The organism is Flavobacterium sp. Root935 (assembly GCF_001429295.1).
GTDB lineage: Bacteria > Bacteroidota > Bacteroidia > Flavobacteriales > Flavobacteriaceae > Flavobacterium.
Genome location: NZ_LMJL01000007.1, coordinates 424,981 through 482,651, shown reverse-complemented (window position 1 = coordinate 482,651; position 57,671 = coordinate 424,981). Strand labels below are relative to the sequence as shown.

The following is a 57,671-nucleotide window of genomic DNA, read 5'->3' as shown; positions in this document are numbered from 1 at the left end:
CGAAATATGAAATTATTTCACCGATAACATTAGATAATGGAAACAACGCAACTTTTGTTGGCTTAGCTCCAAATACTTACTTATTTAAAGTTACAGATGCTAATGGTTGTTCTATTGAAAGACCTTACAAAGTAGAACCAGTTATTCCGATTGACATTGTTCGTACATCTGCAAATAATGTGAGTTGTAACACTGCAAACGGAACAGATAATAATGGTTCAGCTACTTTCACAGTTTCAGATTTCAGCGCAAGCGGTAACTATAATATCGTAGTAACTACTAATCCGGCTGCATTGTCTTATAATGCTCCAACTGTTGCAGCAGATGTAATTACATTAACAGGTCTTGAAGCAGGTACTTACACAGTAACTGTTAACGATATTACAACAACTTGTTCTAAATCTGCAGATGTTACTATTACAATGCCGGCTCCAATCGCATTTACTGCAACGGCTAGCAAAGTATTCTGTTCTGATGATGAGTCTGAAATAACAGTTACAAATGTTACTGGCGGAACTGCTGGTTACACTTATGCTGTAGTTAAAGCAGGTGATCCTGCACCAACAACATTTGGAGGAAGTTCAGTTCTTACTGTAGATACTAATTTAACAGATCTTTCTTGGGATGTGTATGTACAAGATGCAAATCTTTGTATTGCAGGGCCAATAAATGTACCTGTAACTTATAATGTTGCTCCACGTCTTAATTTACCAGCACAGCAATGTTTTGTTGGTTCTAATTTAACAGTTGATTTAGATGCATTATCTACAACTTATAATGGAGTAAAATCATTTACTGTAAACGGAACAATTTTAACAGGAACAACAGCAACGTTTAGTGCTCCTGGAACATACAAAATTATCTTAACTGATGATAATGGATGTCCTGATGAAGTAGATTATATCATTCAAGAACAATTAATTGCAAGTGCTTCAGTAACTAAAGATCTATATTGTGCTGCTCCTGTTAACGCAACAATCGATGTTACGATTGCTGGTGGTGTAGGACCATATACATATCAAATGTATCATAATGGAGCTGCTACGGGACCAGTAACAGGTGTTGCCGGAAACTTTACAGCTTCTGTGGAAGCAGATGGAGATTATTATTTTGTAATTACAGATAGTAATGCACCAACATGTTCTGTAACAACTACTACTGTAACAGTAAATCCAACAGTAACTCCAACACTTGCTGATTCACATATTAATGTAAGCTGTTTTGGATTTAATAACGGAAGTTTGACAGTTGTTCCAACAGGTGGCCGTCTTCCTTATACATTTGCATTGACAGGACCAGTTGTTAACACGACAGGTGATGCAACAGGAAATTACACAGGATTGATTGCAGGAACATATACTGTAGTTGCAACTGATTCTAAGAATTGTGTTTCGGCACCAGCAACTATTGTAATTACTCAACCAACTGAATTAACAGCTATCCATGCAATTACTCCAAATACAACATGTAGTACAACTACTTCCATAGTTGTAACTGCAACAGGCGGTACTACTGACTATAGATATAATTTCAATGGTCAAGGTTATGACACAGCTAATACTTTCTCAGTAGTTAATGATGGATCAATTCCTTCTGTAACTTACACTGTGAAAGATGCTAATGGTTGTGAAACTGCTCCAGTAACAGTACCAATTGTACCACTAAACAAACCAACAGATTTAACATTCAATGCATCTGTAGTAACTTGTTTGGCTACAACTAGTACAGTTGATGTTACAGCTACAAATGGAGTTGGCTCATTAACTTTCGAAATCATTGAGTTTAACGGAACAGCTACAACAGGTTATGCTCCGGTTAATACAGCAGATAATACTGTTCCGGCAAACTTTACAGGATTAGTACCTGGAGATTACATGTTCAGAGTTACAGATTCTAACGGATGTACTTACGAAGAATTATTACCAATCGCACCAGTTACAAATATTGTTGTAAATGGTCAAGTGATTGCTGATATGACTTGTAATACAACAAATGACGGTCAAGTAACTTTCACAGTTTCGGATTTTGCGGGAAGTTATACTTATACAATTGACAAAGACGGTGTTGGATTTGTTCCTTCAACGTCAACAAGTGCAAACACAATTCCATTAACAGGTCTTTCTTTTGGTCAGTATACTATTAATATAACAGACAACGCTACAGGTTGTACAGCAACTGCTATGGCAGAAGTAAAACAACCAACAGTAGTTATAGTTTCTCTAGTAGACAATGTTAATGCAAATTGTAAAACTGGTGCTGTAGTAACAGTAGCAGGTAGTGGTGGAAACCCTGGATACACCTATTCATTTGTTCACGCAGGTGATCCGGCAGGAACATATGATGCAGCTGATACAAGAGAATTAGATGCAACTGTACCTGCATGGGATGTTTATGCACAAGATGCTAATGGATGTATTTCTGCTCCATATAGAGTGAATATCATTATTGACCCACTTCCATCAGGATTTACAGCAGCAGCTGTATCTCAATGTCCAAATGCTACCACAGGAACTTATGATATTGTAGTTACACCAGGAACAGGTATGGGACCATTTGAATATAGCATTGGTTCAGGATTCCAATCTGGACTTACATTTACAGTAAGTGTTCCTAAAACTTATGATCTAACAGTGAGAGATAGATTCGGATGTGAATTTGTATTCAACGCAGCCGTAACTATTTTAGAGCCATTAGACATTCAAAATACGGTTGTAGATTTAACAACTTGTGCTAACGGTGACGGAAGCGTAAGTGCTACGGCTACAGGTGGTACAGGTAACTACAGTTATACAATTGACGGAACTACAACTGTAACAACTACTCCGGCTACATTCGGTGGTTTATCAGCTGGTTCACATACAATTGTGGTTACTGATTTGACAACAGGTTGTACAGAAGATGTAACTTTTAAATTAGATCCAGCAACTCTAGTAACAGGATTTGATGCTGTAGCTACGCCGGTAACTTGTTTTGGAGGAAATGACGGAACAATCATAGCTTCACTAGACGCTCCAAGTGCAGGTATAAACGATAACCCTGTTTATATGTACAGCTTAAACGGAGGTACTCCTCAGACTAGTCCAGTATTTACAGGATTAACTCAAGGAAGTTATACTGTAACAGTTACTTCTGGAAGAGGATGTTCTGACAGTAAAACTGTTCAGGTTATCGAACCAGCATTGATAGTTGTTCCTAACCCTGCCGTTGCTCAATACGGTTGTACTACAGATAATACAAGCAATTTTGCAACTATTACTGTAACAGGTGTAACAGGAGGATCAGGAACTTATGCTAATTATGAATTCATCAGAAATGGTGTCGTAGTTTACAAAGGTTCTAACAATGTTTACACAGAAACAGATTATCAAGGCGGATCATATACTGTTAATGTTTACGATAGTAATGGATGTATAGGGTCAAATGCCGGAACATATGTAATTAATCCGTTTATTAGTTTAGACGATATTACTGTTAATGTTACAAATGCAATTACTTGTAATAACGGAGAAAACATTACAGTTACAGTTGCAACAACTGGAGGAGCAGCAAACTTAGAATATGCTATCACTGATGGTTCAGGAAATGCAGTTGCTGGAAATCCAAATAATGCATCTGGTATCTTTACTAATTTACCTATCGGAAATTACATTGTAAGTGTTACTAATCTTGATACAAACTGTATAATAAAAGCAGTACACTATGTTAACGACCCAAATACTTTCCAAATTAATGCAGTTCCTGCAAGTGCACATATTTGCTACGGAACAGCTGATGGACAGGTTACTTTAACTTTCGTTGACAGACAGCCAACTCCAACAGACGAGGCAGGTGCATTTAACTATGTTATCACAGGTCCTGTTTCAAGCACAGGAACAACAACAGGTGCAGTAACTACAATTTCTAATTTAACAGCTGGTCAGTATACAGTTAGTGCAACATTAGTTGGAAGTCCTTATTGTACAGTAGCAACATTATTTACAATTGAACAGCCTGCAACACAATTGGCAGTGACGACAACTCAATCAGAAATTACTTGTAACCCAGGTAATAATGACGGTGAAATCTACGCTTCTGCAGCAGGTGGATGGGATACTAACTATCAATATCAATTAGTTCTGAACGGAGCTGTTGTAGTTGATTACTCTGCTCAATATGCCTTTACAGGATTATCAGCAGGAACGTATACTATCAATGCTAAAGACGGAGAAGGATGTATCGCAACAACAACAGCGACATTAGTAATTCCGACTCCAATTTCATTCACTGCTACGCCAAGTGCTACAATGTTATCATGTTTTGGTGATAGAAATGCTACCATAACAGTTTCTTTACCAACAGGTGGTCAGGGAAGTAATTATATGTACACTCTAAACAGTACGATCGGAACAGATATCGTATCTTCAGGACCACAGGCATCAAATGTTTTTGACGGTCTTGGTGCTGGAACATATACAATAAAAGTTACGGACGGATTTAATTGTGAAGCAACTTCTGCAACGATTGTTATTACAGAACCAACAGAAGTTATTCCAAGTTTAGTTTTAGCTTCAACTCAAACATGTAATGTTCAGTCAACACTTACATTAAGTGCAACTGGAGGATTAGCACCATACAGCTATAGCTCAGATCCTAATTTTGCCACTACTACTGGTACATTTGCTTCATCGGTTACTTTCTCAGTGCCAGTTGGAACATATCAGTATTATGTAAAAGATGCGAATAACTGTATTAGTTTTATTTCTAATGAAATTAAGATTGATCCTTTAGTTCCTCTAACAGTTGATTTAGATATTACAAACGCTGTTGTAAAATGTACAGGTGAAGCTACTGGAGTTATCGTTGCTGACGCAAAAGGTGGTTTAGGAAACTACGTTTATACATTAGAAAATACAGCCGGAGCAATAGTTCAGGGGCCACAAAATAATGGTAGATTCGAGAATCTTGTAATTGGAACTTACAGAGTAAAAGTAGACAGTGGAGATTGTAACCAAACTTCAGTAAATGCTACAATTACAGAACCAGCCGCTGCTTTAACTGCAGTATTTACACCAACAAACGTTTCTTGTTTCGGTGAAAACAACGGTAAAATTGTTGTAACAGCTGCAGGTGGTACAGGGACTATTAAATATGCGATCTCACCAGACTTAAATCAGTTTGATTTGATCAGTACATTTGATAGACTTGCGCCAGGTACTTATACAATTATTGCACAAGATGAAAACGGATGTTATGTAAGAGCTGATATCGAAATTACTCAACCAAATCCGGTTGTAGTAACAGAAGTACCAAACTCTATGATTCCTGAAGTTTGTGATGGTGATAAAGACGGTGCATTCAGTATTGAAGTAAGAGGAGGAACAGCTCCTTACAGTATCAGTTTAGATAATGAAAAAGGACCATTTACTCAAGGAACTGCTACACAAACAATATTTGATTTTACAGGTTTGAATGGTGGTAAGCATACAGTTTATGTTAAAGATGTACAAGGCTGTATAGTTGAGTTCGTTGAAAACATGCCAGATGCTGTAATTCTTAACCCAACTGCTGAGGTAACATATGACTGTGTGAACAATACACAAGCCAATATGGTTGTGGTGACAATTGATGCTTCAATTACAAACCCTGCAGATGTTGATTATTCATTAGATAACAATGGTACTTACCAGCCAAGTAACATCTTTACAAATGTTCCTGCTGGTGATCACTTCATCGTTGCAAGACACACTAATGGTTGCGAAGTGCCAACTCCAATCTTTACTGTCAATGCAGTTGATCCTTTAGCTTTAATTGACGTAACAAACCAAAGCAAAGACATAAACGTTATAGAAGTTAAAGCTTCTGGAGGTGTTGCTCCTTACGAGTATAGTTTCAACGGAGAGTCATTTACATCATCTAACACTTATAGAATCTATAAAACAGGTGATTACCAAGTGATCGTAAGAGACAAAAACGGTTGTGAGGCAACAATAACTGTTCACGGTATATTCTATGATTTCTGTATGCCAAACTATTTCACACCAAACGGTGACGGACAAAATGATACTATTGGTCCAGATTGTGGTGCATTAGCATACAAAGAATTGACATTTGATATTTATGACAGATATGGTAGAGTAGTAGCGAAATACCACGTTGGTCAAAAATGGGATGGTAGATACCATGGCAGTGAATTACCAACAGGAGATTACTGGTATGTTCTTAAACTAAATGATCCAAAAGATAATAGAGAATTTGTTGGACATTTCACTTTATACAGATAACAAAATTATAGCCCCAATGATGTTATCTAAAAAATTTATTACAATGAAAAAGTTTATTTTATCCTTAGTACTCATGGCTGTAACAACAAGTTACAGCCAAGAGTTAAACCTACCAGTATTTACCCAGTATTTGGCTGATAACCCTTTTATTCTTTCGCCTGCTTATGCTGGTATTGGAGATAATCTCCGTATTAGAGCCAATGGTTTAACACAGTGGGTCGGAATCAAAGATGCACCAGATAACCAATCATTGTATGCAGATTTTCGAATTTTAGATCGTTCCGGAGTAGGGTTGTCTTTATACAATGACAGCAATGGTAATACAAGACAAACAGGAGCAAAAGTTTCCTTTGCACACCACCTTATCTTAGATTATTACTCAGAGCAATATCTTTCCTTTGGTATTTCATATAACTTTAATAGTTTCCGTATTGAAACAGGCAATTTTACAGGAGATGTAAATGGTGTTCCAGTAGCATTAGATCCTTCGATAACAGACAATCGCTACAATTCAAACAACAACTTTGATATTAGTGCTTTGTATCGTAACAAAGGATTCTACTTTAGTTTTAATGCCAATAACGTTTTAAAGAAAAACGTTGACAAGTATAGAGGAGTTGAGCCGGACTTACTTTCAAACTTTCAAGTATACTCTGGATTTACATTTAGAGATGGGGAAAACAGAAGAATTGAATACGAACCATCAGTTTTCTTGCAGTATTTTGCGAGTGACCAGCGTTCGACAACCGACCTTAACTTTAAATACAGACGTTACAATCGTTACGAAGATTACTATTGGATTGGAGTTTCTTACCGTTTCTTAAATGATCAGTTTCCTAAGCCTTTGGCAGCAGGACCAATGGCAGGTTTTATGAAATCTAAATTCTATTTTGCGTATTCGTACCAATTTATGTTTAACGGACTTGGGACTTACAATTCTGGAACCCACTCGATAACAATCGGATTTGATTTCTTACAATCTATCAGTAACTGTCCTTGTACACAGAGTCCAGTTCACGATTAAACAAGTATTTTTATCATTTTTAATAATTAATTTGTTTATTTTCATAATTTACAACGTTTTCGTTTTTATTGATCGATTATTTTTGCTTTTTTGAAATTTATAGTACTGTAAAAGTTCTATATTTGTTATTCTTTCAAAAAATTAAAAAAATTACAGATGAAAACTTTAAACGATTTCGATTTTAAAAATAAAAAAGCAATTATCCGTGTAGACTTCAACGTGCCGTTGGATGAGAATTTTAATGTTACAGATACAACACGTATTGAGGCTGCAAAACCAACTATTGACACAATCTTAGCACAAGGTGGAAGTGTGATCTTAATGTCACATTTAGGCAGACCAAAAGGAGCAGAAGAGAAATATTCTCTTAAACATATTTTAAAAACAGCTTCAGATATTTTAGGAGTTGAAGTAAAATTTGCTGAAAACTGCGTTGGAGAACCAGCTCAGACTGCAGCAAAAGATTTAAAACCAGGTGAAGTTCTATTATTAGAAAATTTACGTTTTCACGCAGAAGAAGAAGCTGGAGATGTAGCTTTTGCTAAAGAATTAGCTTCTCTTGGAGATATTTATGTAAACGATGCATTTGGTACAGCTCACAGAGCGCACGCATCAACTACAATTATTGCACAATTTTTTCCAAACGATAAATGTTTCGGAACTTTATTGGCCAAAGAAATTGAGAGTTTAAACAAAGTACTTAATAACAGTGAAAAACCTGTTACTGCTGTTCTTGGAGGTTCTAAAGTTTCATCTAAAATCACAGTTATCGAAAATATCTTAGATAAAGTTGATCACATGATTATTGGAGGCGGAATGACATTTACTTTCATTAAAGCCCAAGGCGGAAAAATTGGTGAATCTATCTGTGAAGACGATAAATTAGATTTAGCTCTTGAAATTTTAAGATTAGCAAAAGAAAAAAACGTTCAAGTTCATATTCCAGTTGATGTTATTGCTGCAGATGATTTCTCAAACAATGCAAATACTCAGGTTGTAGATGTAACTGCAATTCCTGACGGATGGCAAGGTTTAGATGCAGGTCCAAAATCTTTAGAGAACTTCAAAAAAGTAATTTTAGAGTCAAAAACTATCCTTTGGAATGGTCCATTAGGAGTTTTTGAAATGGAAACTTTCTCTAAAGGAACGATCGCATTAGGGGACTATATTGCCGAAGCTACAGAAAATGGTGCATTTTCTTTAGTAGGAGGTGGTGATTCTGTTGCAGCAGTAAAACAATTCGGATTTGAAGACAAAATGAGCTATGTTTCTACTGGTGGCGGGGCTATGCTTGAGATGTTAGAAGGAAGAGTTTTACCTGGAATTGCTGCAATTTTAGACTAAAATATCACAATTAACATTTTTTTACATAGTTTTCTTCGATAAAGGGCTTAGATTTGCAAAAATACAGTTCCTATAATTCTTTGAGTTACAGAATTTTAAAAAAATGTTATATGATTGTAAAGAAAATATCCTTAGTGGTTACAGCTTTGTTCTCTATGTCGATGTTCGCGCAGGAATCTGCAGAATTTTCTAGAGAGATAAAGCAAGACATTAAGTTGTCGTATTTAGATTCTATCAAAAGCACATTCAAAAGAGACCAGTTAGCTACAAAAGTTGATAGTTTATGGATGAATGAATTAGTTAGTCTTGACATTTATGACGATTTAACAAAAGACATTCAAACAATTAATAAAGATGTCACTGTCGATGAAGAACTGCCAACAGAATTGCTCAAACAGCGTTTAGCGGCAATGAATCAGAAATCACCTTTTGAGATAGAATACAATCAAGGTTTAGAAAATATAATAAAGTCATTTCTTAAGAACCGTAAAAAATCGTTTTCTCGATTAATGGCTTTATCAGAATATTATTTCCCAATCTTTGAGGACGCTTTTGCCAAACAAAATGTTCCTTTGGAAATAAAATATTTAGCCGTTGTAGAATCTGCTTTAAATCCTAAAGCAGTTTCTAAAATGGGCGCCACGGGACTTTGGCAGTTTATGTACGGAACCGGAAAACAATACGCTTTAAAAATCGATTCTTACATCGATGAAAGAAGTGATCCTCTTAAAGCTACAGCCGCATGTTCTGAATACATGACCAAAATGTTCAATATTTTTGGTGACTGGGAACTGGTTTTAGCATCTTACAATTCAGGTCCTGGAAATGTTACCAAAGCAATTCGTCGCTCAGGCGGAAAAACTAAATATTGGGACATTCGCAATTACCTTCCAAAAGAAACTCAAGGTTACGTTCCCGCTTTCTTAGCAACAATGTATCTTTTTGAATATCATAAAGAACACGGAATTAACCCAGAAAGAGCTGTTGTTAAAAACTTTGAAACAGATACAATAGCAATTAAAAATCAAATGTCTTTTAAACAACTTGCTGATTTATTAGACATGCCGCAATCGCAAATCCAGCTTTTAAATCCATCTTATAAAATGAATGTCGTTCCTTTCTATCAAGGAGAACAACATTTTATTCGTCTTCCAAAAGATAAAATAGCAACATTTGTTTCCAACGAAGATCAGATTTATGCATACGTTAAGCACGATACAGAATTTAGATCAACTTCATCAAGACTTGCAGTAAAATATGCTCCAAAAGTTAAGCCGGCAGCTAAACCTGCAGCAATTGACAATAGCGATTTCGAATTTTACAAAGTTAGAAAAGGAGATAATTTAGGAGCAATTGCATCAAAATACAATGTGAGTATTAGTGAGTTAAAAAAATGGAATAACATTAAAACTAATGCTGTTGCAGTTGGAAGAAGTCTTAAAATTAAATCTGAAGAAAATGCTCCAGTTAAAACAAGTCCAGTTATAGACAAAGAAGAAGCAATTGCATCTGCAGATGATAAAGAAAAATCAACTACAGTACCACAAGACTATGTTGTAGCTGCTGGAGATAATTTAGGAAGTATTGCCAAAAAATTCGGTATGACTATTGCGGAGTTAAAAGAACTTAATAATTTAACTTCAAATAATATTGGTTTAGGAAAAACGCTTATTATTTCAAAAGCGTCTCCAATAATAGAAGAGCCGGCTTCAACAGCAATTGCATCAACTTCAGTTGATTCATTCAAGAAAAAGGCAGTTTCTAAAAATATGGGTGAGGATTATTACGTTAAAAAAGGAGACTCTTTATACAGTATTTCTAAAAAATATCCTGGAGTAACAATTTCAGATATTAAAAAATGGAATGGTATTAAAGATGAAGACATTAAACCGGGAATGAAACTTAAAATAAACGGATAATAGAATAATCTTATTAAATTTGGGTTTTATTTCATAAATTAAGAAAATGAATAAAACCCATTTTTTATTTCTATTACTTTCATTTTTCCTGATTTCATGCTTCAAAGGCGAAAAGCAGAACGATTCAGTTTCAGGAAAAACCAATACCATTTCGATCATTATTGACGATCAGCTATGGTATGGAGAAGTTGGTGATAGTATTCGAAATAAATTTGCCTCGCCAGTTCTTGGACTTACACAAGAAGAACCGCTTTTTACCATCAATCAATATCCTGCTCGTTTGCTTGAAGGTTTTGTAACCGACAGCCGAAGCATTATTGTAGTTAAAAAAACGGCATCAGATAAATTCGAAATCATTCGAAGCAAAGCTTTACCTCACAATACATTCCGTATCTACGGAAAATCAGTAGATGATATTATCTGTAGTATCGAATTAAACTCTCCAGAGATCATCAAACAAATTCGTGATGCCGAAATTCAAAAGGTTCAGGAAGACAATAGTAAATCACTATTGAATCCAGCGATCATTAAAAATAAATTCCATATCGATCTACAAATCCCTACTGGATATGAATATGTACTGCATAAAAAGAATTTCATCTGGCTTAAAAAAGAAATTATCAGCGGTAATACAAGTCTTCTAGTATACCAAATACCTTTGCACAAATTCGACAAGAAAAAAGATGTTGTAAATTCAATTGTGCGTATGCGAGATTCAGTTGGAAGTTACATTAAAGGTCGCGAGCCTAACACAAGAATGATTACCAGCGAAGCTTACGCACCTTATTTTTCAAAAGTTACATTAGACAATAAAGATGCTTTTGAAACAAAAGGAACCTGGGAATTAAAAAACGATTTTATGGCAGGACCATTTATTAATTATGCCATTGTTGACAAAACGTATAATCGTCTTTTGGTTATAGAGGGATTTTGTTACTCGCCATCTAATCAAGAACGAGATTTAATGTTAGAGTTAGAAGCAATTATTAAATCAGTGAAAATTGATAAGAGATAAAAGTTTTGTTTTGAGCTTATAGCAGGCAATTATTCTAACTCGTACCAAAAAACCTGAAACTTGTAGCTTGAAGCAATTTACGCTAATATTTTCCTTACTTTTGTTTGTAACAAACATAAAAACAAATAGTTATGAAAAAATTAACCGCAACACTAGTATTGTTTGTGCTGTGTTTGATCTCTTGTAAAAAGGAAGTAAAAACAGAAACCGAAACCACAAAAGTTTCAGACAGCATTAAAACTGAAGAACCAATTGCAGAAGAACCAGTAGATTCTGCTACGCAAGCAAAAGCCTGGCAGGCATATGCAACACCCGGAGCTCCGCATAAATTAATGACAGACGAAGTAGGAACATGGAATTGCGATATGACTTTTTGGTATGAGCCGAATGCAAAACCAGAAAAAACAACCTCAGTAGCCAATATCAAAATGATTTTAGGAGGGCGTTATCAAGAATCAGATTACCAAGGAAAAATTATGGGAGCGCCATTTGTCGGCAAAAGTACATTGGCCTACAACAACGCCAGTAAAGAATATACAACCACTTTTATCGATAATATGGGAACCGGTATGATGGTCGCTTTTGGTAAATATGATGAAAAAACAAAAACAATTGAATTTAAAGGAGATGTCGTAAATCCAGTAACTGGAAAAAAAGCGCCGTACAGAGAAGTATATACAATTGTTGATCCAACAACACGAAAAATGGAAATGTACGACACGAAAAATGGAACAGAATATAAAAGCATGGAAATAGTGATGAAGAAAAAATAATTTCCAGCACAGCGTAAAATAGAAATCCCGATTACAATTTGTAGTCGGGATTTCTATTTGATAATATTTGATGTAATTTTGCTTGTTCTATAATAAACAACAACGAAAAAGCAGCAAACAATATACAGAATGGAGTTAAAATGGAAAATAAAGCCTTTTGAGGCATTAAATGTAAACGAGTTATATGATTTGCTCAGACTAAGAAGTGAGATCTTTGTAGTGGAGCAAAACTGCGTTTATTTGGATTTAGACGGAAAAGACAAGAAAGCACTACATTTAATTGGCGAATATGACGGCAAAATTGTAGCTTATTCTCGTTTATTCGATGCCGGAATTTCATTTGATAACGCTTCAATAGGAAGAGTGGTAGTTGATGCCAATTACAGAGATAAAAAATTTGGACATGATTTAATGCGTGAAGCTATCTCTCAAATACAGTCAAACTTTGGAAAAGATAAAATTACTATCGGAGCACAGTTGTATTTAAAGAAATTCTACGAAAGCCACGGTTTTGTACAAACCAGCGAAATGTATTTAGAAGATGATATTCCGCATATTGAAATGATTCGACAGTAATTAAATACTCCACAAGATTTGACTTCATTCACTACATCTTTAAAATCGTTTTATATTCTGTTTGGTTATTTAATACACTAACTGCTCTTTTAATTTCAGAATTATTTTTGATATAAAACTGATACAAACCTTCCTGATATTGATATCTCTTAATCAATTCTTCCTGGATCATGTTTTTAATTTCCTTTTGGTTTTTATCCAGCAAAGTGGTTTCACTTTTTTCTAAAGCGGCCAATAACTGCTGATATTCAGGAGCAATTGTTTCGTCTATTTTTTCATTTTTAGCTGCCGCTAAAGTGTTTTTCAAAGCCACTTCAGTTTCGGTATCAAATGTGATTTTATTTGCTTTCAAAAACTGTTTGAAAGAACTATAATCTGCGTCTGTTATGGTTGGGATTTTATCTCCCAAATTCGGATTTTTGTAGTAGTAAGTTGTCGCATAATCAAAAACGCCGTCATTTTTAATTAAAGCTGTTGCAATTGCGCTGGTTTTAGTTTCTTCTAATTCAATATCTGGTAAAACTCCACCGCCGTCATAAACTGTTCTGCCTTTTCTGGTTTTAAAAGCATTAAAATTTTTAGCATCAGTTTTTAGTGCCACGCCGTTTTTGTCTTTATGAGCATAATCCAATGCCTGAATACATCTTCCAGACGGAGTATAATATCTCGAAATAGTAACTTTTAACTGCGTTCCGTAAGTAAGGTCAACCGAACGCTGTACCAAACCTTTTCCGAAACTTCTGCTTCCTAAAATAACCGCTCGGTCTAAATCCTGTAAAGCACCAGAAACAATTTCAGACGCAGAAGCACTTCTTCCGTTTACTAAAATTGCCAATGGAATTTCTGTATCTACAGGTTCTTTTTGAGTTTTATAGGTGTTATTGTGCTTTTCTATTCGTGATTTAGTCGTAACAATTACTTCATTCTTCGGCACAAATAAATTACAGATATCAATCGCTTCGTTCAATAAACCTCCAGGGTTTCCTCTTAAATCTAAAACAATTTGTTTCGCTCCGTCGGCTTTTAACTTTTCAAGAGCATCTTTAACCTCGTTAGAAGCTTTTCTGCTAAAGTGCGCCAAAACAATATAACCTGTTTTATCATCAATTTTTCCGTAAAAAGGAACCGATTTAATGTCTACTTCATCCAAAACCAAAACAGTAGTATAAGGTTTGCCCTGACGTAGATATTTAATATTGATTTTAGTATTTTTCGTTCCCTTTAAAAGTTGAGAAGCATCATCTTTAAAATCGGCAATCAAAACATCTCCAATCTGAATAATTTCGTCACCCGCTTTTAGTCCGGCTTTATCGGCAGGATAATTTTTATAAGGTTCGCGAACAATTAAGCGATCTTTTTTCCTTGAGATTAAAGCACCAATGCCAGTATATTCTCCAGTATTGTTGATTTTAAAGTTCACCACATCTTGTTCGTTAAAATAAACCGTGTATGGATCTAAACTTCCCAACATACTTTTGATCGCTTTATCCATCAAATCGCCGGGATTCGTTTCGTCTACATAATTGGTGTTTACTGCTTTAAACAAAGTCGTAAAAATCTCGATTTGTTTGGCAATTTCAAAAAAATCTTCTTTAAAACTGGTTCCAACAAACAACATTCCCGCAGCAGCGACAGGTATAATAAATTTCTTTTTGAAATACGGATACATGATTATTATTTTTTTCTTCTTTTTAATCTTTTTCTAATAAAATAGGCAAATACAAAAAACAGAATGACAAATGGCCAAACGCTTAATAATGAAATTAATAAATCGGATAAACTAAAAAATCCTGATTTAATTGCGGTTCCAAGTTTTGAACCGTATGATATTTTAACACCTTCTTTTTCAGGTATTGTTTTATAAAATTCAATAGTAACAGTACTTTCAGAAACTCGGCTTTCCAGATATTTCAGCTGACCTTCTTTAGATTCGATTTCCTCGCGAATAGCAGAAATTTGTTCTTCAATCTCTAAAATTTCACTGACTTTGTTCGCTTTTTTTAGAATTTCAAGGTAACGTTCTTCTAGTTTTTTCTTGGTTTTTAATCGAGAAGTCAGATCGATATATTGTTCTGTAACATCTTCAGCAGAAATAGTTTTAACTTCAAAATAAGAAACACCTTTAGAAATATCACTTATAAAACGATCGAAATTCTGACTTGGTACTTTTATCGTTAGATTTCTAAAAACAGTTGCAAAATCCTTTCCTTCAGAATCGTTTATGATTCTGGCTTTACTAGTCAACGCAGCTTTTTGAATTTGACTGAAAGAATTTTCTAAATTATCAGTTTCAAATTTTAAAGTTGCTTCTTTTATGATTTTTTGTTCGATTTTTTCATCTACTTTAGGCGGCGGAGCATCGTTCGGACTTGGCTTTTTGTCATAAGCAACATTTTCTGCTTTTGCAGGCATTTGTACACTTTGAATTGCATAAGCTTCGTCATTTACAGCGTTTGCTTTTTTACATCCAAAAAGAATTAAAAACAAAAAAGATAAAAAGAAAATGTGACGCATAAAATTTCAATTTAGAGCTAAAACTACGATTTTTTTGTCTAATTTGATTATTAATCTTACGTTTTGAAATTTACGATTCACTTTTCTGTTCAGAATCTTGAGATTTGTTTATTTGAGCTGTAAATTTCTCAAACAACTGAATCATTTTGGTATTGATTTCTGTGTATGATAATTTGTCCTTAGACTGATAAAAAAGCATAATAGAATAGTTTCCATCCAGATTATCAAGAAGCAAATGTTTGTTTAAGCGGTATGTTTCTCTCAAAACTCTTTTGAAGTAATTTCGATCGACAGCTTTTTTGAAATATTTCTTAGAAACTGAAACACCAATTTTGGTTTGTTCTTCTGAATTTTCTTCTGCTTGACGGTAAACCAAACGAAGCGGATATTTAGACACCGATTTTCCATCAGAAAAAAGTAAGCCAATCGTTGTTTTGCTTTTTAAACGCTCGTTTTTAGGGTAAGTGAAGTTCATTTAATTCAGAAAAAATTTGCAAATTTTACTGCAAAGGTACAATTAAACCAGAAAAACGGTTATTGTTTTCAATTTTAATAAGTCTAAAAATATATTTATTACTTTTGCGCATTAATTTTTGAAGCATGGAAAAAATTATTTCTTATCCAATATCGGTAATTTATTATTTATTATTTGGTTTATGTTTGGCTGTTTTTCATCCCATTCAATGGATTTGTTTAAATTTATTTGGTTACCAAGCTCATAAAAAAAGTGTAGACTATTTAAATTTCTGCCTTTTAAAATGTACAAATCTTGTGGGAACAAGATATACAATCGAAAATAGAGAGACAATTCCGACAGGAGTGCCGATCATTTTTGTAGCCAATCATCAAAGTATGTACGATATAGTCGCAATGATTTGGTACTTTAGACGTTTTCATTGTAAATTTGTAAGTAAGAAGGAATTAGGAAGCGGAATTCCAAGTGTTTCTTTTAATTTGAAATACGGAGGATCTGTCTTAATTGACCGTAAAGACCCTAAACAAGCGATACCAGTTATCAAAGGCTTGTCTGAATATATCGAAAAAAATACAAGATCTGCTGTTATCTTCCCAGAAGGAACAAGAAGCAAAACAGGAAAACCAAAAGAATTCGCGCAAAGCGGTCTTAAAATTTTATGCAAATATGCGCCGTCTGCATATGTTGTACCGGTGAGTATTAATAATTCTTGGAAAATGGTAAAATTTGGTTTCTTTCCTGTTGGTTTAGGAAATCACCTGAAATTTACGGCTCATAAAGCTTTAGCTGTCAAAGATTACAAATTTGAAGAGCTTATGGAGATTACTGAAAGAGCAGTTAAAGAAGGAATAAATGAGTATAAACAGGTTTAAGTTTTAGTCCGAGCTAAAACGTACAACCCAAATCTATAATAAGTAATGTCTATAAAAAACATTAGATTAGAAGTAATGCAGTTTTTGGAAAAAAACGTGGATAGCTTCGTTGAACAGTATTTAATTCCAGTGGAAAAAATTTGGCAGCCGTCTGATTTTTTACCAAATTCTGAAGGAGAAAATTTCTTCGAAGAGGTAAGAGAGTTACGTGAAATTGCTAAAGAATTACCATACGATTTCTGGGTTACGCTTGTAGGTGATACCATCACCGAAGAAGCTTTGCCTACATATGAGTCTTGGTTAATGGATGTCGAAGGAGTTGATCAAGTAGAAAACGGTGGTAACGGTTGGTCTAAATGGATCCGTCAATGGACCGGAGAAGAAAACCGCCACGGAGATCTTTTAAATAAATACCTGTATTTGTCTGGTCGTGTGAACATGCGTGAAATCGAAATGACTACGCAGCATTTAATCAACGACGGTTTTGATATTGGAACTGGAACTGACCCGTACAAAAACTTTGTATACACGAGTTTCCAGGAATTAGCAACTTATGTTTCTCACAATAGAGTAGCGCAGATCGCAAAGAAATTTGGCGATAACAAGTTGTCTAAAATGTGTAAAATGATTGCAGGTGACGAAATGCGCCACCATCATGCATACAGCGAATTTGTAACTAGAATTTTCCAAGTTGATCCAAGCGAAATGATGCTTGCTTTTCAATACATGATGAAACAGAAAATCGTTATGCCGGCTCATTTCTTGAGAGAATCTGGACAAAAAATTAGTTCAGCATTTGAGCAGTTTTCAGATTCTGCACAGCGTATCGGGGTTTATACTGCAAATGATTATGTTGATATTATGCAGAAATTAATGAACAAATGGGAAATTGATAAAATTACCAATTTGACTGATGAGGCTGAGAAAGCACGCGATTACTTAATGAAATTACCAGCTCGTATGGCAAGAATATCAGAAAGAATCGTTATTCCGCAAGAATCACACATCTTTAAATGGGTTGAACCAGCGAGATTGTAAATTTTAGATTGCAGATTTTATATTTTATATTTAAAATTGAGTTTTGCAATTGATTTTGATATTGAAAAATGTTGATTGTTAGATTTTCAAAACTCTAACAATCAGCATTTTTTATTTAATACAAACCTTTCGTAAATCTGCTTAATGTGCATGATCTGCGAGAAATTCAAATACTATAATTCATGAATACTTCTGAACTGATAAATAAAACCATCGCTTTCGTAAAAGAAAAACTGAACGATGCCGAAGGCGGACACGATTGGTTTCATATCGAACGCGTGTATAAAAATGCACTTTTAATAGCAAAAGATACCGTTTGTGACCTAACAGTTGTCCAGCTGGGAGCTTTGCTTCATGATATTGCTGACAGTAAATTTCATAATGGGGATGAAACTATCGGTCCAAAAACAGCGAGAGCATTTTTAGAGACAGAAAATGTTTCAGAAGATATAATTACGCATGTTGTCAATATCATCGAAAATATCTCTTATAAAGGCGGAAATTTCGAAAAGAAATTCTCTTCTGTCGAATTGGATATCGTTCAGGATGCAGATCGATTAGATGCAATCGGTGCAATTGGTGTTGCAAGGGCATTCAATTATGGCGGATTTAAAAACAGAGCTTTATACAATCCTGAAATTGCTCCAGTAACCAATATGACAAAAGAGGAGTACAAGAAAAACAATGCTCCAACGATCAATCATTTCTACGAAAAGCTTTTGCTTTTGAAAGACAAAATGAATACCGAAAAAGGAAAACAAATCGCTGCCGAAAGACATCGCTTTATGGAAACATTCCTAGCGCAGTTTTATGCCGAGTGGGAAGGGGTGAAGTAAGTTTTCTGTTTCAGTTTTTCAGTTTTGTTCGTATTTAACAGTCTTGCAGAATGAATTCTACATGATTAGTTACAGCATCATAAAATACATATGCCAAACCAATGTCTCCCCACATGTAACCTGCATTGTGTTCAGAGTCTATTTGGAATAGTAAATCCATAGGTTTATTATTTTCTTTTGGTGGTGTAAGGTCACCTTGAAGCCAGTGAGCATAACCACCTATTTGACTTTCAAAGTCCCGTGTTCCAACAAGTTTCTCAACTGTATTAATATAACTATCATAAGGATGTTCGTCGTTTAAAATACAACATAATTGAAATGCTTTTTCACTATAAAGGTCAATAGAATCCCAGTTAGGTAATGATTTGATTTTATTAAAGGTTACTTCGCAATAATCTACAGATGTTGTCAAAACTGGCTGTTCAATTTTAACTGTATTTTCAGGATTTAGTTTTTCGTATATTTTAAACTGCCACCCATCCTCATCAGTATAACAAGGAAACAATTCCCAATCATAAAAGAACTGAATTAACTTAATATTTTCGGGAAGATTAATTGTTCCATCATTGTAAATCTGAAACATAAATGTTTGATAATTTCCGTTTTCAGATTTTGGCCATTCTTCGCCTATTTCAAAATAAGGATTTCCTCCAAAATGAGATATTAAAGGATTATTTTCTTGCTGTTCTGATTCTTCGAGAACATTAATACTGAAAGCTTCTTTAATTAAAGGTTTAAGCAGGTTTTCTAAATCTTCGAACGAAGTCAGATTTTCTGCCTGTAGATTTTTTCGATATTCTTCAAATTTTGTATTCATAATTGTTTTGTGTTATGATTTTCAAATAAATTGAAACAGTGACATAAAATAGTATTCGCGGTTTTTCAGTTTAACAGCATTGAATACAAAATTCTATGCGTTTTTCTTCTGCATCATAAAATACATAGGCTACACCCGCATCACCAATCATTANTTTTTTTTTTCGATATTCATCAAGCCACGAACTCATATTATGCCGGATGTTTCATTATAAAGTAAGTAATTGCACAAGAGCATAAAAAACCTAACGTAAACTATAATAAACGGGCCACTCTGTTATCTATTATAATTTCTATTTTATCTTCTTCTGACATTTTTGATGGATTTAAATTTCGTCAAAAATAATTGGTAGAAGTTTGATAAAGAGGAAGTAAAAGTTTTTTAAGTAATAAAAAAAGACAACTTTAAAAAAAAGCTTCGCAAAGAATTATCTCTGCGAAGCTTTGTGTTATTAGCGAACGAATATGAAAAGATCTCAATCTTAGTGTTTAAGTAACTTTCAAACTTCAATTAAGAACATCCACAATCAGTTCCATCGCCGCAGTCTTTTTTCTTTTTAGATTTAAAAAAGAATTTTTTGATCAGAAAAGCTACTGCAAATCCTAATATGGCGAAAGCTATAATTTGCTGAATCATAATTTTTTATTTTAAAAGTTGATACGCAATTAGTGCGGTAAAATAAGCCAGTCCGCTCATTAAGACCAGTTGCATTGCCGGCCATTTCCAAGAATTGGTTTCCTTTTTAGTAATAGCCAAAGTACTGGCACATTGCATAGCAAAAGCATAAAACAACAGTAAAGATATTCCAGTGGCGAAATCAAATACTTTTTTCCCGGTATCTGGACGTATTTCTGCCTGCATTTTGCTTTTTATGGTCGATTCGTTATCCGTATCTCCAACACTGTAAATAGTCGCAAGAGTTCCCACGAAAACTTCACGGGCTGCAAAAGAACTAATTAATGCAATTCCGATTTTCCAATCGTAACCCAAAGGCGCAATTGCTGGTTCGATCGCTCTTCCCATTAATCCGATATAAGAGTTTTCTAGTTTTTGAGAAGCAACTTCGTTTTCAAACTGAGTTTCATCTAAAGTTTTAGTAGCAAATCTTTCTTTTACGATAGACTCAGCTTCGTTAAAATCTTTTCCAGGTCCGTATGAAGCTAAAAACCATAAAATAACCGATATCGCCAAGATGATTTTACCTGCACCAACAATAAATGCTTTTGTTTTTTCTACAACATTAATTCCGACATTTTTTAAAAGCGGCATTTTGTAACTCGGCATTTCGACAACAAAATACGTTTTAGAGTTTAGTTTTAAAACTTTATTCAAAATATAAGCCGATAAAATTGCCGCAACAAAACCTAAAACGTAAAGCGACATTAAGGTTAATCCTTGAAGATTTAAAATCCCGAAAACGCGTTTACTCGGAATAACCAAAGAAATAATAATAGCATAAACAGGTAATCTTGCAGAGCAAGTCGTGAATGGCGTTACTAAGATCGTAATAAGGCGTTCTTTCCAATTCTCTATATTTCGAGTAGCCATAATTGCCGGAATCGCACAAGCTGTTCCTGAAATTAAAGGCACGACGCTTTTTCCTGAAAGTCCGAACCTGCGCATTATTTTATCCATTAAAAAAACAACACGGCTCATATAACCGCTTTCTTCCAGAATCGAAATAAAGAGGAATAAAAAGGCAATCTGCGGAATGAAAATAATAACACCGCCAATTCCTGGAATAATTCCCTGAGACAATAAATCGGTTAAAATACCGCTTGGAAGTTCTGCTGCAACCCAGCTGCTTAAAGAAGCAAAAGTGCTGTCAATGAAATCCATTGGAATAGTTGACCAGCTGAAAATCGATTGAAAAATCAAAAATAAAATAGCAAAGAAAATTACGTAACCCCAAACTTTGTGCGTTAAAACGCGGTCCAATTTGGCGCGAATATCTTTAGCCATCGAAGCGTCGACTTTTAAACCTTCTTTTAAAACATCATTTATAAATTGGTATCTTTTGATGGTTTCTTTTTGCTGCAAACGCTTTAATTCTGAATGTGATTTTGTTAAAGTGCTTCGAACTTCGTTTCGGTCTAAATTAGAAAAGTTCACATCCTGCGTAATTACCAGCCACAATTTGTACATTAATTGATTGGGAAAGGCATGCTGTAATTTTTCAAAATACTCAGGATCAATTACTGAAGCATTTAAACAGGGTTCGCTTGGAAGGGTTTTATAGGAAACAATTAATTCTTTTAATTCATCAATTCCTAAACCTTTGCGAGAACTTACTAGGGCGATTTTAGTTTTTAGTTTTTCCTCTAAATACGGAATATCCAAACTAATTCCCTTTCTTTCCATACGATCAGACATGTTAATCACCAATATCGTCGGAATTTCAAGGTCTTTGATTTGTGTATAAATCAGTAAATTTCGTTTCAGGTTTTCAACATCTGTTACTACAACGGCAACATCTGGAAATAATTTGTCGTTTTTATTTAGCAAAAGTTCAATAACCACACTTTCATCCATCGAACTTGCATTCAAGCTGTACGTTCCTGGTAAATCAAGAATATTAGCTTTTATATTATGAGGTAGTTTGCAAAAACCTATTTTTTTCTCAACAGTAATTCCAGGATAATTCCCAACTTGTTGGTTAAGACCCGTTAATTGATTAAAAACAGAGGTTTTTCCAGTATTCGGATTTCCGATAAGGGCAACATTGATATTTTGAACACTCATTACAAATTGGTTTTGATAAGTTCAACTTCAATTTCGCGAGCCGTTTCGATACGAATCGCTACATGCGAACCGTTAATATCCAAATATAGAGGATCTCCAAAAGGAGCAATCTGCAGTAATTCAACTAAGCTGCCAGGAAGACAACCCATTTCTAATAATTTCAGTGGAATAAGATCGATATCAAAATCTTTGATAATGGCTTTTTCGCCTTTTTTCAGAGTGTGTATTGTATTTTGCAAGCTTATTTAGATTGAATTTAGATTGCAAAAGTAGGCAATTATTCTTTATTCCAAGGCATTTAACACCTTATCAAATGCTAAATGTTTCTAAAAATAAGGCTTTTTACTCTTGAGAAAGGAAATCGATGTCTTCTAAAAGACGTTTTATGTCTTCTTTGTTTGTTCCGTCATAAAAACCTCTAACGCGGCGTTTTTGATCTACCAAAACAAAATTCTCTGTATGAACCATATCGTACAACTGGTCTGGTCTTCCGAGTTTAACTGCTAAGTACGATTTTCTGGCCATTTTGTAGATTTCTTTTTTATCGCCCGTAACCAAATTCCATTTGCTGTCGACAACGCCATATTTTATAGCGTAGGCTTTTAAAACAGAAACACTGTCAACTTCTGGAAAAACAGTATGCGAAAGCAGCATTACTTTCGGATTGTTTAAAACAGCCTTTTGAACATCAACAAGATTCGTTGACATTTTTGGGCAGATAGATCCACAAGTGGTAAAGAAGAAGTCTGCTACATATATTTTTCCTTCGTAATTTTTCTGTGTAATGGTGTCGCCGTTTTGGTTTACAAAAGAAAAATCGGCAATTGTATGGTATTTGCTTTTATATTGAATGGTACTGTCAACCAATTCAGGATTTACATCGGCTGGATTATAAATTGGCAGCGTCTTTTTAGGTTTTAAGGCAGAGTAAAACAAAGATATCGTAACAACCGAAAACACTATTAAAACAATAAAGAATTTGCGGTATTTGTATAAAAGCGATTTCATAAAAATAATTTGGCGCAAAAATACAAAAAGCAGATTTTAAAAACTTTACTCGAATATTTTTTTAACAGCCTTTTGTAACTTTTACGATCAATATGCAACTAATTGATTAGTTAAAAATTCATGTTTGTGAAATTTATGTGTCTTTATGATTTTCCAGTTAGAATTTTAACACAATTTTAGAAATAATAACAATATGTTTGTATTTTCCCTTAAACCATAAACTTTTATGAAAAAACAATTTGCTAAACCTGTGTTTGGTGTCATATCTGCAATGTTTTCTTTAACAGCAGTTCAAGCCCAAGACGCAGCCTCAAAGGAACCAGGTATCAATGTATCTTATATGGATACTAAAGTTAGCCCAAGTCAGGATTTTTTTAAATATGTAAACGGAACTTGGCTTCAAAAAACAGAAATTCCAAGTGATCGTACAACATGGGGAAGTTTTAATGAGCTGATTAAAAGAACTGACAAAGATGTAATGACAGTTTTAAAAGATGCTTCTAAAAACCCAAAATACAAATCAAACACTGATCAGGGAAAAGCTGTTAACTTATTCAATACCGTTTTAGATTCTGTTGGAAGAAATAAAAGAGGTATTGAACCACTTAAACCGTATTTGAAAAAAATTGACGCTATTAAAAATGTTGCTGATGTTCAGAAATATTTAGTGGAAATGGAAAAAGAAGGCGGTTCTGGATTTTTCGGAATTTACATTGGAGCTGATGATAAAAACAGTTCTAAAAATTCTGTAAATCTTTCTCCAAGCCAATTGGGTCTTCCAGACAAAGATTACTATACTTCTGATGATAAAGATTCTAAAGAAAAACGTGCTAAATATGAATTACACGTGGCTAGAATGCTTCAGTTTATTGGAGAATCTCCAGAAAAAGCAAAACAAAGCGCTGCTGAAATCTTAGCTTTAGAAACAGAATTATCTCAGCCAAGATTAAATAGAGTTGAAAGACGCGACAGCCGTTTGCAATACAATCCGATGACAATTGCTGATATTCAAAAATTGACGCCGGCAATTAAATGGAATGAATACTTTACTGGTTTAGGAATTACTAAATTGGATACTGTAATTGTAAGCGAGCCTAAATACATGACTGCTTTGCAAACTGTTTTTAAAGAAAACAAAGTAGGGCAGTGGAAAGAATATTTGAAATGGGATTTATTAAACAGCGCTGCCAGCCAGCTTTCATCAGATATTGATAATGCTAATTTTGATTTTTACAGCAAAACATTAAGAGGTGCAATAAAACAACTTCCAGCTGAAGAAAGAGCACTTGCAGTAGTAAATCGTAGTGTTGGAGAAGCTCTTGGAAAACTTTATGTAGAAAAATTATTTCCTGCTGAAGCAAAAGAGAAAGCTCAAAAAATGATTCAGAATGTGATTTTGGCTTACAAAAACAGAATCAATTCTTTGACTTGGATGTCTCCAGAAACAAAGGTAAAAGCTGTTGAGAAATTAAATAAAATCACCATCAAAATTGGATATCCTGATAAATGGAAAGATTATTCTGCTTTAACAATTAAAAGCACTGCAGAAGGCGGAACTTATTTTGATAATTCAAAAAATTTATCAAAATGGGCTTTCAAAAAAAGCATCGATAAATTAAGCAAACCAGTTGATAAAACAGAATGGGGAATGTCTCCTCAAACGGTAAATGCATATTACAATCCGTCTTATAACGAAATTGTATTCCCTGCAGCAATATTACAACCGCCATTTTACAATTACCAAGCTGACGAAGCCGTTAATTATGGTGGAATCGGTGCTGTAATTGGACACGAAATTTCTCATGGATTTGATGATTCTGGTGCACGTTACAACGCTGAAGGAAATCTAGTAGATTGGTGGACAGATGAAGATTTGAAACAATTTACAGCTCTAGGAACAGATTTAGCGAATCAATACAGCGCGCTTGAGCCATTGCCAGGAGTGCATGTTGATGGTCATTTTACTTTAGGTGAAAACATTGGAGATTTAGGCGGAATCAATGCTGCTTATGATGGTTTACAATTGTACCTAAAAGAAAATGGTAATCCAGGTTTAATCGACGGATTTACGCCAGAACAACGTTTCTTTATTTCTTGGGCTACCGTTTGGAGAACAAAAACTAGAGACGAAGCGATCAAAAACCAAGTAAAAACAGATCCGCACTCTCCAGGAATGTACAGAGCTTATGTGCCAATCCAGAATGTTGATGCTTTCTACAAAGCTTTCGATATTAAGAAAGGTGATAAAATGTATGTTGAACCAGAAAAACGAGTTAAAATCTGGTAATCGATTTTAATAATATAAAAAGGGCGGTTTCGAATTTCGGAACCGCCCTTTTGCTTTACTATTTTATTCGTTTTTAAACTTGAGATATGAGTTATTATTCGCAGTTATCATTCCGTAGGAATGTTTCGTCGGTAGAAAAAATATTGACGAACCCATTTATTTACGTTCCTATGGAACGTAAATGGATTATACCATAATTTTTTACCAATCAAATGTTCCTACGGAACATCATTGTGCTGTTATTTCAAATTACTATAAATGTAAGCTTCAATAGCTTTCAATTCTTCATCAGACATTGCTTGTGTAATGGCAAAGTTTGTTTTCATAACCTCAAACTGGCTCGGGTCGACAATTGGTTCTCCTTTTCCTTTTAAGAAAGTCACAATATCGCCATTTTTATCTTTGTAGATTTTGGCAATTTCTTTAATACTTGGTCCAATCACTTTTTGATCGGGCTGATGGCATGCAACGCAGTTTCCAGTTCCTTCAAAAATCTGTTTCCCAAGTTCTTCTGGAGTTTTGGCTTTCGCCGATTCTCCTTCAGAATACGATTCTGTTGTTGAGGTATTGTTCTCAGAACCTTCTTTTTTACAAGAGGCAAACGCTAAAACGGCAGCTAATAATAAAACCTTTTTCATCTTATTTATTTAATAAAACTGCGGCTTCTTTTGCGAAATAAGTCGAGATAATACTAGCGCCCGCACGCTTAATGCAATACAATTGCTCTATCATAATTTTGTCATGATCCAACCATCCTCTTTCTGCTGCGGCCTTTACCATTGCGTATTCGCCAGAAACTTGGTAAACCGCTACAGGAACATGAACAGCGTTTTTTACTTCGCGGACAATATCCAAATACGCAATTCCAGGTTTTACCATTACGATATCTGCACCTTCTTCAACGTCTAATAATGCTTCACGAATTCCTTCAATTCGGTTAGCATAATCCATTTGGTATGTTTTTTTATCTTTTGGAATATCTTGTGTGTCAACTGGAGCAGAATCTAAAGCATCGCGGAAAGGTCCGTAAAATGCCGAAGCATATTTTGCACTGTAGCTCATAATTCCCACATTATGATGTCCGTTTTCTTCTAATGCTTTTCTTATCGCCAAAACGCGTCCATCCATCATGTCGCTTGGCGCTACAAAATCGGCACCAGCTTCTGCGTGGCTTAAGCTCATACGAGTTAATGCGTCAACAGTGGCATCGTTTATCAATTGGCCTTTTTCGATAATTCCGTCATGACCATAAATAGAATACGGATCAAGAGCCACATCTGGCATAACGATCATTTCTGGAACAGCATCTTTAATCGCACGAATAGTTTGCTGCATTAAACCATCTTTGTTCCAAGCCTCAGTTCCTTTATTGTCTTTTAAATTGTCGCTTACTTTTACATAGATGTTTACCGCTTTAATACCTAAATCCCAAGCTTCTTTAACTTCTTTGATCGTGTTGTCCAGCGAATGACGATAAATTCCCGGCATTGACGGAATAGCCGATTTAATGTCTTTTCCTTCTGCAACAAACATAGGAAGCATAAAATCCTGTGGACTTAAACTGGTTTCACGAACTAAAGAACGAATAGATTCATTGGTTCTTAAACGACGGTTTCTTTGTAATGGAAACATATAAATTTAGATTTAGATTTTAGATTTCAGATTGCGACCTGATTTTGAAAGCAGATTGATTAATCTTTATTTCTAAAATTGATGTTGTTCTTTTTTTGTTTTTGTAGATTTTTACTTTTTATGAAAGTGCTGCAAAGTTAAAGAAAAAGGAACAGAATAAGGAGTTTACGCTAATAGAGAATGAGTTAATATTATCTAAAAATTTGATTTAAGTTTCGGTTTCCATTTAGAGTTTAACTTAAATATGGTTTTTAAAATATTTCCGTCTAAATTTGTCTAATGAAGAAATTTCTCGCTTTATTTTGCTGTTTGCTCTTAACAAGTTGTTTTGAGATAACAGAAAGAATCAAACACCACGACGATCAAAGTGGCGAATATACTCTTATGATCGACTTTTCTCAATCTTGGTTTAAGACCAAATCTGCAATCTGGCTGGAAGAAGTCGATGGCGTTAAAATCCCAAACGAACAGGAAATCAGCCAAAAACTGGAAGACTTTAAATCTAAAGCTTCGAAAATTGACGGAATCTCAAGTATAACCACAAAAACAGATTTTGACAATTACGTTTTCATTATCAAACTCAATTATGCCAATCTAAAAGCATTAAATGCTGTTGTCAATACAATCAACAATCAGCGTGATCAAATTCACTTTAGCGGAAGTGGCAAAAATTTTGAAAGAATCGCCTCTTATCCTATTCCAGAAAAAGTCGTAAACGACCCGAAGAAAAAGAAAGACCTTGAAGAAGCCAGCATTATCGCTATTTATAGTTTTGACAAAGACATTCTTTCTGTAAACAATTCTAACAGTAAAATTTCTGCAAACAAAAAGACCGTTTTTTTAAAACAAAGCATGTACAGTGTTCTTAAAAAATCGACCCTCATGAATAATACCATCCAATTAAAGCCTTAATTATGAAGCATTTTTACACTCTATTTTTATTATTCGCCACGTATTTGACTTTTGGTCAGATCAATACATCCAAATACGATTATTTTGTACAATTTAACGGAAGCCAGCTTTCTAAAAAAGTAAGTGTTTCAGAAGTTCTAAATCATCCGTTGGTAAGCAAATACAGCAGTAAAAAGCCAGACTTTGATTTCAGTAAATATACTTCGGTGATACATTTAGATCAGAAAATAACAATTCACGGAAGTTTCATGGATAGTATTCCGTATTACCAAATTACTATTCCCATAAAAAACAAAGAGGCACTTAGACAATTTTTAATCAAAGAATTTAAGATCGACAACAGCAATGATTCGATTGCGGAAATTGAAGATTTCGGAAATTATTCTGTTTTTACGCCAAAAGGTAAAAAGAGATCCATGATTTGGAATGATAATTATCTGGTTGTATTAGAATTAACGAAACGATTTTCTAAAAATGTTTATGATTTACAGCCGCCAGTTGTAACCGATTCTATTTATTCTGACGAAAGTTATGCAGATCCTGCAGCTGTTCCAGAAAATGAAGTGAAAGTTGTTGAGGCACCAATAGCAATTGATGCACCTGCAGCGATGGAAAACTCGGCTCAAGAAGAATATCTATACGATGGAAATCCTTATGAAGAATATACTTTGCAGCAAGCAGAATTTGATCGAAATCTTGCTGAAAAGCAAAGTGAAATTATAAAAGCATTATTTGAAAATGGTTTTACTGCACCAAGTTCATCCAAAATAAACGAGTCGGCAGATATTTCGTCTTGGGTAGATTATGGCGGAGCAATTTCGAGTTTATACTCAGCATACAGTTATCCGACCGCTATATTTGGCGGTTATGACAAATTCCTGCCGATGCAGAAAAATTTCGGAAATTTTATAAAAGGAATTAATGTTGATTTCTATTTTGATAATGACAATGCCCGAATCGAAGAAGTTATTGAATATTCTAAAGAGATTGCAGCGGTTGTGAATAAAATAAGCGACAGAAAAATCAATAAAAATATTTTTAATTATTTCCCGTCTGAAAAGCCATTGGCTTTCGCATCTTATCATATTAATACAAAAGCAGCTTTAGAAAGTTTTCCTTCTTTAACTTCCGAAATATTCCAGAATCCAAAATTTGGAAAAGAAGATATTACAATAATTACAGATTTGATTACTACAATTGTTGATGAAGAAGCCACTGCGAAACTTTTTGACGGTGATTTAAGCGCGTTTTTGTACGGCATGAAAGATGTTGAGGTAATGACCAAAAAGTACGGTTACGACGAAAATTATGAAGAAACGGTTACGGAAGAAAAAGTAAAAAAATCAATTCCGTTATTTTCTGTAATTTTTACTTCGACGCATCCAACATTTGGAGATAAACTTTTGCAACTGGGCGTACGCAAAAAAGTATTAATTCAAAACGGGAATCATTATCAGATTGTTGGAACAAAAGAGTTTGGTGATATTTTTATCCTGAAAGACAAAGAGGTTGTCATTGTTGCCAACACAATGGATTATTTTAATACTGGAAAAGGCTCTTTTATAAAAGAAACAAAGAAAGACTTGAGCAAAAATTACATATTCGGAAAACTGAATATTGCACAAACCGTAAATGCATTTGGTAAAAATGCAAAAGAATCAGATTTGATTCGATTCAATAAAATTTCGGCTCAGTTTTCAGACATTACAACAGAATCGCCTAAGAAACTAATCGATAATAAATTGAAATTCATATTCAAATTAAACGCTCTAAAATCTGATAAAAACATCATTTTACAAACATTAGATTTGGCAGACGAAATGACTTCGAAATAATCTCGGTTATTATAAAAATTCAAAAGCCCGAAAATCTAATTTTTGGGCTTTTTTATAGCATAAAATGATTTTTTTATGTGATCGAAGCCTCATAGATTTCTTTGATTGTTTTGCCCAGTACGGCATTAAAATCATCATCAGACTGTCCAGCAGAAAGACCTTCGGATAATGCTCTTGAAAAACTGGCAATCAATCCGTGGTTTTGAGCGAGTTTTTCATTGGCCTCTTCTCTCGAATATCCGCCAGACAAAGCCACAACACGCACCACATGCGGATTCGATATCAGCTCTTTATAAAAATCATTTACTGTTGGGATAGAAAGTTTCAGCATTACTTTTACCTCTTTGTCTAAAGAATTAAGCTGTTTTATGATTTCTTGTTTTAGAATTGCTTCAGATTTTTCTTTATCAGAACTGTAAATATCAATTTCAGGCTCAATAATCGGAATAAGCCCTTTATTAAAGATTTGTGAACCTACTCTAAATTGCTGTTCTACAATATCGCGAATTCCATCAGGATTTGCTTCTTTAATAACCGAGCGCATTTTGGTTCCAAAAATATTGCGTTCTACTGCTCTTGTCAATAAGTCATCTAAATTTGGAATTGGTTTCATCAATTGTACGCCGCTGGCAAGATCAGTAAGTCCTTTGTCTACTTTTAAAAACGGAACTATATTTTTTTTCTCCCACAAATAATCAGCGGTCCATTGACCGTCGATTTTACGGTCCATAGTATTTTCAAATAAAATCGCACCGAGAATATAGTCACTTTTAAACGCAGGACTTTTAATAATCCTGGTTCTCATTTCATGTACAAGTGTGTACATTTCTTCATCATTTGAGTAGCTGCTTTCCTGAACGCCATATTGCGATAAAGCTTTTGGTGTACTGCCGCCGCTTTGATCTAATGCCGCGATAAATCCTTTTCCGGAATGCATGCGATTTAATTGGTCTTCATTCACATTTTCCATAATAATGAAATTTTAATTTGTAATAAATACCTGTTAAATTAAGCAATTTTTATCGTATTTCTTGCTTTTGAGGTTTTAGATTTCTCAAAGCCCGATTTTATCATTGACTTTATCGTAAACTTCTTTTACTTTTTTTGGAGGATCAAATCGGTAGCCTACAGAAAATCTTAAAGTAGCAATATTATCATTTAACCGTGGATCGACTTTTTCGTCTTGAGCAAAACCTACGGTATTAAGACTTGCGAAAGCAAAGAAACGATCGTTATTATAAGCCAGCTTTAAATTAAAATCTGCTTGATATAAGGCAGAAGTATCTCCGTCGACATCATTAAGTCCAGCTCCCAAAGCAATTCCAGCACCAATTAAAACGCGGTCGCTGATGACAAAGTTATAGAAATAAGAAGGTGCTAAAGTAAACACATAGAAATCGCCAGGAGACGAATCGGGAGTGTTTAAGTCTAAATTGGTGTAGTAAAAGGAGAAAGTCGGAATAAAACTTCCAGAACTCTTAGTCTGCCATTCGTTTTGACTGACCAACGTTTTAAAAGAGAATTTATCATTGAAAATATAAGATGTCGATCCGCCAATTTTCGTAGTACGCATATTGGGAAGCTGTGCATTTATATTATTGTCGCTGATATAAAATCCTTTTTGATTAATAAAAGTAAACGACTGCATCCATTTTTTATAATAAAAACGGGTATTGAAATTAAAATTCTTGGAATGAGAATCGCCTTTGTTGCCACCCAAAAATTTAGGAGCAAAACCAATACTAACGTCAATAATTTTATAGTTTAAATTAAAACCAATTTGTTCTCTCCTATTCGGAATTAGATTGACATATATTTTCGGTTCCTGGCCGTCGGAAGCAATCTGGAAACTATTCGAAGTATCTAAATAATAAATACTGACAGTAATTTTATCATCATAAGATTTAAAATACGGATTATGCAACGAATCGTTTTGAGCAAAACAACCCAAAATGCTGGCAAAAAACGCTATGTAAATCAGTTTTAATTTCATATTTATAATAACAATTACTCGATATATAAAGAGCTCAAGCGGAGCAAAATATTTATAGCTAAAAATAAGTAGTTAAGATAAAAACTCCAGCGGAGCGATATATTATTTTAAATTGACATCATCAAAAAGATATTCATTTTTGAAATCAATATTAAACAATTTTAAAAACGCAATATATTCTTCTCTGAATGTTTTTGTTTTGTGATGCTCTTCTTGATTTTCAATGTATTTAATAACATTGGTCAATTGCGAATGTCCATATGAAAAAGCACCAAAACCTGTCTGCCATTCAAATTTTCCATTTATCCATCTTTGTTCATTTATGAATTTGGATGAATTTGTTTTTATAACCCTCACTAAATCCGATAATGATACATCTGGTTTTATTCCAACTAAGATATGAATATGATCTGGCATTCCGTTAATTGCAATCAGTTTTTGTTTTTGATTGGCAATAATTCCTGAAATATATTTATAAATTTCATCTTTTTTATTTGAGGAAATTAAATTTTGCCTTCCTTTTACAGCAAATACAATTTGAATATACAGTTGAGAATAGGTGTTTGCCATAATTATAATTATTAATTGGTAAAGCTAATTAATAATTTTATTTTGTAGGATAAATATTTCTTATTGTCAAGATAAAATATGTCGTGTTGCTATATGTTTCGATCTGATGGAGCTTTTTTCGAGGAGGATAAATTATTGCTATAAATATGTCGCTCCGCTGGAGCTTTGTCTGAAAGAAGGTGAATTATTCCTATAAATATGTCGTGCCTTGCTGTAAATATTTCGCTCCGCTGGAGCTTTATCGAGGGTGTATGAATTTGTTGCTATAAATATTTCGCTCCTCCAGAGCTTTTCAACCAATATAAATTATCAAACCCTAGTTCCAAAGGAACGAAATATCTATTATAGTTTAATATTTCCCCTTCATTGGATTCTTTTATATCCAAATATAAGTTTAGCAAAAGTCCAGTCCCAGAGGGACGAGATATTTATAGAGAAATTAGAAGGGATATGGTTCAAAAGCTCCAGCGGAGCGAAATAAATTTATTAACAATAAGGTCGCTTTACCATGATACAGATTAATTATTTTTAAAATATTTCCGCTATGTTAGATCTTTTATATCCAAATATAAATTTAGCAAAAGTCCAGTCCCAGAGGGACGAGATATTTATAGAGAGATTACAAGATATGGTTCAAAAGCTCCAGCGGAGCGAAATTAATTTATTAAACAATAAGGTCGCTTTACCATGAAACAGATTAATTATTTTTAAAATATTTCCGCTATGTTAGTTCTTTTATATCCAAATATAAATTTATCAAAAACCAGTCCCAGAGGGACGAAATATTTATAGCAAAAATTACAAGATATTGCTCAAGAGCTCCAGCGGAGCGAAACAAAATTAGGGGTATGAATTTATCTAAAACATTAAACCCAATCAATAGGATTTTCCAATACATTAAGCAATTTTTCTTCCTCGCTTCCTGCTTCTGGATGATGATCATAAACCCACTGCACATGTGGAGGCAAACTCATCAAAATACTTTCAATTCTTCCGTTGGTTTTTAATCCGAATAAAGTTCCTTTATCGTGCACTAGATTAAACTCCACATAACGGCCACGTCGAATTTCCTGCCATGTTCTATTTTTTGGAGTATATTCTAAATTTTTTCTTCTTTCCACAATCGGAACATAAGCTTCAAGGAAACTATTGCCGACTTCGGTTACGAAATTGTACCAATCTTCCATCGACATTTGCTCATTTGCTTTGCAATAATCAAAAAACAAACCGCCAAGTCCGCGGGCTTCATTTCTGTGCGCGTTCCAAAAATAAGAATCGCATTGTTTTTTATATTTTGGATAAAACTCTGGATTGTGTTTGTCGCAGGCTGTTTTACACGTTTGATGAAAGTGTTTTGCATCTTCCTCAAACAAATAATAGGGCGTTAAATCCTGTCCGCCACCAAACCATTGTTGAATTACTTTTCCAGACTCATCGTACATTTCGAAATATCTCCAATTGGCGTGGACAGTAGGAACCATAGGGTTTTTCGGGTGAATGACCAAACTTAATCCGCAGGCAAAGAAATCTGCTTCGCCAACGCCAAACATTTTTTGCATTGTTTCCGGAAGCTTTCCGTGAACAGCTGAAATGTTTACACCGCCTTTTTCGAGAACTCCCGAGCCTTCGGGACCGTTTTCAATAACGCGAGTTCTTCCACCGCCGCCTTCTGGACGTTTCCAAAGATCTTCACGGAACTTTGCAGTTCCGTCCACAGCTTCTAATCCAGCGCAGATCTGGTCTTGTAATTCTTGTATGTATGCGTAAAATTTATCTTTCATGATTTTGTGTATTCTGATTTAAGAAGTCCAAAATAAACGGAGTTTTGCAATTCTCCATCACCATTTCTAAATTCGTCTCTTAAAATTCCTTCTTGTTTAAAATTATGTTTCAATGCGATTTTTTGACTTGCCAGATTAATTTCAGAAGTGCAGATGAAAACCTTATTAATTTTCAATTCATTGAAACAAAATTCAAGTGCATCTGAAACCATTTTTGAGGTAATTCCTTTTCCTTGAAAATCTTCGTCGATAAAATAACCCAATTCACATTTAGAAATGCGGTAATCGATAGTTTTTACACACAGATAACCAATAAGGTTATTGGTTTCAGTTTCTCTTGCGTAAAAATAATATCCTTCACTATTTTTTTCTTTATCTCTACTAACCGATATAAAGTTTTCGGCATTTTTTGGTGAGTCAGAATTAGCTAGCGTGACAGGGAAAGTGTGTCCGATATGATTTCTATTCTTATCAATTAATTTATAAAATTCTTCGGGAAGAATATTTTCAATTCGGTCTATTTTCCAATCTGTAAAACTCATTTTTATTTGTCTTTTAGAGAAGTAATTTTCGAATTTATCCCAAAAGAAAAAACCTTGCTTTCTTGTTGGATGTATTGGTAAATGGCAAGTGATTTTCTTAAGAAATCAAATTGCTTTTCCTGAGATAAACTCACCAGAATATCTGCAAATTGTTCTTGTTGGTTCCAGTCTAAATGACATCGCTGTAACAAAATAATCAACTCTTCTTCAGGAATTTCAATTGTTCTTTCTAGACTTAATCCAAAACTTTTTAATTGTTCATCGATCAGACTTGTATCTTCAGCATTCCAAAACTTTGGAACAAAAACCAAAGCGTGCAAAGTCTTTAGAGTATTCTCTATTCTAATGCTTTCTTCGTCTCTTAGGCCTTTGTTTAGCATTTTTTGAGTTGTTGGTTGCTAGTTTATGGTTGATAGTGTTTTATCCAACAACTATCAACCATAAACTATCAACTATTATTGCCCATATTCCTTCACCGCGTCTATAAACGCCTTTGCGTGATCTACAGGGATATTTGGTAAAATTCCGTGACCTAAATTTACAATATATTTGTCTTTTCCAAACTCATCGATCATTTCATGAACCATTTTCTTGATAGTTGGAATTGGAGAAAGCAATCTTGATGGATCAAAATTTCCTTGTAAAGTAATGTTACCACCTGACAAATAACGAGCGTTTCTAGCCGAACAAGTCCAGTCTACTCCAAGTGCAGAAGCCTTACTTTTACCCATTTCGCCAAGCGCAAACCAGCATCCTTTTCCGAAAACAATAACCGGTGTAATTTCGGCTAAAGCATCAACGATCTGGTTGATATATTTCCATGAAAATTCTTGATAATCAACAGGAGAAAGCATTCCTCCCCAAGAATCAAAAATCTGAACAGCATTAACTCCAGATTTTACTTTTTCTTTTAAGTATAAAATTGTTGTGTCTGTAATTTTTTGCAATAATGTATGCGCTGCAACTGGATTTGAAAAACAAAAACCTTTTGCAGTATCAAAGCTTTTAGAGCCTTTTCCTTCAACAGCATAACAGAAAATTGTCCAAGGCGAACCAGCGAAACCAATTAAAGGCACTTCGTTGTTCAGCATTTCTTTAGTCAATTTAACAGCATCAAAAACATAACCCAAAGTTTCATTTACATCAGGAACAATAACTTGATTTACCTGTTCCATTGTACGGATTGGATTTGGAATAATTGGTCCTAAATTGTCTTTTAATTCTACGTGAATTCCCATTGCACGAGGAACAACTAAAATATCCGAAAACAAAATCGCAGCGTCTGGAGCAATTCTGCGAATTGGCTGTACTGTAATTTCGGCCGCAAGTTCTGGAGTTTCACATCTTGTGAAAAAATCATATTTATCACGTAAAGCTCTAAATTCAGGTAAATATCTTCCTGCCTGGCGCATCATCCATACTGGCGGACGTTGAACTGTTTCTCCTTTTAATGCTTTTAAAAATAGGTCGTTTTTTAACATTTTTTTTCTTGCTTTAGGCTTTAAGCTTTAGGCTTTAAGCGGTGTTTGTCTATCTTTTTGCTTAAAGCATAAAGCTTAAAGCGTATTGTCAAATTATTTTTGCTTAAGGCTTACTGCCTAAAGCTTATAGCTTTAATTTATTTATATTCGTGAATTACGTCTTCGATTACATCTTCAATTGTTGGCTGATCTGCAACGATGATATTCTTTGTTGTTTTTGATAAAGCTTCTGCAGTGGTTTCTCCAATACAGAAACAAACTTCTTTTTTAATTGTATTCTCTTTCAAATAACTCTCAACGCCAGAAGGACTGAAAAATAAGATTGCATCAACAGCTGTCTTTATTTTTTGTGGCTGTAAAGAGGTGTCGTAAACCTGAATTTCGTTGAGTTGTATGCCAGCTTCTTTTAAGGCATTTGGCAAAGTATCTCTTCTAAGGTTACCGCTGAAAAAAGTATAACTTTCATTTCTGTAAATTAAAGTGATAATTTCGGCCAAATCAGATGCGTAACCTGTGTAAGCCACAACATTAAAGCCATTATCGCTTAAAAGCGATTTGGTTTTAAGGCCAACGCAATACACATTTTTTTTCTTTAACTGCTCTGAGTCGGGATGAGATAAAAAGCTGTGAACAGCATTCTGACTCGTGAAAATAAGACTTTCGTTGAGGTCTTTAAATTCGAAAGGTTTATTTTCAGTTTTAATGAAATCGGCTTCGATTAGATCAAAGCCGCCTTTTTTCAACTCTTCTTTTTGAAGAGGAGATAATATTTTAGTAGATAATATCTGAATTGATTTCGCCATTATTTTTTCAGGGATTCTTTAATCTTTTGCATTAATTCCGTTCCTCCATTATTCAAAATCTCCTGTGCCGAATGAAAACCTAATTTTTTCCATTCTGAAATATCGACTGTTTTATTGATTTCTAATTTTTGTTTTCCGTCAATAGAAAGTAAAACACCTTGAAAATGCAAAGTATCTTCATCTTCATTGTAAGTTACCAAAGCTCCAATTGGAGCAGTACAACCGCCTTCGAGTGTTCTTAAAAACTGACGTTCGATATAAGTGCAGATTTCAGTTTCGATATGATTTAACTGCGAAAGTGCATCAAGGGTATAATTGTCGTTTTCCATTGCTACAACAAGCATTGCTCCTTGTGCCGGCGCGGGAATCATCCAATCTAAATTAATGTAGTTTTCAGGTTTTAAGTTAATGCGCTCCAAACCTGCAGCGGCAAAAACAGCTCCATCCCAATCATTATCCTGAAGTTTCTGCATACGGGTATTCACGTTTCCGCGTAAATCAACTACAGTATGGTTTGGATATTTGTTAAACCACTGTGCCTGGCGTCGTAAACTTCCAGTTGCAATCGTGCTTGGTTTATCTCCAAAATCAGCATTTCCTTTGTGAACCAAAATGTCTAAAACATTTGCTCTTTCTAAAACAGCCGCTTGAACAATTCCTTTTGGTAAAGCCGTTGGAACATCTTTCATAGAATGTACCGCAATATCAATATCGCCATTAATCATGGCAATGTCCAGCGTTTTTGTAAAAATTCCTGTTATACCAAGTTCATAAAGCGGTTTATCCAGAATAATATCGCCTTGAGATTTTACAGCAACAATCGAGGTTTTATACCCCAAATCGTTTAATTTCTTTTCGACATTATGTGCCTGCCAAAGTGCTAATTCGCTGTCACGAGTTCCAATTCTGATTGTTTTTTCAGCCATGTTATGTTTCTTGAACCATATAAGTTATATAAGTAAATTTAAGTAGTTTGGGTAAAACACAGTTTTTAAATGAACTTATATAACTTATATGGTTTAAAATTTTATTTAAGATGCTTTTATTTTGAAGACTTTCTCGATCCATTCGATGCTCTCATCGACCATGGTATCGTCGTCTTTTAAATGATTTGCGAAATGAGTAGTGATTTTTTGAATGATTCTGTTGCTTATGATTTCAGCTTGTGCTTCATTAAAATCAGCAATTTTTTTACTTTGGAAATCTAATTCAGAAGCTTTGATCGCATTCAATTTGTCTTTTAAAGCATTGATGGTCGGCGCAAATTTTCGGCCTTTCATCCAAACAACAAATTCTTCTTTGATTTCTTCGATGATAGCTTCCGCAGCAGGAATGTGTAATTTTCTGTTTTCCAATGTTTCATCTGTCAATTGCGACAAATAATCCATGTGAATTAAAGTTACTCCTTCTAATTCCTCCACGTTTTCGTTAACGTTTTTCGGAATCGACAAATCCAGAATCAATAAAGGTTTTTTAAGATTTAAAATAGCTTTGTCAACTGTTGGGTTTTGAGCACCAGTTGCTACAACAACAACGTCTGCCTTTTGAAGTTCTAAATGTAATTCAGAATAATCTTTAACAATCAAATTTAGTTTTCCAGCCAATTTCTCAGCTTTATCTTTAGTTCGGTTGATTAAAGTAATATGTTCGTTTTTAGTATGTTTTACTAAATTCTCGCAAGTATTTCTCCCGATTTTTCCTGTTCCGAAAAGCAAAATGTTTTTATTGCTGATATCCTCAACATTTTTAAGAATGTATTGAACCGATGCAAAAGAAACAGAAGTTGCGCCAGAGCTAATTTCGGTTTCAGTTTTAATTCTTTTACTTGCCTGAATAACCGCGTTAACTAATCTTTCCATAAAAGCATTGGCTAAGCCCATTGATTTTGAATGGATAAAAGAAGTTTTGATTTGAGATATAATTTCAAAATCGCCTAAGATCTGACTGTCTAAACCAGTTCCTACGCGAAATAAATGATTGATTGCTTCTTGATTTTTATAAACGAAACCAACTTTTTGAAAAGCGTCAACAGAACCATTGCTGTTGTCGCAGATCAATTTGATTAATTGAAATGGATGTTCTGCAAAACCATAAATTTCGGTTCTGTTGCAGGTTGAAGTGACAATTAAACTTTCTATTCCTTCAGTTTTAGCTTGTTCCAGCAAACGCGTTTTCGCCACTGCGTCCAAACTAAATTGACCTCTGACCTCAGCATCAGCTTTTTTATAACTCAGACCAACTGAGTAAAAATAAAGGTGTTTCGGTACGTTATTGTTTTCCATAAATTCACTTTCATAAAAGTGCAACAAAATTATTACTATACTATTGATAAAAGTAACGCTGAAAGTACTTTTTGTATCGCTGCATGTTTTTTTGATTCTAAACATCTGTTTTTATGCAAAAAGCAGTACTTTTGTAGCAAAATCAAGTCGTTTGAAACGATTTGTTTAGAGTCATTCTAAATAACATTTTGACGGAGGTTTGATTTTAGTCCAAAAAAAATATCGCTATGAGTTCTCAAGAAGTTATAAAAATTGAAGACGACTTTACGCTGATTCGTTTTCAAAACGATGGTTCTGAGCCTTTTTATGCACAGCACGAAATAGGTACCGGCCTGATACAGTTTCACTTCGGGATAAAAGGCAACGCCAAATTTTTATTCAATCAAGGCAATTATGCTTTAGAATTGAAAGAAGAAAAATCGCTGCTTTTGTATAATCCGCAGAAAGAATTACCGCTTAATTTAGAATTGGCACCAAACTCTTGGGTGATTTCTGTAATTGTTTCCATCAAAAAATTTCACGCGTTGTTTTCTGCAGAAGCCGATTATATTACTTTTTTAAGTCCTGATAATAAGGATAAAAAGTATTATAACGAAGGAAATATTAGTCCGTCGATGGCAATTGTTTTGAGTCAGTTGTTTCATTACAATCTTCATCCATCCATAAAAAACCTTTATTATAAAGGAAAAGGGTACGAATTGTTGAGTTTGTATTTTAACAGAACCGAAGATCCAAACGCAGAACAATGTCCGTTTTTAATTGATGAAGATAACGTTCTGAAAATTCGAAGAGCCAAAGAAATCATTATTGCGAATATGGCCGAACCGCCAGGATTGCAAGAATTGGCAGATGAAATTGGTTTGAATTTAAAGAAACTCAAAATGGGTTTCAAACAAATTTACGGCGACACGGTTTACGGTTTCCTTTTCGATTACAAAATGGACTTCGCTCGAAAACTTTTAGACAGCGGATCGTATAATGTAAACGAAGTGGGGTTGAAAATTGGCTACAGCACGGGAAGTCACTTTATCGCGGCATTCAAGAAAAAGTTTGCCACAACTCCAAAAAAATATTTGATGTCGATTAATGCGAATGTTTAAGCATGCTGTAAGGGCAGAGATCTAAAATCAAACGTTCCTAAGGAACGTTATACTGTGTGGACATTTTAAGTTACCAACGAAATGTTCCAACGGAACATAAAAATGATGAATCTTTGGTGAAAATGTTCCGATAGGAACATCTCGTTGGTAGAAAAAAAAATTAAATGTTTTTTGCGTTCCATAGGAACGATTGATTTAAGAGAATCAATTTTATAAATAAGAACATAATTAAAAAGTAATAATTATCATATTTCTAAAAAGCAGCAAGTTCTACTTTTGACGAAATTTTTAAAAACAAATACAATGCTTAAAGCCTAAAGCTTAAAGCCTAAAGCAAAAAAAGAATAATGAAAGGCGTATTATTAGTAAACTTAGGATCTCCAGAAAGTCCAACACCAAAAGATGTAAAACCATATTTAGACGAATTTTTAATGGATAAATACGTGATCGATGTTCCGTATTTATTACGAGCATTATTGGTTCGCGGAATTATTTTGAGAAAAAGACCTGAGGAATCAGCGCACGCTTACGCGAAAATTTGGTGGGAGGAAGGTTCTCCATTAGTAGTTCTTTCTGAAAGAATGCAGAAAAAAGTACAGCCTTTGGTAAATGTTCCGGTTGCATTAGCAATGCGTTACGGAAGCATGACAATCGAAAAAGGACTTCAGGAATTGCATGATAAAGGTGTAGATGAAGTAATGCTTTTTCCTTTATATCCGCAATATGCAATGGCTTCGACTTTGACTATTTTAGTAAAAGCAGAAGAAATCCGTAAAAAGAAATTTCCAAACATGAAATTTACGGATGTTCCAGCATTTTACAACAAACCAGATTACATCAAGAATTTGGCAGATTCAATTCAGAAACATTTAGTTGGTTTTGATTACGATCATTTATTGTTCTCTTACCATGGAATTCCAGAACGCCATATTCGCAAAACTGATGTAACCAAATCGCATTGTAAAATCGACGGTTCTTGTTGTAACACACCTTCGGCTGCGCATGACTTTTGCTATCGTCACCAATGTTATGAAACAACAAAACAAGTTGTAAAATTATTAGGACTTCCAGAAGATAAATACAGTTTAACTTTTCAATCGCGTTTGGCGGGCGACAAATGGTTAGAGCCTTACACGGATGTTGAAATCGATAATATGCCTGCAAAAGGAATCAAGAAATTGGCGGTTGTCACACCAGCTTTCGTTTCAGACTGTTTAGAAACTCTTGAGGAAATCGCGATGCGTGCCAAAGAAGATTTTGAAGCAAAAGGAGGAGAAGAATTTTTAGCAATTCCATGTCTGAATGATGATGATGAATGGTGCCAGACAGTTTCTAATTGGATTAATGATTGGGCTAAATAAGAATTAAAGACATATGAATAAATTAAAATATTTTTCGATTTTATTTTTCTCTCTAGCAATTCTTGTTGGATGCAAAAAAAGAGACACTTTTGAAAACAATACTTTTTCTGATAAAACATTCAACTGGCAGATTACTATTCCAGACGATTATGAAAAAGTAAATCAAATAGAAAATGGAGAAATTAAAGGAGATACAACTTTAATCAATAAAGAATATTCTATTGTTGCTTTTAAAAGAAACAAGGCCAATTATTTTGCAGCAAACTACGAAAATTATTCAGGAGATGTTCGCTCAACTGATCTAAAGATGAGATTAAAAGATTTTCTTTTTTTGAAAAATATTGGTCAAGTTTATCCGCAAGGTCAAATGGGAGATTACAAAGTAACTTCTGAGAACATTTCGGGTTTAGAATTTAGAAAAGCTAAGATTTCAATAACTGAAAAAGGAAAAACTCTTGCAACAGCAGTTATTTTTTCAAGGACTTTTAATGGCAAAATCTTTATCGCTTCAATAGTATATGAAAATGAAGATTACGGTAAAGAAATGATTGATCTTTTTAAAAAATCTACATTTAAGGAATAAATGGAATATTATAACTATTTAAAATCACTGCATCTTATATTTGTAATCACTTGGTTTGCAGGTTTGTTTTATATCGTTCGTTTGTTTGTTTATCAAATTGAAGCAAATGAAAAGCCATCTCCAGAAAAAGAAATTTTACAGGCGCAATACAAAATTATGGCCTACCGTTTGTGGTACATTATTACATGGCCGTCGGCGGTTTTGGCGAGTATTTTTGCTTTTTGGATGCTGTTTTTTACAGATGCAGGTCATGTATGGATGAAAATGCCGTGGATGCACGTAAAATTATGCTTCGTTTTCCTTTTGTATTTATATCATGGAAAATGCCATCAAATTTTTAAACAATTACAAAACGATGAGGTAAAATATACCAACAACTTCATGCGTTTGTGGAATGAAGGCGCAACGATTATTTTATTTGCCGTCGTTTTTTTAGTAGTTTTAAAAAGTGCCATCAACTGGATTTTCGGCGTAATCGGAATTATTTTATTCTCGGTTTTAATAATGCTTGGATTCCGATTTTATAAACGAATTAGAGAAAAGAAATAATGGTAAATTGTGAATTGTTAGTGGTAAATTATAATGCAGACCGAATAATTCATAATTTACAATTCACAATTTATAATTAAAAAACATGCAGAACTTCAAAATGTCAATGCTTTCCCTTCGTACCAGGATTTTCCTTTCGATGATTGTATTGATTGTTGTAGCATCTTTTTTATTGGCTTCGATTTCGATTATTCAGTTTAAAACGGAGGCCAAAGAATATCATCAGGAACGTTTAGAACGAAAAGAAAACGCTGTAAAAGAACATATTAATTACGTTCTGGCGACTACAACTTATCCGCTGAAAACCCAAAATCTGGATTTAATTTTTAAAGATAAAATCCACGAATTAGCGCAGATTCATAAAATCGAAATCAACATTTACAGTCTTGACGGGAAACTTTTAAAATCTTCAAAAGAATCTTTTGCCGTTGATAAAATTGCACCTCCAATTCCCGAATATATTCTGAAACTCGTTCGTTCTTCGATAGAAAAACGTTTTGTAGACATTAAAACCATCGACGGAGTTAAAAATAGATCATCCTACAGTTTAATAAAAGACGAAAAATTTAAACCACTCGGAATCCTGAATCTTCCTTATTTAGAAGACGATGGTTATTATGATAACGAATTGAATACCTTCTTAATTCGCTTAAGCCAGGTTTATTCTTTTATGTTGATTGTGGCTTTTGCATTAGCATATTTCCTTTCGACATACATCACAAAATCACTAAAAACTATTTCCGATAGATTGGAAGAAACCAATTTAGATCAGAAAAACGAGAAAATTGTTTTAGAGGCGAATAGTAAAGAGGTCAACTTCTTGATTAAAGCGTATAATGGAATGGTTGACAAACTCGAAACGAGTGCCATCAAACTTGCCCAAAGTGAACGTGAAGAAGCTTGGCGTGAAATGGCGAAACAAGTCGCGCATGAAATCAAGAATCCGCTTACGCCGATGCGATTAACGGTTCAGAGTTTCCAGAGAAAATTTGATCCAAATGATCCTGATGTGAAGCAGAAGATGAACGATTACTCTGAAACCTTAATTCAGCAGATTGATACGATGACGGCGGTGGCTTCGGCATTTTCGAACTTTGCTTCGATGCCGGCGCAGCAAAACGAAACGTTGAATGTTGTTGAGGTTGTCGAATTAGCTCTCGATATTTTTAATGAAGATTATATTGTTTTTGAAAAAGATGAAGAAGAAATCATTTCAAAAATGGACCGTACGCAGTTGATCCGCGTGATTACCAATTTGGTTAAAAATGCAACGCAGGCCATTCCGGAAAGTCAGTTTCAAAAATCGATTGTCGTTACAGTAAAAAGACGCAATAATAATGTTGAAATTGCTGTTAAAGACAACGGAATCGGAATCCAGAAACAAGATATCGGCCGAATCTTCGAACCAAAATTTACGACCAAAACCAGTGGTATGGGACTTGGACTCGGAATTATCAAAAACATTATCGAAAATTACAAAGGAACAATTACCTTTGAGTCAACTTACGGAAAAGGAACCACATTTAGGGTTTCTTTGCCCATTACTAACTCTTAAACTTACCGTCATGGACTACGAAAATATCTTAATTTCTATCGAAGAAAAAATAGCAACGATCACAATTAACAGACCAACAAAACTGAATGCTTTAAACAAAGCGACCATTAGTGATTTGAGCAAGGCAGTTAAATTATTAAGTAAAAATGACGATGTTCGTGTAATTGTCTTAACTGGAAGCGGTGAAAAAGCCTTTGTAGCCGGAGCTGATATTTCTGAATTTGCAAATTATACAATTGTCGAAGGTGCACAATTGGCAGCTGAAGGACAGGAATCTTTATTCGATTTTATTGAAAATTTGAAAAAACCAGTTATTGCAGCCGTTAACGGTTTTGCTTTAGGCGGTGGATTAGAATTGGCAATGGCTTGTCATTTTAGAGTCGCTTCAGACAATGCGAAAATGGGACTGCCAGAAGTAACTTTAGGATTAATTCCAGGTTATGGAGGAACGCAGCGTTTACCTCAATTAGTGGGTAAAGGACGTGCAATGGAAATGATCATGACTGCTGCTATGATTTCTGCAGAAGAAGCCAAACAATACGGTTTAGTAAATCATGTTGTGCCTCAGGCAGAACTATTATCATTTACAAATGTAATTGCTCATAAAATTATTAAAAATGCTCCGTTTGCAATTAGTAAAGCGATAAAAGCCATCAATGCCAACTTTGAAGACGGTAAAAACGGATTTGATACTGAAATAAAATCTTTCGGAAAATGTTTCGGAACTCAGGATTTTAAAGAAGGAACAACAGCTTTCTTAGAAAAACGTAAAGCTGAATTTACAGGGAAATAAAGTTTATACCACAGAGTTACACAAAGATTCCGCAAAGTTACACAAAGCTTTGCATTAATGTTTTTTCTTTGTGACTCTCTGTGAAATCTTTGTGTAACTCTGTGGTAAAACAACACAAAGCTGTTCAAAGTAATTAAAAAACTCAATTACTTAGGAACTTAGTCCCGAAGCTTCTGGATAGCAACTAATAAATAAAAATCATGTCCTACGAACCTATATTTGCCCTTTTTTGTGAACGAGTTAAAGAAAGTATTCAAGCTGGAACTTTCGCAAAATTGACTTTGGCCAAAACAATAGGCGATACCGAACTTAAGAATATCTATTTTCGTTTGGTTTTAAATGAAGATAATACCTTTTCAATATCATTGACTTCACGTTATAAAACTGAAGAAGTTGATAGCATTCATACCTTAGATGAAGCACTTTTGATTTTAGGCTCTTATATCAAAAAGCCGTTTTTAACAGCGCTCTTGTTTACCACAGATAATGATGTGACTTTTAAAGTAAACAAGAAAAACGCGGGAAGTATAATAGAACAACCACCAACGTTTAAAAATGCTTCTCCAGTTATGTTAGAAATGATTGAGAAGGGGATTGTTTGAAAATTTTTTTGAGTTAAGAAAAGTTAAACCCGTAAAACCTATTTTGGTTTTTACGGGTTTTTTTTGCTTTATTTAATAGTATTAAATAGTCAATAAATTTAAGCTTAATAAAATTTTGTTCTTTTGTCTTATAGTGTTGCTTTTAAGTCTTTTTCTGTATGTTTCTCTTAAAGGACCATAATACTTTTACACTTTATAGTAAAAAAATTAGCTTAAAATGAAAACGTATAGAATATCTAAGACATGGAGGATAATTATTTATAGTATTTGCTCATTCACTTCTTTGTTTTATGGAATATTTGGAATAATATTACTTCTTCCCGCAGAATTAGCGCCCTTTCAAGTCAATGAGAAACCATTAGTGAAAAATTTGTTGGCAGTACTATTTCTTTTTGTAGTACTGTGGATGGTATTTTTAATTTTTAAAACATATAAAACAAGAATTGTAATTACACAAGATAGTTTTCAGCTCATAGGCGTGTTTAAAAAAAAAGAACTAAAGTTTAAGGATATAAAAGGTTTTGAGGTAAGCAGCAATCCAAAACTTAATTTACAGAAATTCTTAGGCGTCGAATCCAAAACCAAAGGGGAAAAAGCGATTGTTTTTAGTAATTTATTTGAAAAATTTGACGAAATAAGATCTCAGTTAAGTTTTAAAGTCGCAGATCTAAATGCTGAAAAGGTAAAAGTAATTGAAGAGAAGATCACGCAAGAAAAAAAAGAAATTTTAAAAAATACTGATTTTGGTTTTACAGTTAAAGAAAAAACGAGTCAATTAAAATATGCAAAAATAACGGCCAGAATTATATATTCAATGACTTTTATCATTGGATTTTGGATATACAATTATCCGCAGCCTTATGAATATGCGCTTCTATCAGGTATGATGTTACCAATTGTTTCTTTATTAGCTATTAAATATTGGAAAGGCTTAATACGAGTTGATAAAATTAGAAATAGTATATATCCGAATGTCGCTGTTGGTATTCTTGCACCTGCATACTTGCTCTATAAAAGGGTAGAGGCAGATTTTAGTATTTTAGATTTCAGTAATATTTGGCTTCCATTAGTTTTGGTAGTAATCATTTATTCAGCATTTCTATTTACTGAAAAAATGGATCTTTCTGGTGAAAATCCAGAAGGAAGATTAGTGGTATTATTTACCTTTATTTTTATATGTGGCTATGTATATAGTTCTGTAATATGTTTAAATGGCATACTTGACAAATCGACTCCATTAAAATTTACTACAACAATTCTTGATAAGGAAAAACCGGGAAAATCTTTTATTATATCCGTTGCTCCATTGGAAAAGGAAGGTCAAATTCAGAAAATTAAAATTGACAAAGAGTTTTATTATGAAGCAGAAATAGGAGATAAGGCTTCAGTTTATGTCTATAAAGGTTTTTTTAATATACCTTACGCAGATGCTTTTAAAGCTAACTAAAAAAGAAAATCCGTAAACATCATTTACGGATTTTCTTTTTTAGTTAAAATTAGTTCTAAACCAATTTCACAAACAAATTAGAAGCAATTTTATTTGAAATAGATAATTCTCTGCCGTCAACATTAATTTTTACCGATAAATCGAAAGATTCTTTAGACAGAAATTCAATTTTAGAACCCAAAGCGATTTCTTGTTTGTCCAGATATTTCAGGAATTCGGAAGAAGTATCTTTTACACCCACACAAACACCGATCTGATTTTCTGATAATTCAGAAAGTAAATGTTTCTCAATTTTAATAATTCGGCCATTTGCATCCGGAATTGGATCGCCGTGAGGATCTTCTGTAGGATTTCCCAAAAAGTCATCTAAACGGTTAATTAACTGCTCAGATTTGATGTGTTCTAACTGTTCCGCAATGTCGTGAACCTCATCCCAGCTGAAGTTTAGTTTTTCAACTAAAAACACTTCCCATAAACGATGTTTTCTCACAATCATTTTAGCGGCCAGTTTCCCATTTTCTGTCAAAGATACACCTTGGTATTTTTTATAATTTACTAAATCTTTATCAGCTAGTTTTTTAAGCATATCCGTAACCGAAGAAGCTTTGGTTTCCATTATTTCCGCAATGGCATTTGTGCTCACTTCAGTTTCCAAAGCAGCGGTTAGGTGATAGATAGATTTAAGGTAATTTTCTTCTGAAAAGGTCATTCTTCTTTAGGTTCTAAGGTCCTAAGATGCTGAGATTCTAAGTTTTCTTTTGAGGCTTTAGTAAAAAACCTTAGTATCTTAGAACCTTAGCATCTTAGCCACTTCATTTAACAATCAACAAAGGTATTGAAATTTTATGTCTCAATTTATCTACCGTTGTGCCAAAAAGAATATCTTTTAATCCAGTATGGCCGTGGGTTCCCATAACGAGAATATCGAAATTTCCTTCGTTTATAATTTTCGGAATTACTTTGTTTGGTTTTCCAAAACCAAGTTCAGTTTTAATCTTGAAACCCTTCTGCGAAAGCATTTCCTGATATTCTAGTAATAATTTCTCATCAATTGTCGTCTCATGATCGTGAACGTGAACGCCGTACATTAATGCGCCAACTGTTTCTACAATGTGAATGAGGGTATATTCGGTGTCAATGCCGCCCAATTCGAAGGCTTTGTTTAATGCGGCTTCATCTGCATGAGAAAAATCTACAGAAACAGCTATGTGTTGAATATTTTGACTTTCTCTTGGAGAAAAATGCAGTTTGAGATTATGAGGAGAATGATTTACTGTTTTGTTTTTTGCTTTGGCAATAAAAGGTTTGAAAATGATATATAGTAATAAAGCTGAAAAAGCGAATGCTAACGGAACTACAGTAAGCCAAAGAATTATTGGATGATTTGAACTTGCAAGCCACGACGTGATTTCGTCATAAACCAATTTTGCGTTTAAAGAGACAATTATAGTCGCAATAATCCAAGAAACCACTTGAGTAAGTTTGGATATATGAAAACCATTCATTTTCGATTTGTCACTCACAAAATGGATTAACGGAATAATTGCAAATCCCAATTGCAGACTTAGAATAACCTGACTTAAAATTAATAGTTTTCCAGTTACGCTTTCGCCATAAATTAGAATTACGATTACAGCAGGAATAATAGCAATTAAACGGGTAATAATACGACGAACCCACGGTTGAATTCTGAAATGCAGATAACCTTCCATTACAATTTGCCCGGCAAGAGTTCCTGTTACTGTAGAACTTTGTCCCGCAGCAATAAGTGCAACTGCAAATAAAATTGGCGCCCATTTGGTTCCGAGCAAAGGTTCAAGAAATTGATGCGCATCTTGAATTTCGGCAACTTCAAACATTCCGTTTCTATGAAAAGTTGCGGCAGCTAGAATCAAGATTGCGGCATTTACAAAAAAGGCAAGGTTTAAAGCGATCGTAGAATCTATTAAATTGTATTTCAAAGCCTGTTTGATTCCTGCAGGAGTTCGATCAAACTTTCTGGTTTGCACCAAAGAAGAGTGCAGATACAGATTGTGCGGCATAACAGTCGCTCCGATAATTCCGATAGCAATATATAAAGCGGCAGAATTTGGAATTGACGGAATAAGACCCTGCAAAACTTTACCCATTTCTGGTTCTGCAAAAATCATTTCGAAAATAAAAGAAAATCCAATTATCGCTACCAAAGCTATAATGAAGGCTTCCATCTTGCGAATTCCTTTATTGATTAGGAAAAGCAGTAAAAACGTATCTAAAACCGTAATTAAAACCGCTTCGAGTAATGGAATCCCGAAAAGAAGATTAATTCCGATTGCCATTCCGAGAACCTCTGCCAAATCGCAGGCAGCAATAGCAATTTCGGCCAGAAAATATAAAATGTAGTTGATGTATTTGGAATAAGTTTCTCTCGAAGCCTGAGCCAAATCGCGCTGCGTTACAATGCCCAGACGGGCACTTAAACTCTGCAAAAGCAAAGCCATTAAGTTACTCATCAATAAAACCCATACCAAAGTATAACCAAACTGGCTTCCGCCGGCAATGTCTGTAGCCCAGTTCCCCGGATCCATATAACCAACGCTAACTAAATAGGCTGGGCCCAAAAAAGCTAATATTTTCCTGAAACCAGTTTTTTTATGTTGTGTAGCAACCGATTCGTTTACTTCTTCTAAAGATTTAGTCATTGTAAAAGTATTGTTTTCACAAATATATAGAAAAATTACATTCGCGAAACAATATTTTTAGACGAGTCTAAATGTTAAATGTTAGAATTTAAACATTTTGGACATAATCCTGATAAGGTGAAATTGATCTCGTTGACTTTGTAATTATGCGGCATTATATAACTCGGCTTCACATTCTCCAAACAAGTTATTTCGTGACAATTCTCACAGCTAAAATGAGCATGATTATGAATGTGTACACGCTGGTGTGAATGATTGCATTTCGCATATTTTACAGTTCCGTCGAGATTCGAAATTTTATGAACAATATCATCGTTTACCAAGCGGTCTAAAATCCTGTAAATAGTAACTCGATCACACACATCATTCAATTGTTTTTGAATTTCAGCATGCGATAATGCCGTTTTTGATTTCTCAAAAACCTCTAATACAGCGGTTTTAGCTGTAGTATTACGTGTAGTTTTCATTTTGTAATGAATTAAAAAATTAAACGCAACAATGTTGCAATTGAATTAAAATTGTATATTTGCAACAAAATTGCATTAAGCAAAATTACAAGAAATGAAGAAAACTACCTCACCCTTTTACGATATTTTAGGAATTTCAAGTGCGACTATCTGCCTGGTTCATTGTTTGATTTTTCCTCTTCTAACAATTTTGCAATTAGGCTTAAGTCATAATCCATTTATCGATTTAGTATTTGCTTCGATCGGTTTATTTGCAATTCTCAAAATTACGAAAAAATCAAGTGTTTTGGTTTCGTCAATTTTGATTGTTTCTATGAGCTTAATATGGATCAGTATTTTGAGTGAACTCTTTTTAGAAATTCATCTGGATCTCATTTATTTTGGAGGAATCGGTATGATTATCGGGCATTTGATTAATTATAAATTACACAGAAAACAAAATCATTAAAATTATAATTATGGAACAGAAGACTTTTGACGTGATTATTATTGGCGGAAGCTACAGCGGCTTATCTGCTGCCATGAGCTTAGGACGTTCCCTTCGCCAGGTTTTAGTAATTGACAGCGGTCTGCCTTGCAACAGACAAACGCCTCATTCGCATAATTTTATTACACAAGACGGGGAGAAGCCCGCAGTTATTTCGGCGAAAGCCAAATTACAAGTTGAACTTTATAAAACAGTTCATTTTTATAATGGCCTTGCGACAAAAGCAATCAAAAATGAAGCGGGATTTGAAATCTCAACAGAATCAGGTGAAATTTTCACATCCAGAAAAGTTTTATTCGCAACTGGTGTTAAAGATTTAATTCCAAAGATTAATGGTTTTGCAGAGTGCTGGGGAATTTCGGTTTTGCATTGTCCATATTGTCATGGCTACGAAGTGAAGAATGAAAAAACAGCCATAATTGCAAACGGCGAAACAGCATTTGATTTTGCAAAATTGATTTCGAATTGGACCAAAGATTTAAGATTATGTACCAATGGAAAATCGACTTTGACTTTCGAACAAACTCAAATATTACAACAGCACAATGTCCAAATTTTCGAGGAAGAAATAGATTCTTTCGAACATACAAAGGGATATATCGAGAACATCATCTTCAAAAATCAGGAAAAAGTTGCCGTAAAAGCCATTTATGCAAGACCGCCATTTGAACAACATTGCCATTTACCCAAAGATTTAGGTTGTGAGATAAACGAACAAGGATTATTAAAAGTAGATGTTATGCAAAAAACAAATATTCCTGGAGTTTATGCAAGCGGAGATTGTACAACACAAATGCGCTCGGTTGCAATTGCAGTTTCTACAGGATCTTTTGCAGGAGCAGTGATTAATAAGGATCTTATTGATGAGGATTTTTAATTCTAAACCCGACAGGTTTTGAAAACCTGTCGGGTTTGCTTGACTTTTTGAATAGCCCCTAGCTTCAGCTAGGGGAAGAAGATTGGATTGAAAGGGCTTTAGCCGAATTTAGGTTTGGCTAAGCCCTTTTATTTCGCTCATGCTTTCATCCATCTAAAGCTGGACGCTATTCAATCTTTAAATTCATATTTCTATGTGTTTAAATAAATCTAACATATTGAATTAAATCAGTTTAAAAATTTATTCATTAGAATAATTATTTGTCAAATTTAATTTTTAGTTTTGTCTAAATTTAATTTTATAACCATGAAATATTTATTTTTGGCAATATTAATAATTTCAACTAAAAACCTTTATTCACAAAACATATCGGGAAAAGTAACTACAGATGTTCCTACGATTCAGGAAATTAATGTGATTCTGTTACATACAAACTTTAAAACTCATACAGATTCACTGGGCTTTTACAAATTAGAAAATGTTCCGAGTGGTTCTTATAAAATTGCAGTGACCTCGAGTGGATTTAAAACTATAACTCAAAAGATTTCTATAATTGAAAATCAAAACTTAAATCTTGATTTCGAATTAAATGAAGACCAAAACGAATTAAATGAAGTTGTTGTTTCGGGAACTTTAAAAGCTGTAAAACGTTTAGAAAGTGCTGTTCCCGTTGAGGTTTATTCGCCTACTTTCTTCAAAAAAAATCCAACTGCGAGTATTTACGATGCGCTTCAAAATATAAATGGCGTTCGGCCACAGCTCAATTGCGGAGTTTGTAACACTGGAGATATTCATATCAATGGCCTTGAAGGTCCGTATACTTTGGTTCTGATTGACGGAATGCCAATTGTGAGCAGTCTCTCGACGGTTTACGGTTTATCTGGAATTCCGAATTCTTTGGTAGAAAGAATTGAAATCGTAAAAGGTCCCGCTTCTTCTCTTTACGGAAGTGAGGCGGTTGGTGGCCTGATCAATATTATCACTAAAAACCCAACAAATGCACCTGTATTTTCTGCGGATTATTTTACAACTTCTTACTTTGAAAGTAATCTCGATTTGGGAATGAAATTTAATGTCGGCAAAAAAGCGACTTCTCTTTTAGGCGTAAATTACTTCAACTACGATGAGGTTATTGATAAAGACAAAGATAACTTTACGGATGTCACGCTTTCTGAACGAATTTCGGTTTTTAATAAATGGAACTTTCAACGAAATCATAATCGTCTTTTTACGATTGCAGCACGCGGAATGTATGAAGACCGCTGGGGCGGAGATGTGCGTTGGGAGAAAAAATACCGCGGTGGCGATGAAATTTACGGCGAAAGCATTTATACCAAAAGAGCCGAATTAATTGGAACTTATCAATTACCATTTGAAGAAAAATTAATGCTTTCGTTTTCTGGAAATGTGCATTACCAAGACAGTCGTTACGGAACAACCTCTTATATCGCCAATCAAAAAATTGGTTTTCTGCAATTGACCTGGGATAAAAAAATCGGTCGAAATGATTTCCTTGTCGGAATTGCGAATCGATATTCTTATTATGACGACAATACAACCGCAACAAAAGAAGCTGAAAGTACTTGGCTGCCGGGAATTTTTGTTCAGGATGAAATTACATTTTCGCCTAAAAGTCAGGTTTTGCTTGGCGCGCGCTACGATTACAACTCGATTCACGGTTCGATTTTTACGCCGAGAGTGGCTTATCGTTTCAAAGCAAATGAAAATACGATTTTCAGATTAAACGCCGGAACTGGATTTCGCGTAGTGAATTTATTTACCGAAGATCACGCTGCGCTGACAGGTTCGCGAGATGTTGTGATACAAAATGATTTAAAACCAGAGAAATCTGTAAATGTCAATCTGAATTATATTCAGAAAATCAATTTCGGAAATGGAACTTTTATGGGAATTGAAACGACGGCTTTTTATACGAGATTCAGCAATAAAATCGTTTCAGATTACGAAACAGATCCGAATAAAATTATTTATGACAATATATATGGTTATGCTATAAGTCAGGGAATCAGCACGAATGTCGACTTAAATTTCACAAACGGATTAAAGTTTATTCTTGGTGCAACAGTTTTAGACAATAAAAATGTTCAGGATGGAATTTCAGAACGACCTTTTCTAACCGAAAAATTTACGGGAACTTGGAGTGTTTCATACAAAATACAACCTTGGAATTTACTGTTGGATTATACTGGGAATGTTTACAGTCCGATGAAATTGCCTTTGTTGAACGAATACGATCCGAGAAACCCTAATTCGCCTTGGTACAGTATTCAGAATATTCAGTTTACGTATACAGGCTGGAAGAATTTTGAAGTTTACGGCGGTATCAAAAATTTGCTGAACTTTACTCCAAAACAGAATAATCCGTTTTTGATTTCGAGAACGAATGATCCTTTTGATAAAAATGTACAATACGATTCGGCTGGAAAAGTTTTGGTTACACCAGATAATCCATACGGATTGACGTTTGATACCACTTATGTTTATGGACAAAACCAGACTATTCGTGGGTTTATTGGATTGCGATATAATTTGAGGTAAATTTATGAGGCCAAAGATTAAAATGATTATAAGGATTTTTCTTTTGCCACGAATTTCACGAATTTCCGCTAATTTTTAGATGAAGATTTACTATTCAATTCGTGCTAATTCGTGAAATTCGTGGCAAAAACTGAAAACACAAATGAAAAAGCTATTTCTCTTAATTTTCTGCATCGGAATAACTTCAACAGGATTCTGCCAACTAAAGAGCAGGACTTTTGAAGAAGTTGATAGTTTGCAGCAAATTCAAAAAAGAAAAATCATCGTTTTCATTCATACCGATTGGTGCCAGTTTTGCCAGAGAATGAAAGCAACGACTTTCAAAAATCAAGAAATCATTCAAAAACTAAACTCAGATTTTTATTTTATTGATTTGAATGCTGCCGAAAAACGAGATATTACTTTTAATAATCACACTTTTAAATACAAACCTTCCGGAAATAATGTTGGCGTTCATGAACTGGCTTTACAACTCGGAACAATGAACAATCAAATTGTATATCCGGTTTTGTGTGTTTTGAATGAAAAAAATGAAATCATTTTACAGTACAATAACTATTTAAGTCCAAAAGATTTTAAACTTCTTTTAGAAAAACTGAAAGAATAAAATTTCTTATTTTTGAGAATGAATTCTTCGCAAATCAAACACTTCGATTATATTTTTACTGGGACTGGACTTGCATCTTTGATGATGGTTTACAAAATGGTTATGTCTGGAAAATTCTCAGACAAATCGATTTTGCTTTTAGATCACGATTCAAAGAAAAGCAACGACAGAACTTGGTGTTTTTGGGATAAAAACGAAAGTTTATGGAATTCTGTTATTTCTAAAAAATGGGATTTGGCTTTATTTGCCAATGAAAATTTCAAACGCGATTTGGCGTTGAAGCCTTATCAATACAATCAAATTCGGGGAATTGACTTTTATAATTTTGTTTTTGAATCCATTTCAAAACATTCCAATATTACTTTTTTAAATGAAAAAGTAACCGATATCAACGAACTTGAAACTCATGTTTATGTTGGTACAGAAGAAAATCGATATACAACCAATTACTTATTTAATAGCATTTATACAAAGGCTTTCGCCGAAAGTCAAACCAAATATCCGGTTTTACAGCAGCATTTTGTGGGTTGGTTTGTAAAAACAGAAAGAGAAATCTTTAATCCTGAAGAAGTAACTTTTATGGATTTTTCGGTAGAACAAAAAGGAAATACAAGATTTATGTATGTTTTGCCGACTTCTAAAACGGTAGCTTTAGTTGAATACACCTTGTTTTCTGAAAATCTTCTTTCGAAAGAAGAATACGAAAATGAGATTCAGATCTATTTAAAAAAACTCGGAATAGATCAATATAAAGTTCTCGAAAAAGAGCAGGGAAGTATCCCGATGACGTGTTATCCGTTTTGGAAAAAAAACACCAAACGAGTTTTAAACATTGGTACTGCCGGCGGATGGACAAAAGCAAGTACGGGCTACACGTTTAAAAATTCAGATAAAAAATCTTCAGAATTAGTGAGTTTTCTTCAAGCTGATTCTTCACCCAAAATGAATTATTTTCACAAAAAAAACCGATTTTGGTTTTATGATTTGTTGCTTTTAGATATTCTGCATCGTCATAATGAATTGGGAAGTTCCATTTTTTCTTCCTTATTCAAAAAAGGAAATCCTGTTTTGATCTTTAAATTTCTAGATGAAGAAACAAGTCTGCTGGAAGATCTCCAAGTGATCTTAAAATGTCCAAAATTGCCCTTTGTTAAAGCGTTGTTTCGAGTAATATTCAGCTAGTTTTTGTTTCATGCAGATTCATTATATTTATCTTAAAATCTTAAATAAATCTGCATTTATCTGCTTAAATCTGCGTGCGATCTTAACCACATAGCTTATTTTACTAATCTGATTTAACAGCCAAAAAAATGTCTTATTCTTTCATTTTAATAATTTTTTGAGGCGGTAACGAAAATCTGCAACATTTAGATTTGCCTAATATAATCGGTTATTTACGATAATGAATTAATGGCAAATGGGAATTACAAAACGCTTAAAATTTGATATAGAGACAGAAGAGGTAGGAAGAATTTGCAAAGCACTTGGACATCCAACGAGAATTCAGATTATGACACTTTTATGGAAAAGAAACTATAGAACTTGTGGTGAGATTGTTGAATTAATTCCGCTGGCACAATCGACAATTTCTAAGCATTTGTTAGAATTAAAAAAGGCAAACTTGGTTGATATAAAGAATGTTGGTAAAAAAACAATTTACTCCATAGAAGTTGACAATATACAACTGCTTAAAAAGTATTTAACAAGTTATCTTTCTACCATTGAAATTTCGGAAGAAAAAAAATCAACTGTATTAACAACAACGAATAAGGTAAGAAGAGGAAATAGTCACTTAAAACAGTATAATTATCAATTTCCTGCTAAAAAGATAAAAGAAACGGTGGTTTGACTTGTGGAAGGTTCGGAATATGCCTAAAAAATTAATATCGAACTATAACAAAACTTTATACTTCAAATTAAGTAGTTGCGAGTAAACTTTGTAACTTTGCAACTCAAAAGTAAAATTTAAAAGACAAGAATATGTATCCACAAGAAATGGTAAAACCTATGGAAGCTGAATTAACAGCTGCTGGTTTTCAAGATTTACATAGTGCTGAAGCTGTAGATAACGCTATCAAAGCTGAGGGTACCACTTTAGTTGTTGTAAACTCTGTTTGCGGGTGCGCTGCAAGAAATGCACGTCCGGGAGCAAAAATGAGTTTAGAAGGAGCTAAAAAACCAGATCACCTTATTACAGTTTTTGCTGGTGTTGATAAAGAAGCTGTTGATGCTGCAAGACAACATATGTTTCCTTTTCCTCCATCATCGCCATCTATGGCTTTGTTCAAAAACGGAGAATTAGTTCACATGTTAGAGCGTCACCACATCGAAGGTCGTCCAGCAGAACTAATCGCTGAGAATTTGCAGGATGCTTTTAATGAGTTTTGCTAATTAAGGGACTAAGGTTCTGAGTTGCTGAGGATCTAAGATTTTAGGTTCAAAGCAGCAAAGGTAAAGAGGTACAAAGATTTAAAAGAGGGCTGTTTCAATTTGAAACAGCCCTCTTTTTGTTATATAATATTTTTCCCTGTTCCGTTGGAACATCTCATTGGCAGCAAAATTGTATTGTTATCATTATTTTACGTTCCAGCGGAACATTTGATCGATGTTATTTTTATAATCCAACCATACCAGACGTTCCTCTGGAACGTAAACTCGGTCGATCGTTATTT

The 57,671-nt window shown here is 34.2% G+C and carries 51 protein-coding genes (1 of these 51 running past the window's edge); 28 read left to right on the top strand and 23 right to left on the bottom strand.

All coding sequences use genetic code 11. From position 1 onward, the window contains the following. The 7 genes from ASE40_RS03610 to ASE40_RS03580 all read left to right on the top strand — a co-directional run. Nucleotides 1–6,260 carry the end of a T9SS type B sorting domain-containing protein gene (locus tag ASE40_RS03610; RefSeq protein ID WP_057115429.1) on the top strand. 11,170 nt of this gene lie to the left of the window's left edge, so only the last 6,260 of its 17,430 coding nucleotides appear in the window; its start codon lies beyond the left edge, outside the window; the stop codon is at nt 6,258–6,260. A 43-nt stretch (nt 6,261–6,303) separates the two neighbouring features. Beyond that, nucleotides 6,304–7,284: a type IX secretion system membrane protein PorP/SprF gene (locus ASE40_RS03605; protein ID WP_057115977.1), complete on the top strand. Its 981-nt coding sequence runs from the start codon at nt 6,304–6,306 to the stop codon at nt 7,282–7,284. A gap of 156 nt (nt 7,285–7,440) precedes the next feature. Continuing rightward, nucleotides 7,441–8,628, top strand: a complete 1,188-nt coding sequence (locus ASE40_RS03600; protein ID WP_057115428.1) for a phosphoglycerate kinase — start codon at nt 7,441–7,443, stop codon at nt 8,626–8,628. 110 nt (nt 8,629–8,738) lie between these two features. Beyond that, nucleotides 8,739–10,547, top strand: a complete 1,809-nt coding sequence (locus tag ASE40_RS03595) for a LysM peptidoglycan-binding domain-containing protein (protein ID WP_057115976.1) — start codon at nt 8,739–8,741, stop codon at nt 10,545–10,547. 46 nt (nt 10,548–10,593) lie between these two features. Next, the gene (locus tag ASE40_RS03590) at nt 10,594–11,562 is read left to right on the top strand and encodes a DUF4837 family protein (protein WP_057115427.1); all 969 of its coding nucleotides are present in this window, start codon (nt 10,594–10,596) and stop codon (nt 11,560–11,562) included. A 131-nt stretch (nt 11,563–11,693) separates the two neighbouring features. After that, nucleotides 11,694–12,335, top strand: a complete 642-nt coding sequence (locus ASE40_RS03585) for a DUF1579 domain-containing protein (RefSeq protein ID WP_057115426.1) — start codon at nt 11,694–11,696, stop codon at nt 12,333–12,335. 129 nt (nt 12,336–12,464) lie between these two features. Continuing rightward, complete coding sequence (locus ASE40_RS03580) at nt 12,465–12,911, top strand: GNAT family N-acetyltransferase (protein ID WP_057115425.1); 447 nt, start codon at nt 12,465–12,467, stop codon at nt 12,909–12,911. A gap of 31 nt (nt 12,912–12,942) precedes the next feature. On the opposite strand, the gene ASE40_RS03575 is transcribed toward ASE40_RS03580, so the two are convergent. The 3 genes from ASE40_RS03575 to rnpA all read right to left on the bottom strand — a co-directional run bounded on the left by ASE40_RS03575 (nt 12,943) and on the right by rnpA (nt 15,900). Further along, nucleotides 12,943–14,580 carry a S41 family peptidase gene (locus ASE40_RS03575; RefSeq protein WP_057115424.1) on the bottom strand — a complete coding sequence of 546 codons (1,638 nt, stop codon included), beginning with the start codon at nt 14,578–14,580 and terminating at the stop codon, nt 12,943–12,945. A 5-nt stretch (nt 14,581–14,585) separates the two neighbouring features. Continuing rightward, nucleotides 14,586–15,425 carry a DUF4349 domain-containing protein gene (locus ASE40_RS03570; RefSeq protein ID WP_057115423.1) on the bottom strand — a complete coding sequence of 280 codons (840 nt, stop codon included), beginning with the start codon at nt 15,423–15,425 and terminating at the stop codon, nt 14,586–14,588. Nucleotides 15,426–15,495: 70 nt separating this feature from the next. Then, nucleotides 15,496–15,900, bottom strand: coding sequence for a ribonuclease P protein component (gene rnpA, locus ASE40_RS03565; RefSeq protein ID WP_057115422.1), 405 nt, complete (start codon nt 15,898–15,900; stop codon nt 15,496–15,498). A gap of 125 nt (nt 15,901–16,025) precedes the next feature. On the opposite strand from rnpA, the gene ASE40_RS03560 reads away from it, so the two are divergent. The 3 genes from ASE40_RS03560 (at nt 16,026) to ASE40_RS03550 (ending at nt 18,646) form a co-directional block, all read left to right on the top strand. Further along, the gene (locus ASE40_RS03560) at nt 16,026–16,772 is read left to right on the top strand and encodes a lysophospholipid acyltransferase family protein (protein ID WP_057115421.1); all 747 of its coding nucleotides are present in this window, start codon (nt 16,026–16,028) and stop codon (nt 16,770–16,772) included. Between the two features lie 45 nt (nt 16,773–16,817). Beyond that, on the top strand, nt 16,818–17,810 hold the full coding sequence (locus ASE40_RS03555; protein ID WP_057115420.1) for an acyl-ACP desaturase: 993 nt from the start codon (nt 16,818–16,820) through the stop codon (nt 17,808–17,810). A 182-nt stretch (nt 17,811–17,992) separates the two neighbouring features. Next, the gene (locus ASE40_RS03550) at nt 17,993–18,646 is read left to right on the top strand and encodes an HD domain-containing protein (protein WP_057115419.1); all 654 of its coding nucleotides are present in this window, start codon (nt 17,993–17,995) and stop codon (nt 18,644–18,646) included. Nucleotides 18,647–18,680: 34 nt separating this feature from the next. On the opposite strand, the gene ASE40_RS03545 is transcribed toward ASE40_RS03550, so the two are convergent. From ASE40_RS03545 to ASE40_RS03530, 5 genes are all read right to left on the bottom strand, one after another. After that, entirely contained in the window at nt 18,681–19,463 is a 783-nt protein-coding gene (locus ASE40_RS03545; RefSeq protein WP_057115418.1) for a DUF1963 domain-containing protein, read from the bottom strand. A gap of 510 nt (nt 19,464–19,973) precedes the next feature. After that, on the bottom strand, nt 19,974–20,099 hold the full coding sequence (locus ASE40_RS21835; protein WP_128414927.1) for a FeoB-associated Cys-rich membrane protein: 126 nt from the start codon (nt 20,097–20,099) through the stop codon (nt 19,974–19,976). Nucleotides 20,100–20,105: 6 nt separating this feature from the next. After that, complete coding sequence (gene feoB / locus ASE40_RS03540; protein WP_057115417.1) at nt 20,106–22,205, bottom strand: ferrous iron transport protein B; 2,100 nt, start codon at nt 22,203–22,205, stop codon at nt 20,106–20,108. Next, nucleotides 22,205–22,444: a ferrous iron transport protein A gene (locus tag ASE40_RS03535; RefSeq protein WP_026982352.1), complete on the bottom strand. Its 240-nt coding sequence runs from the start codon at nt 22,442–22,444 to the stop codon at nt 22,205–22,207. Before ASE40_RS03535 ends, feoB begins: the two co-directional genes overlap by 1 nt. 103 nt (nt 22,445–22,547) lie before the next feature. Continuing rightward, entirely contained in the window at nt 22,548–23,213 is a 666-nt protein-coding gene (locus ASE40_RS03530; RefSeq protein ID WP_057115416.1) for an SCO family protein, read from the bottom strand. Between the two features lie 226 nt (nt 23,214–23,439). Between ASE40_RS03530 and ASE40_RS03525 the strand changes: the two genes are divergently transcribed. After that, complete coding sequence (locus ASE40_RS03525; RefSeq protein WP_057115415.1) at nt 23,440–25,500, top strand: M13 family metallopeptidase; 2,061 nt, start codon at nt 23,440–23,442, stop codon at nt 25,498–25,500. A 239-nt stretch (nt 25,501–25,739) separates the two neighbouring features. Here the strand turns inward: ASE40_RS03525 and ASE40_RS03520 are convergent, their stop codons facing one another. Both ASE40_RS03520 and hemB read right to left on the bottom strand, forming a co-directional pair. After that, nucleotides 25,740–26,138, bottom strand: a complete 399-nt coding sequence (locus tag ASE40_RS03520) for a c-type cytochrome (RefSeq protein WP_057115414.1) — start codon at nt 26,136–26,138, stop codon at nt 25,740–25,742. A 1-nt stretch (nt 26,139) separates the two neighbouring features. Next, nucleotides 26,140–27,132: a porphobilinogen synthase gene (gene hemB, locus ASE40_RS03515; RefSeq protein WP_057115413.1), complete on the bottom strand. Its 993-nt coding sequence runs from the start codon at nt 27,130–27,132 to the stop codon at nt 26,140–26,142. Nucleotides 27,133–27,411: 279 nt separating this feature from the next. Here hemB and ASE40_RS03510 point away from each other — a divergent pair, with 279 nt between their 5' ends. Then, nucleotides 27,412–28,044, top strand: coding sequence for a hypothetical protein (locus tag ASE40_RS03510; RefSeq protein ID WP_057115412.1), 633 nt, complete (start codon nt 27,412–27,414; stop codon nt 28,042–28,044). A 2-nt stretch (nt 28,045–28,046) separates the two neighbouring features. Further along, a complete protein-coding gene (locus ASE40_RS03505) occupies nt 28,047–29,879 on the top strand; it encodes a hypothetical protein (protein WP_057115411.1) in 1,833 nt (610 codons plus the stop codon). Nucleotides 29,880–29,952: 73 nt separating this feature from the next. Here ASE40_RS03505 and ASE40_RS03500 read toward each other — a convergent pair whose 3' ends face one another. From ASE40_RS03500 to hemA, 10 genes are all read right to left on the bottom strand, one after another. Next, a complete protein-coding gene (locus ASE40_RS03500; protein WP_057115975.1) occupies nt 29,953–30,840 on the bottom strand; it encodes a fructose bisphosphate aldolase in 888 nt (295 codons plus the stop codon). A 93-nt stretch (nt 30,841–30,933) separates the two neighbouring features. Next, entirely contained in the window at nt 30,934–31,872 is a 939-nt protein-coding gene (locus tag ASE40_RS03495; RefSeq protein WP_057115410.1) for a DUF4421 family protein, read from the bottom strand. Between the two features lie 102 nt (nt 31,873–31,974). Further along, the gene (gene tnpA / locus ASE40_RS03490) at nt 31,975–32,442 is read right to left on the bottom strand and encodes an IS200/IS605 family transposase (RefSeq protein ID WP_057115409.1); all 468 of its coding nucleotides are present in this window, start codon (nt 32,440–32,442) and stop codon (nt 31,975–31,977) included. Nucleotides 32,443–33,308: 866 nt separating this feature from the next. After that, complete coding sequence (gene hemF / locus ASE40_RS03485; protein WP_057115408.1) at nt 33,309–34,223, bottom strand: oxygen-dependent coproporphyrinogen oxidase; 915 nt, start codon at nt 34,221–34,223, stop codon at nt 33,309–33,311. Next, nucleotides 34,220–34,765 (bottom strand): GNAT family N-acetyltransferase, encoded by a 546-nt coding sequence (locus ASE40_RS03480; RefSeq protein ID WP_057115407.1) that lies wholly within the window; start codon nt 34,763–34,765, stop codon nt 34,220–34,222. Before ASE40_RS03480 ends, hemF begins: the two co-directional genes overlap by 4 nt. 2 nt (nt 34,766–34,767) lie before the next feature. Further along, the gene (locus ASE40_RS03475) at nt 34,768–35,145 is read right to left on the bottom strand and encodes a hypothetical protein (protein ID WP_057115406.1); all 378 of its coding nucleotides are present in this window, start codon (nt 35,143–35,145) and stop codon (nt 34,768–34,770) included. Between the two features lie 75 nt (nt 35,146–35,220). After that, entirely contained in the window at nt 35,221–36,246 is a 1,026-nt protein-coding gene (hemE, locus tag ASE40_RS03470) for a uroporphyrinogen decarboxylase (protein ID WP_057115405.1), read from the bottom strand. A gap of 137 nt (nt 36,247–36,383) precedes the next feature. Next, nucleotides 36,384–37,049: a uroporphyrinogen-III synthase gene (locus tag ASE40_RS03465; RefSeq protein WP_057115404.1), complete on the bottom strand. Its 666-nt coding sequence runs from the start codon at nt 37,047–37,049 to the stop codon at nt 36,384–36,386. Beyond that, a complete protein-coding gene (gene hemC, locus ASE40_RS03460; RefSeq protein WP_057115403.1) occupies nt 37,049–37,975 on the bottom strand; it encodes a hydroxymethylbilane synthase in 927 nt (308 codons plus the stop codon). Before hemC ends, ASE40_RS03465 begins: the two co-directional genes overlap by 1 nt. Nucleotides 37,976–38,080: 105 nt before the next feature. Next, the gene (hemA, locus tag ASE40_RS03455; RefSeq protein WP_057115974.1) at nt 38,081–39,331 is read right to left on the bottom strand and encodes a glutamyl-tRNA reductase; all 1,251 of its coding nucleotides are present in this window, start codon (nt 39,329–39,331) and stop codon (nt 38,081–38,083) included. Nucleotides 39,332–39,558: 227 nt separating this feature from the next. Here hemA and ASE40_RS03450 point away from each other — a divergent pair, with 227 nt between their 5' ends. From ASE40_RS03450 to ASE40_RS03415, 8 genes are all read left to right on the top strand, one after another. Further along, the gene (locus ASE40_RS03450) at nt 39,559–40,431 is read left to right on the top strand and encodes a helix-turn-helix domain-containing protein (protein WP_057115402.1); all 873 of its coding nucleotides are present in this window, start codon (nt 39,559–39,561) and stop codon (nt 40,429–40,431) included. Nucleotides 40,432–40,778: 347 nt separating this feature from the next. Then, complete coding sequence (hemH, locus tag ASE40_RS03445; RefSeq protein ID WP_057115401.1) at nt 40,779–41,792, top strand: ferrochelatase; 1,014 nt, start codon at nt 40,779–40,781, stop codon at nt 41,790–41,792. A gap of 13 nt (nt 41,793–41,805) precedes the next feature. Continuing rightward, nucleotides 41,806–42,375, top strand: a complete 570-nt coding sequence (locus tag ASE40_RS03440) for a hypothetical protein (RefSeq protein ID WP_057115400.1) — start codon at nt 41,806–41,808, stop codon at nt 42,373–42,375. After that, on the top strand, nt 42,376–42,924 hold the full coding sequence (locus tag ASE40_RS03435) for a CopD family protein (RefSeq protein WP_057115399.1): 549 nt from the start codon (nt 42,376–42,378) through the stop codon (nt 42,922–42,924). 139 nt (nt 42,925–43,063) lie between these two features. Next, complete coding sequence (locus tag ASE40_RS03430; RefSeq protein WP_057115398.1) at nt 43,064–44,479, top strand: ATP-binding protein; 1,416 nt, start codon at nt 43,064–43,066, stop codon at nt 44,477–44,479. 10 nt (nt 44,480–44,489) lie between these two features. After that, a complete protein-coding gene (locus tag ASE40_RS03425) occupies nt 44,490–45,272 on the top strand; it encodes an enoyl-CoA hydratase/isomerase family protein (protein ID WP_057115397.1) in 783 nt (260 codons plus the stop codon). Nucleotides 45,273–45,472: 200 nt separating this feature from the next. Next, the gene (locus ASE40_RS03420) at nt 45,473–45,874 is read left to right on the top strand and encodes a hypothetical protein (protein WP_057115396.1); all 402 of its coding nucleotides are present in this window, start codon (nt 45,473–45,475) and stop codon (nt 45,872–45,874) included. A 217-nt stretch (nt 45,875–46,091) separates the two neighbouring features. Further along, nucleotides 46,092–47,321 carry a hypothetical protein gene (locus ASE40_RS03415; RefSeq protein WP_128414926.1) on the top strand — a complete coding sequence of 410 codons (1,230 nt, stop codon included), beginning with the start codon at nt 46,092–46,094 and terminating at the stop codon, nt 47,319–47,321. 55 nt (nt 47,322–47,376) lie between these two features. On the opposite strand, the gene ASE40_RS03410 is transcribed toward ASE40_RS03415, so the two are convergent. From ASE40_RS03410 to ASE40_RS03400, 3 genes are all read right to left on the bottom strand, one after another. Continuing rightward, a complete protein-coding gene (locus ASE40_RS03410; RefSeq protein ID WP_057115394.1) occupies nt 47,377–48,030 on the bottom strand; it encodes a metal-dependent transcriptional regulator in 654 nt (217 codons plus the stop codon). Nucleotides 48,031–48,133: 103 nt separating this feature from the next. Further along, complete coding sequence (locus tag ASE40_RS03405) at nt 48,134–50,002, bottom strand: Nramp family divalent metal transporter (protein WP_057115393.1); 1,869 nt, start codon at nt 50,000–50,002, stop codon at nt 48,134–48,136. A 74-nt stretch (nt 50,003–50,076) separates the two neighbouring features. After that, a complete protein-coding gene (locus tag ASE40_RS03400) occupies nt 50,077–50,469 on the bottom strand; it encodes a Fur family transcriptional regulator (protein ID WP_057115392.1) in 393 nt (130 codons plus the stop codon). Nucleotides 50,470–50,563: 94 nt separating this feature from the next. Between ASE40_RS03400 and ASE40_RS03395 the strand changes: the two genes are divergently transcribed. The 7 genes from ASE40_RS03395 (at nt 50,564) to ASE40_RS03365 (ending at nt 57,390) form a co-directional block, all read left to right on the top strand. Beyond that, a complete protein-coding gene (locus ASE40_RS03395) occupies nt 50,564–50,917 on the top strand; it encodes a MerC domain-containing protein (RefSeq protein ID WP_057115391.1) in 354 nt (117 codons plus the stop codon). Nucleotides 50,918–50,927: 10 nt separating this feature from the next. Next, nucleotides 50,928–51,833, top strand: coding sequence for an NAD(P)/FAD-dependent oxidoreductase (locus tag ASE40_RS03390; RefSeq protein ID WP_057115390.1), 906 nt, complete (start codon nt 50,928–50,930; stop codon nt 51,831–51,833). Between the two features lie 306 nt (nt 51,834–52,139). Further along, on the top strand, nt 52,140–54,392 hold the full coding sequence (locus tag ASE40_RS03385) for a TonB-dependent receptor (RefSeq protein ID WP_057115389.1): 2,253 nt from the start codon (nt 52,140–52,142) through the stop codon (nt 54,390–54,392). A gap of 142 nt (nt 54,393–54,534) precedes the next feature. After that, nucleotides 54,535–54,999 (top strand): thioredoxin family protein, encoded by a 465-nt coding sequence (locus tag ASE40_RS03380; protein WP_057115388.1) that lies wholly within the window; start codon nt 54,535–54,537, stop codon nt 54,997–54,999. A gap of 18 nt (nt 55,000–55,017) precedes the next feature. After that, the gene (locus ASE40_RS03375) at nt 55,018–56,181 is read left to right on the top strand and encodes a lycopene cyclase family protein (protein ID WP_057115387.1); all 1,164 of its coding nucleotides are present in this window, start codon (nt 55,018–55,020) and stop codon (nt 56,179–56,181) included. 235 nt (nt 56,182–56,416) lie between these two features. After that, a complete protein-coding gene (locus tag ASE40_RS03370; protein WP_057115386.1) occupies nt 56,417–56,848 on the top strand; it encodes an ArsR/SmtB family transcription factor in 432 nt (143 codons plus the stop codon). Between the two features lie 131 nt (nt 56,849–56,979). Then, a complete protein-coding gene (locus tag ASE40_RS03365) occupies nt 56,980–57,390 on the top strand; it encodes a BrxA/BrxB family bacilliredoxin (RefSeq protein WP_057115385.1) in 411 nt (136 codons plus the stop codon). Nucleotides 57,391–57,671: the final 281 nt, after the last annotated feature.

Bases quoted from the DNA above. Each gene is read 5' to 3' on its own strand.
- tnpA (WP_057115409.1), bottom strand. From the start codon at position 32,442: ATGGCAAACACCTATTCTCAACTGTATATTCAAATTGTATTTGCTGTA.
- ASE40_RS03480 (WP_057115407.1), bottom strand. From the start codon at position 34,765: ATGAGTTTTACAGATTGGAAAATAGACCGAATTGAAAATATTCTTCCC.
- ASE40_RS03405 (WP_057115393.1), bottom strand. From the start codon at position 50,002: ATGACTAAATCTTTAGAAGAAGTAAACGAATCGGTTGCTACACAACAT.
- ASE40_RS03570 (WP_057115423.1), bottom strand. From the start codon at position 15,425: ATGCGTCACATTTTCTTTTTATCTTTTTTGTTTTTAATTCTTTTTGGA.
- ASE40_RS03375 (WP_057115387.1), top strand. From the start codon at position 55,018: ATGAATTCTTCGCAAATCAAACACTTCGATTATATTTTTACTGGGACT.
- ASE40_RS03420 (WP_057115396.1), top strand. From the start codon at position 45,473: ATGTCCTACGAACCTATATTTGCCCTTTTTTGTGAACGAGTTAAAGAA.
- ASE40_RS03450 (WP_057115402.1), top strand. From the start codon at position 39,559: ATGAGTTCTCAAGAAGTTATAAAAATTGAAGACGACTTTACGCTGATT.
- ASE40_RS03440 (WP_057115400.1), top strand. From the start codon at position 41,806: ATGAATAAATTAAAATATTTTTCGATTTTATTTTTCTCTCTAGCAATT.
- rnpA (WP_057115422.1), bottom strand. From the start codon at position 15,900: ATGAACTTCACTTACCCTAAAAACGAGCGTTTAAAAAGCAAAACAACG.
- ASE40_RS03510 (WP_057115412.1), top strand. From the start codon at position 27,412: ATGAAGAAATTTCTCGCTTTATTTTGCTGTTTGCTCTTAACAAGTTGT.
- ASE40_RS03435 (WP_057115399.1), top strand. From the start codon at position 42,376: ATGGAATATTATAACTATTTAAAATCACTGCATCTTATATTTGTAATC.
- hemC (WP_057115403.1), bottom strand. From the start codon at position 37,975: ATGGCTGAAAAAACAATCAGAATTGGAACTCGTGACAGCGAATTAGCA.
- ASE40_RS03430 (WP_057115398.1), top strand. From the start codon at position 43,064: ATGATTGTATTGATTGTTGTAGCATCTTTTTTATTGGCTTCGATTTCG.
- ASE40_RS03465 (WP_057115404.1), bottom strand. From the start codon at position 37,049: ATGGCGAAATCAATTCAGATATTATCTACTAAAATATTATCTCCTCTT.
- ASE40_RS03580 (WP_057115425.1), top strand. From the start codon at position 12,465: ATGGAGTTAAAATGGAAAATAAAGCCTTTTGAGGCATTAAATGTAAAC.
- hemE (WP_057115405.1), bottom strand. From the start codon at position 36,246: ATGTTAAAAAACGACCTATTTTTAAAAGCATTAAAAGGAGAAACAGTT.
- ASE40_RS03475 (WP_057115406.1), bottom strand. From the start codon at position 35,145: ATGCTAAACAAAGGCCTAAGAGACGAAGAAAGCATTAGAATAGAGAAT.
- feoB (WP_057115417.1), bottom strand. From the start codon at position 22,205: ATGAGTGTTCAAAATATCAATGTTGCCCTTATCGGAAATCCGAATACT.
- ASE40_RS03365 (WP_057115385.1), top strand. From the start codon at position 56,980: ATGTATCCACAAGAAATGGTAAAACCTATGGAAGCTGAATTAACAGCT.
- ASE40_RS03380 (WP_057115388.1), top strand. From the start codon at position 54,535: ATGAAAAAGCTATTTCTCTTAATTTTCTGCATCGGAATAACTTCAACA.
- ASE40_RS03400 (WP_057115392.1), bottom strand. From the start codon at position 50,469: ATGAAAACTACACGTAATACTACAGCTAAAACCGCTGTATTAGAGGTT.
- ASE40_RS03550 (WP_057115419.1), top strand. From the start codon at position 17,993: ATGAATACTTCTGAACTGATAAATAAAACCATCGCTTTCGTAAAAGAA.
- ASE40_RS03505 (WP_057115411.1), top strand. From the start codon at position 28,047: ATGAAGCATTTTTACACTCTATTTTTATTATTCGCCACGTATTTGACT.
- hemB (WP_057115413.1), bottom strand. From the start codon at position 27,132: ATGTTTCCATTACAAAGAAACCGTCGTTTAAGAACCAATGAATCTATT.
- ASE40_RS03600 (WP_057115428.1), top strand. From the start codon at position 7,441: ATGAAAACTTTAAACGATTTCGATTTTAAAAATAAAAAAGCAATTATC.
- ASE40_RS03590 (WP_057115427.1), top strand. From the start codon at position 10,594: ATGAATAAAACCCATTTTTTATTTCTATTACTTTCATTTTTCCTGATT.
- ASE40_RS03425 (WP_057115397.1), top strand. From the start codon at position 44,490: ATGGACTACGAAAATATCTTAATTTCTATCGAAGAAAAAATAGCAACG.
- ASE40_RS03595 (WP_057115976.1), top strand. From the start codon at position 8,739: ATGATTGTAAAGAAAATATCCTTAGTGGTTACAGCTTTGTTCTCTATG.
- ASE40_RS03530 (WP_057115416.1), bottom strand. From the start codon at position 23,213: ATGAAATCGCTTTTATACAAATACCGCAAATTCTTTATTGTTTTAATA.
- ASE40_RS03575 (WP_057115424.1), bottom strand. From the start codon at position 14,580: ATGTATCCGTATTTCAAAAAGAAATTTATTATACCTGTCGCTGCTGCG.
- ASE40_RS03520 (WP_057115414.1), bottom strand. From the start codon at position 26,138: ATGAAAAAGGTTTTATTATTAGCTGCCGTTTTAGCGTTTGCCTCTTGT.
- ASE40_RS03560 (WP_057115421.1), top strand. From the start codon at position 16,026: ATGGAAAAAATTATTTCTTATCCAATATCGGTAATTTATTATTTATTA.
- ASE40_RS03545 (WP_057115418.1), bottom strand. From the start codon at position 19,463: ATGAATACAAAATTTGAAGAATATCGAAAAAATCTACAGGCAGAAAAT.
- ASE40_RS03495 (WP_057115410.1), bottom strand. From the start codon at position 31,872: ATGAAATTAAAACTGATTTACATAGCGTTTTTTGCCAGCATTTTGGGT.
- ASE40_RS03410 (WP_057115394.1), bottom strand. From the start codon at position 48,030: ATGACCTTTTCAGAAGAAAATTACCTTAAATCTATCTATCACCTAACC.
- hemF (WP_057115408.1), bottom strand. From the start codon at position 34,223: ATGAAAGATAAATTTTACGCATACATACAAGAATTACAAGACCAGATC.
- ASE40_RS21835 (WP_128414927.1), bottom strand. From the start codon at position 20,099: ATGATTCAGCAAATTATAGCTTTCGCCATATTAGGATTTGCAGTAGCT.
- hemA (WP_057115974.1), bottom strand. From the start codon at position 39,331: ATGGAAAACAATAACGTACCGAAACACCTTTATTTTTACTCAGTTGGT.
- ASE40_RS03390 (WP_057115390.1), top strand. From the start codon at position 50,928: ATGGAACAGAAGACTTTTGACGTGATTATTATTGGCGGAAGCTACAGC.
- ASE40_RS03370 (WP_057115386.1), top strand. From the start codon at position 56,417: ATGGGAATTACAAAACGCTTAAAATTTGATATAGAGACAGAAGAGGTA.
- ASE40_RS03585 (WP_057115426.1), top strand. From the start codon at position 11,694: ATGAAAAAATTAACCGCAACACTAGTATTGTTTGTGCTGTGTTTGATC.
- hemH (WP_057115401.1), top strand. From the start codon at position 40,779: ATGAAAGGCGTATTATTAGTAAACTTAGGATCTCCAGAAAGTCCAACA.
- ASE40_RS03525 (WP_057115415.1), top strand. From the start codon at position 23,440: ATGAAAAAACAATTTGCTAAACCTGTGTTTGGTGTCATATCTGCAATG.
- ASE40_RS03605 (WP_057115977.1), top strand. From the start codon at position 6,304: ATGAAAAAGTTTATTTTATCCTTAGTACTCATGGCTGTAACAACAAGT.
- ASE40_RS03555 (WP_057115420.1), top strand. From the start codon at position 16,818: ATGTCTATAAAAAACATTAGATTAGAAGTAATGCAGTTTTTGGAAAAA.
- ASE40_RS03395 (WP_057115391.1), top strand. From the start codon at position 50,564: ATGAAGAAAACTACCTCACCCTTTTACGATATTTTAGGAATTTCAAGT.
- ASE40_RS03385 (WP_057115389.1), top strand. From the start codon at position 52,140: ATGAAATATTTATTTTTGGCAATATTAATAATTTCAACTAAAAACCTT.
- ASE40_RS03415 (WP_128414926.1), top strand. From the start codon at position 46,092: ATGAAAACGTATAGAATATCTAAGACATGGAGGATAATTATTTATAGT.